This window comes from Ruegeria sp. CDSC079 (genome assembly GCF_059610505.1).
This window is the reverse complement of sequence record NZ_JBXWNT010000007.1, coordinates 109292-166962: the sequence shown is the minus strand read 5'-3', so window position 1 is coordinate 166962 and position 57671 is coordinate 109292. Positions and strand designations below refer to the sequence as shown.

At 55.1% G+C, this 57671-nt stretch carries 54 protein-coding genes (2 of these 54 running past the window's edge); 30 read left to right on the top strand and 24 right to left on the bottom strand.

Going from position 1 to position 57671, the window contains the following annotated elements; all coding sequences use genetic code 11:
• The 10 genes from AC2FIC_RS15035 to AC2FIC_RS14990 form a co-directional block, all read right to left on the bottom strand.
• Nucleotides 1-884, bottom strand: partial view of an NHL repeat-containing protein gene (locus tag AC2FIC_RS15035; RefSeq protein ID WP_496692097.1) — the 5' portion only. Its footprint begins 1096 nt before the window's first position; 884 of the gene's 1980 nt are visible here — the first part of the coding sequence; it begins with the start codon at nucleotides 882-884; its stop codon lies beyond the left edge, outside the window.
• A 977-nt stretch (nucleotides 885-1861) separates the two neighbouring features.
• Nucleotides 1862-2974, bottom strand: a complete 1113-nt coding sequence (locus tag AC2FIC_RS15030) for a dimethylsulfoniopropionate demethylase (RefSeq protein ID WP_496692098.1) — start codon at nucleotides 2972-2974, stop codon at nucleotides 1862-1864.
• A gap of 17 nt (nucleotides 2975-2991) precedes the next feature.
• Nucleotides 2992-3339 (bottom strand): hydroxyisourate hydrolase, encoded by a 348-nt coding sequence (locus tag AC2FIC_RS15025; protein ID WP_496692099.1) that lies wholly within the window; start codon nucleotides 3337-3339, stop codon nucleotides 2992-2994.
• Nucleotides 3339-5069, bottom strand: a complete 1731-nt coding sequence (locus tag AC2FIC_RS15020) for a thiamine pyrophosphate-binding protein (RefSeq protein WP_496692100.1) — start codon at nucleotides 5067-5069, stop codon at nucleotides 3339-3341. Before AC2FIC_RS15020 ends, AC2FIC_RS15025 begins: the two co-directional genes overlap by 1 nt.
• 30 nt (nucleotides 5070-5099) lie before the next feature.
• A complete protein-coding gene (locus AC2FIC_RS15015; RefSeq protein ID WP_496692101.1) occupies nucleotides 5100-6329 on the bottom strand; it encodes an alpha-hydroxy acid oxidase in 1230 nt (409 codons plus the stop codon).
• A 113-nt stretch (nucleotides 6330-6442) separates the two neighbouring features.
• Nucleotides 6443-8497, bottom strand: coding sequence for a dipeptide ABC transporter ATP-binding protein (locus AC2FIC_RS15010; protein ID WP_496692102.1), 2055 nt, complete (start codon nucleotides 8495-8497; stop codon nucleotides 6443-6445).
• A 1-nt stretch (nucleotide 8498) separates the two neighbouring features.
• On the bottom strand, nucleotides 8499-9386 hold the full coding sequence (locus AC2FIC_RS15005; RefSeq protein WP_496692103.1) for an ABC transporter permease: 888 nt from the start codon (nucleotides 9384-9386) through the stop codon (nucleotides 8499-8501).
• 4 nt (nucleotides 9387-9390) lie between these two features.
• Complete coding sequence (locus tag AC2FIC_RS15000; protein ID WP_496774764.1) at nucleotides 9391-10338, bottom strand: ABC transporter permease; 948 nt, start codon at nucleotides 10336-10338, stop codon at nucleotides 9391-9393.
• Between the two features lie 82 nt (nucleotides 10339-10420).
• Nucleotides 10421-11905: an ABC transporter substrate-binding protein gene (locus AC2FIC_RS14995; RefSeq protein WP_496692105.1), complete on the bottom strand. Its 1485-nt coding sequence runs from the start codon at nucleotides 11903-11905 to the stop codon at nucleotides 10421-10423.
• 328 nt (nucleotides 11906-12233) lie between these two features.
• Nucleotides 12234-13154, bottom strand: a complete 921-nt coding sequence (locus AC2FIC_RS14990) for a LysR family transcriptional regulator (RefSeq protein WP_496692106.1) — start codon at nucleotides 13152-13154, stop codon at nucleotides 12234-12236.
• Nucleotides 13155-13337: 183 nt separating this feature from the next.
• Between AC2FIC_RS14990 and AC2FIC_RS14985 the strand changes: the two genes are divergently transcribed.
• The 17 genes from AC2FIC_RS14985 (at nucleotide 13338) to AC2FIC_RS14905 (ending at nucleotide 31202) form a co-directional block, all read left to right on the top strand.
• Complete coding sequence (locus AC2FIC_RS14985) at nucleotides 13338-14504, top strand: acyl-CoA dehydrogenase family protein (RefSeq protein WP_496692107.1); 1167 nt, start codon at nucleotides 13338-13340, stop codon at nucleotides 14502-14504.
• 2 nt (nucleotides 14505-14506) lie between these two features.
• Nucleotides 14507-15313 carry an enoyl-CoA hydratase gene (locus AC2FIC_RS14980; RefSeq protein ID WP_496692108.1) on the top strand — a complete coding sequence of 269 codons (807 nt, stop codon included), beginning with the start codon at nucleotides 14507-14509 and terminating at the stop codon, nucleotides 15311-15313.
• Between the two features lie 3 nt (nucleotides 15314-15316).
• On the top strand, nucleotides 15317-16666 hold the full coding sequence (locus AC2FIC_RS14975; protein WP_496692109.1) for a selenium-binding family protein: 1350 nt from the start codon (nucleotides 15317-15319) through the stop codon (nucleotides 16664-16666).
• The gene (locus AC2FIC_RS14970) at nucleotides 16663-17064 is read left to right on the top strand and encodes a 2Fe-2S iron-sulfur cluster-binding protein (protein ID WP_496692110.1); all 402 of its coding nucleotides are present in this window, start codon (nucleotides 16663-16665) and stop codon (nucleotides 17062-17064) included. Before AC2FIC_RS14975 ends, AC2FIC_RS14970 begins: the two co-directional genes overlap by 4 nt.
• Complete coding sequence (locus AC2FIC_RS14965; protein ID WP_496692111.1) at nucleotides 17065-17529, top strand: CoA-binding protein; 465 nt, start codon at nucleotides 17065-17067, stop codon at nucleotides 17527-17529.
• Nucleotides 17526-18041 (top strand): rhodanese-like domain-containing protein, encoded by a 516-nt coding sequence (locus AC2FIC_RS14960; RefSeq protein WP_496692112.1) that lies wholly within the window; start codon nucleotides 17526-17528, stop codon nucleotides 18039-18041. Before AC2FIC_RS14965 ends, AC2FIC_RS14960 begins: the two co-directional genes overlap by 4 nt.
• Nucleotides 18038-19228, top strand: coding sequence for a beta-ketothiolase BktB (bktB, locus tag AC2FIC_RS14955; RefSeq protein ID WP_496692113.1), 1191 nt, complete (start codon nucleotides 18038-18040; stop codon nucleotides 19226-19228). Before AC2FIC_RS14960 ends, bktB begins: the two co-directional genes overlap by 4 nt.
• On the top strand, nucleotides 19225-20292 hold the full coding sequence (locus tag AC2FIC_RS14950) for a 3-hydroxyacyl-CoA dehydrogenase (RefSeq protein ID WP_496692114.1): 1068 nt from the start codon (nucleotides 19225-19227) through the stop codon (nucleotides 20290-20292). The genes bktB and AC2FIC_RS14950 overlap by 4 nt, the downstream gene beginning before the upstream one ends.
• A gap of 233 nt (nucleotides 20293-20525) precedes the next feature.
• Nucleotides 20526-20831: a hypothetical protein gene (locus AC2FIC_RS14945; protein WP_496692115.1), complete on the top strand. Its 306-nt coding sequence runs from the start codon at nucleotides 20526-20528 to the stop codon at nucleotides 20829-20831.
• A 688-nt stretch (nucleotides 20832-21519) separates the two neighbouring features.
• Nucleotides 21520-22269: a FadR/GntR family transcriptional regulator gene (locus AC2FIC_RS14940; RefSeq protein ID WP_496692116.1), complete on the top strand. Its 750-nt coding sequence runs from the start codon at nucleotides 21520-21522 to the stop codon at nucleotides 22267-22269.
• Entirely contained in the window at nucleotides 22262-23413 is a 1152-nt protein-coding gene (locus AC2FIC_RS14935; RefSeq protein ID WP_496692117.1) for an aminotransferase class I/II-fold pyridoxal phosphate-dependent enzyme, read from the top strand. Before AC2FIC_RS14940 ends, AC2FIC_RS14935 begins: the two co-directional genes overlap by 8 nt.
• A gap of 43 nt (nucleotides 23414-23456) precedes the next feature.
• Nucleotides 23457-24716 carry an ABC transporter substrate-binding protein gene (locus tag AC2FIC_RS14930; RefSeq protein ID WP_496692118.1) on the top strand — a complete coding sequence of 420 codons (1260 nt, stop codon included), beginning with the start codon at nucleotides 23457-23459 and terminating at the stop codon, nucleotides 24714-24716.
• On the top strand, nucleotides 24698-25648 hold the full coding sequence (locus tag AC2FIC_RS14925; RefSeq protein ID WP_496692119.1) for a carbohydrate ABC transporter permease: 951 nt from the start codon (nucleotides 24698-24700) through the stop codon (nucleotides 25646-25648). Before AC2FIC_RS14930 ends, AC2FIC_RS14925 begins: the two co-directional genes overlap by 19 nt.
• Before the next feature lie 10 nt (nucleotides 25649-25658).
• Nucleotides 25659-26501 carry a carbohydrate ABC transporter permease gene (locus tag AC2FIC_RS14920; RefSeq protein ID WP_496692120.1) on the top strand — a complete coding sequence of 281 codons (843 nt, stop codon included), beginning with the start codon at nucleotides 25659-25661 and terminating at the stop codon, nucleotides 26499-26501.
• An 11-nt stretch (nucleotides 26502-26512) separates the two neighbouring features.
• Complete coding sequence (locus tag AC2FIC_RS14915; RefSeq protein ID WP_496692121.1) at nucleotides 26513-27580, top strand: ABC transporter ATP-binding protein; 1068 nt, start codon at nucleotides 26513-26515, stop codon at nucleotides 27578-27580.
• A gap of 1 nt (nucleotide 27581) precedes the next feature.
• Nucleotides 27582-29969 (top strand): thiamine pyrophosphate-binding protein, encoded by a 2388-nt coding sequence (locus AC2FIC_RS14910; RefSeq protein WP_496692214.1) that lies wholly within the window; start codon nucleotides 27582-27584, stop codon nucleotides 29967-29969.
• 3 nt (nucleotides 29970-29972) lie between these two features.
• Complete coding sequence (locus AC2FIC_RS14905; protein WP_496692122.1) at nucleotides 29973-31202, top strand: AGE family epimerase/isomerase; 1230 nt, start codon at nucleotides 29973-29975, stop codon at nucleotides 31200-31202.
• A gap of 201 nt (nucleotides 31203-31403) precedes the next feature.
• On the opposite strand, the gene AC2FIC_RS14900 is transcribed toward AC2FIC_RS14905, so the two are convergent.
• From AC2FIC_RS14900 to AC2FIC_RS14885, 4 genes are all read right to left on the bottom strand, one after another.
• On the bottom strand, nucleotides 31404-32057 hold the full coding sequence (locus tag AC2FIC_RS14900) for a hypothetical protein (RefSeq protein ID WP_496692123.1): 654 nt from the start codon (nucleotides 32055-32057) through the stop codon (nucleotides 31404-31406).
• 1 nt (nucleotide 32058) lies between these two features.
• Complete coding sequence (locus tag AC2FIC_RS14895) at nucleotides 32059-32766, bottom strand: hypothetical protein (RefSeq protein WP_496870188.1); 708 nt, start codon at nucleotides 32764-32766, stop codon at nucleotides 32059-32061.
• 110 nt (nucleotides 32767-32876) lie between these two features.
• Complete coding sequence (locus AC2FIC_RS14890) at nucleotides 32877-34028, bottom strand: helix-turn-helix transcriptional regulator (RefSeq protein ID WP_496692125.1); 1152 nt, start codon at nucleotides 34026-34028, stop codon at nucleotides 32877-32879.
• Nucleotides 34029-35151: 1123 nt separating this feature from the next.
• Complete coding sequence (locus tag AC2FIC_RS14885) at nucleotides 35152-36183, bottom strand: helix-turn-helix transcriptional regulator (RefSeq protein WP_496692126.1); 1032 nt, start codon at nucleotides 36181-36183, stop codon at nucleotides 35152-35154.
• A 167-nt stretch (nucleotides 36184-36350) separates the two neighbouring features.
• Between AC2FIC_RS14885 and AC2FIC_RS14880 the strand changes: the two genes are divergently transcribed.
• Nucleotides 36351-37175, top strand: a complete 825-nt coding sequence (locus AC2FIC_RS14880) for a sterol desaturase family protein (RefSeq protein WP_496692127.1) — start codon at nucleotides 36351-36353, stop codon at nucleotides 37173-37175.
• 23 nt (nucleotides 37176-37198) lie between these two features.
• Complete coding sequence (locus AC2FIC_RS14875) at nucleotides 37199-37849, top strand: class I SAM-dependent methyltransferase (RefSeq protein WP_496692128.1); 651 nt, start codon at nucleotides 37199-37201, stop codon at nucleotides 37847-37849.
• A gap of 324 nt (nucleotides 37850-38173) precedes the next feature.
• Here the strand turns inward: AC2FIC_RS14875 and AC2FIC_RS14870 are convergent, their stop codons facing one another.
• Nucleotides 38174-39412 (bottom strand): class I SAM-dependent methyltransferase, encoded by a 1239-nt coding sequence (locus AC2FIC_RS14870; RefSeq protein ID WP_496692129.1) that lies wholly within the window; start codon nucleotides 39410-39412, stop codon nucleotides 38174-38176.
• A gap of 558 nt (nucleotides 39413-39970) precedes the next feature.
• Between AC2FIC_RS14870 and AC2FIC_RS14865 the strand changes: the two genes are divergently transcribed.
• From AC2FIC_RS14865 to AC2FIC_RS14855, 3 genes are all read left to right on the top strand, one after another.
• Nucleotides 39971-40222, top strand: coding sequence for a hypothetical protein (locus AC2FIC_RS14865; protein WP_496690092.1), 252 nt, complete (start codon nucleotides 39971-39973; stop codon nucleotides 40220-40222).
• Between the two features lie 308 nt (nucleotides 40223-40530).
• On the top strand, nucleotides 40531-42153 hold the full coding sequence (gene groL, locus AC2FIC_RS14860; RefSeq protein WP_496692130.1) for a chaperonin GroEL: 1623 nt from the start codon (nucleotides 40531-40533) through the stop codon (nucleotides 42151-42153).
• A 98-nt stretch (nucleotides 42154-42251) separates the two neighbouring features.
• Nucleotides 42252-42383, top strand: coding sequence for a hypothetical protein (locus AC2FIC_RS14855; protein ID WP_268952749.1), 132 nt, complete (start codon nucleotides 42252-42254; stop codon nucleotides 42381-42383).
• Between the two features lie 401 nt (nucleotides 42384-42784).
• Here AC2FIC_RS14855 and AC2FIC_RS14850 read toward each other — a convergent pair whose 3' ends face one another.
• Together AC2FIC_RS14850 and AC2FIC_RS14845 are read right to left on the bottom strand one after the other, a co-directional pair.
• Nucleotides 42785-42910 carry a hypothetical protein gene (locus tag AC2FIC_RS14850; protein WP_496870187.1) on the bottom strand — a complete coding sequence of 42 codons (126 nt, stop codon included), beginning with the start codon at nucleotides 42908-42910 and terminating at the stop codon, nucleotides 42785-42787.
• A gap of 50 nt (nucleotides 42911-42960) precedes the next feature.
• Nucleotides 42961-43197 (bottom strand): hypothetical protein, encoded by a 237-nt coding sequence (locus AC2FIC_RS14845; protein WP_496690094.1) that lies wholly within the window; start codon nucleotides 43195-43197, stop codon nucleotides 42961-42963.
• A 155-nt stretch (nucleotides 43198-43352) separates the two neighbouring features.
• On the opposite strand from AC2FIC_RS14845, the gene AC2FIC_RS14840 reads away from it, so the two are divergent.
• Nucleotides 43353-44084, top strand: a complete 732-nt coding sequence (locus tag AC2FIC_RS14840; RefSeq protein ID WP_496690095.1) for a Crp/Fnr family transcriptional regulator — start codon at nucleotides 43353-43355, stop codon at nucleotides 44082-44084.
• Between the two features lie 55 nt (nucleotides 44085-44139).
• Here the strand turns inward: AC2FIC_RS14840 and AC2FIC_RS14835 are convergent, their stop codons facing one another.
• Both AC2FIC_RS14835 and AC2FIC_RS14830 read right to left on the bottom strand, forming a co-directional pair.
• Nucleotides 44140-44340, bottom strand: coding sequence for a hypothetical protein (locus AC2FIC_RS14835; RefSeq protein WP_496690096.1), 201 nt, complete (start codon nucleotides 44338-44340; stop codon nucleotides 44140-44142).
• Between the two features lie 172 nt (nucleotides 44341-44512).
• Nucleotides 44513-44929: a hypothetical protein gene (locus tag AC2FIC_RS14830; protein WP_496690097.1), complete on the bottom strand. Its 417-nt coding sequence runs from the start codon at nucleotides 44927-44929 to the stop codon at nucleotides 44513-44515.
• 345 nt (nucleotides 44930-45274) lie between these two features.
• Here AC2FIC_RS14830 and AC2FIC_RS14825 point away from each other — a divergent pair, with 345 nt between their 5' ends.
• From AC2FIC_RS14825 to AC2FIC_RS14810, 4 genes are all read left to right on the top strand, one after another.
• Entirely contained in the window at nucleotides 45275-45526 is a 252-nt protein-coding gene (locus AC2FIC_RS14825; RefSeq protein ID WP_496690098.1) for a hypothetical protein, read from the top strand.
• Nucleotides 45527-45585: 59 nt separating this feature from the next.
• Nucleotides 45586-45939: a hypothetical protein gene (locus AC2FIC_RS14820; RefSeq protein WP_176865328.1), complete on the top strand. Its 354-nt coding sequence runs from the start codon at nucleotides 45586-45588 to the stop codon at nucleotides 45937-45939.
• Between the two features lie 508 nt (nucleotides 45940-46447).
• Nucleotides 46448-47167: a hypothetical protein gene (locus AC2FIC_RS14815; RefSeq protein WP_496692131.1), complete on the top strand. Its 720-nt coding sequence runs from the start codon at nucleotides 46448-46450 to the stop codon at nucleotides 47165-47167.
• A gap of 14 nt (nucleotides 47168-47181) precedes the next feature.
• Entirely contained in the window at nucleotides 47182-47427 is a 246-nt protein-coding gene (locus AC2FIC_RS14810; RefSeq protein WP_496690100.1) for a hypothetical protein, read from the top strand.
• A gap of 84 nt (nucleotides 47428-47511) precedes the next feature.
• On the opposite strand, the gene AC2FIC_RS14805 is transcribed toward AC2FIC_RS14810, so the two are convergent.
• On the bottom strand, nucleotides 47512-47793 hold the full coding sequence (locus AC2FIC_RS14805; RefSeq protein WP_496692132.1) for a hypothetical protein: 282 nt from the start codon (nucleotides 47791-47793) through the stop codon (nucleotides 47512-47514).
• A gap of 40 nt (nucleotides 47794-47833) precedes the next feature.
• Between AC2FIC_RS14805 and AC2FIC_RS14800 the strand changes: the two genes are divergently transcribed.
• Entirely contained in the window at nucleotides 47834-48589 is a 756-nt protein-coding gene (locus AC2FIC_RS14800) for an SDR family oxidoreductase (protein ID WP_496692133.1), read from the top strand.
• Nucleotides 48590-49219: 630 nt separating this feature from the next.
• On the opposite strand, the gene AC2FIC_RS14795 is transcribed toward AC2FIC_RS14800, so the two are convergent.
• Nucleotides 49220-50512: a tetratricopeptide repeat protein gene (locus AC2FIC_RS14795; RefSeq protein WP_496692134.1), complete on the bottom strand. Its 1293-nt coding sequence runs from the start codon at nucleotides 50510-50512 to the stop codon at nucleotides 49220-49222.
• 213 nt (nucleotides 50513-50725) lie between these two features.
• Between AC2FIC_RS14795 and AC2FIC_RS14790 the strand changes: the two genes are divergently transcribed.
• Together AC2FIC_RS14790 and AC2FIC_RS14785 are read left to right on the top strand one after the other, a co-directional pair.
• On the top strand, nucleotides 50726-51052 hold the full coding sequence (locus AC2FIC_RS14790) for a CU044_2847 family protein (RefSeq protein ID WP_496692135.1): 327 nt from the start codon (nucleotides 50726-50728) through the stop codon (nucleotides 51050-51052).
• Nucleotides 51052-55461, top strand: coding sequence for an nSTAND1 domain-containing NTPase (locus AC2FIC_RS14785; RefSeq protein WP_496692136.1), 4410 nt, complete (start codon nucleotides 51052-51054; stop codon nucleotides 55459-55461). The genes AC2FIC_RS14790 and AC2FIC_RS14785 overlap by 1 nt, the downstream gene beginning before the upstream one ends.
• Nucleotides 55462-55755: 294 nt before the next feature.
• On the opposite strand, the gene AC2FIC_RS14780 is transcribed toward AC2FIC_RS14785, so the two are convergent.
• The 3 genes from AC2FIC_RS14780 to AC2FIC_RS14770 form a co-directional block, all read right to left on the bottom strand.
• Nucleotides 55756-56052: a DUF3604 domain-containing protein gene (locus AC2FIC_RS14780; protein WP_496692137.1), complete on the bottom strand. Its 297-nt coding sequence runs from the start codon at nucleotides 56050-56052 to the stop codon at nucleotides 55756-55758.
• Between the two features lie 113 nt (nucleotides 56053-56165).
• Nucleotides 56166-56930, bottom strand: a complete 765-nt coding sequence (locus tag AC2FIC_RS14775) for a hypothetical protein (RefSeq protein WP_496692138.1) — start codon at nucleotides 56928-56930, stop codon at nucleotides 56166-56168.
• On the bottom strand, nucleotides 56927-57671 hold the 3' portion of the coding sequence (locus AC2FIC_RS14770) for a hypothetical protein (RefSeq protein WP_496692139.1). 128 nt of this gene lie beyond the right edge of the window; 745 of the gene's 873 nt are visible here — the last part of the coding sequence; the start codon falls outside the window, past its right edge; it ends in the stop codon at nucleotides 56927-56929. Before AC2FIC_RS14770 ends, AC2FIC_RS14775 begins: the two co-directional genes overlap by 4 nt.

The following is a 57671-nucleotide window of genomic DNA, read 5'->3' as shown; positions in this document are numbered from 1 at the left end:
CAGTTTTGGCCACTCCACAATTGCCCCCTGTTATCGAACATCAGTCGCCCCGGAGAGTAGGTTCCACCGCCAACAAGGCGAACCATTAGTGCAAAATCATCAGGCACATAACTGAGGTACGGCAGGAAATCGGTATCCCGACGTTCTTCTCCATTCGGGTATGGGTAGGCATTGGTGAAGAGATCAAACAGCGCTTGATTGTTCTCATATGGACGGGTGGCCAGCTTCGCCAAAGCATCCAACGTCGAATTGCTTTCGCTAATTTTCAGGAAGTTGGAGCACATTCCGCGGGCTATTTGGGCCCCACATAGCGATGCAAGCGCCGCAAGCGTGTTCATCCGCGCAACGGTTTCCGACTTGGTAAGATTTGTTCCGTTTAGGACGGTATCTCCAAACATCCCATTTTCGACATCAACAAGATTAGCGACCTGAGAAGACCCGATCAGCAACCCATTCGCGGTTCCTGCGAGCCCACTCTCAACGTCGAACATGCCAGCAACGGGCCAGAGAGACCCAATAGTCGTCAGCTCACTGAGAATTACACTTTTACGCTGTTTCGCGTTCAAAACAGCCAACGCTTCGTATCGTGGAACTGAAACTCCCGAAATGTTACCGCCAATCGAGCGCAGATGGAAAACGCCACCGGCTATGTCTTCAATTTCTGAAAATGCCACGCTGCCCGAGTCATCAGACATCTCTATGGCGATCTCCTTTGCCGCCTGTCCCGGAAGCGAAGCCCAGAGTGAAACTTTGGCAGCGCCAACGGCCTTACCATCGGACAGCACGGTCGCGTTTAAGGTGTGACTTTCAGCGGAGACCCCGTGACCGAGCATGGAAAAACCAATGAATGCAGTCGCCAATAGACTGTTTATATTTTTTTTCACGCCTTCGAGCCTTTTGTCATGGGGATTCTTCAGATTGCCCGAAGATGCGTTATCTTGTGGCAGCGGTAAACAAGTTATTCTAGCTCCAAATCCAAAAGGCTACCGCCTTTCAAACAGGATCGACAAAAACTCGCCGGTCGTCGTATCGTCACGACCCCTGTAATGGGCACATCATGGCAGTTTTAACGATGTCTGCTTTCCAATTAGATCGCTTCAAATTACTCACATCAGCGAGGGTCGATTTCTCGCTCTTCCTTGAAGCATGCCACAGTTAATAAACTTGATAGTTGCACGTGCAGCGAAAGCTCATTTTGTCCCGCAGACCGACGCTCAAGCCGGAAAATGCTGCACGATGAATCAATGACCGGTCTGGGGAAGCTGCACTGCCGCATTAGATAGAGTGATGGACGGCAGCAATGGGCCGTCCTCATCCCCGCGCAGCACGTCTAGCGATCGGATGCTGCGACTGCTCCGAAGTCGGCACTGAGCCCTGAGCGGAAATGTCAAAATCTAGCTGCGCGCGCTCGCAGCACAGATTTTGCCGCGCGCGCATCGTCTTCAAAAAGGCAACGTGGTTTGAATAGCGGCCATTCGTGCATTCTGCCGCAGGAAACAAAGCGCTACGACCCGTGGGTGGATCTGTCATCCAATCTGCACGTGGGTAGAGATCTTCATGACATACAAATCCTCGCAAAAGATGAAAAATACTGCAACTGAGACCGTCATGTGACATCGCTTGAAGGAATCAAGCCGGTTAGCAGGCGTTAATCGCAGGAGGCGCTGTAGCAAGTTGCACGTTGATGACGGTGTCGAGGTTCTCTCCAAGCAAGCAGCCTCGGTTACGCGGCCTCATAAGCCAGCCTTTGAGAGTACCGCAGAGGACCTGGGCTTCGATTGAGGAACTGGCCAGAACGTACAACATCAAGACATGTTAAGGCTGTGCAGCCGCAAAGCTGGTGATCAACCTCATTGACCGCCTATGCCATAGGCAAGGCCACGATCTCTCCTGCGCGTGATTTTCCATCCGGTGTCCTGATTCGGACGGCCTGACCGATATCCCAAAAATCGCGGTCGATCATCGACAGGCCGATGTTGGCCTTTAGGCGTGGAGACCAGATGCCCGAGGTGATTTGCCCGACCTGCCCGTCCCCAGCAAGGACTGGCCAGGGTTTCGAGCAGGTCGGAACAGGGTCGCCGCCGAATTTCAGACCTCGGATTTCCTGCGAAACGCCTTTGGTCGAAATCTCCTGCAACGCCTTCAGGCCAACGAAATCGATGCTGCCATCCAGCACACAGAACTTACCAAGCCCCAGGTCAAGGGGGGTGTTTTCACGGGTCATTTCATTGCCATAGGAAAACAATCCACCTTCGATCCGTTCGATCAGATTTGGGCAGCCTGGCGAGATGTCGAAAGCCTGCCCAGCGTCCCAGATCGTATCCCAGAGGGCTGCACCCAGCGATCCGTCATCAAGATAGATTTCAAAGCCACCCTGACGCGAATACCCCGAGCGGGCGATCACCTGACTGGTACCCATGAAATCAAATCGGCCATATTTGAAGAAACCGACCTTTCGAACATCTTCGCCGAAAATGCTGACCAGCAGGTCCTCGGCCTTGGGTCCCTGGACCGCCAGAGGAGAGACATCCGGTTCGTCGATCTCGACATCCAACGCCATCCCGATCGCAAGACCCATCGCGTAGAGAAGCACATCGCTGTCGGCAATCGAAAGCCAAAACCGATCGTCGGCAATCTTGAGCATGACAGGGTCGTTGATCATACCGCCCTGATGATCGACGATGGGAATGTAATAGCAATCACCCACATTGGCTTTGGAGATGTTGCGGGGCGTCATCAGTTGCACCAGATGCTCTGCATCGGGCCCGGCGATCTGAACCTGGCGCTGGCAGGACACATCCCAGATCTGCACATGCGCGCGCAGGTGCCAGTAATCCTCTTCCACGGATCGTTGAAACGCCTTGGGCAGAAGCATGTGATTGACCACTGAAAACCCGCGCACACCAGCCTGCTCGACACGGTCCGTATAGGGCGTGCGGCGAATGCGGCGGGACATATTTAGACCGTCGGCCATGGAAATATTCCTCTGGTTTAACCTGACGCCCAGGTAGAGTAGCTGTTTGGGTTAAGGATGACAGGCATGTGGTATTTGCCATGCGGGTCAGGCATCGAAAACCGCAGCACAATTTCGCCAATGATCCGCTCGCGGCCCTTTGGCAGGCCGCGCGCGGCCCAATACGCACTGGTTTGGAAGGTGAGCTCGTAGGTATCCGCCGGGCTGGACCCGCTGAGGTCTACCTGTTGTGAAAGCCGCCCGCCAGCATCCATTTCGGTGACAAACAACGGGTCCGTGTCGCCCATCCGGGACAGGCTTACCGCGATGCCACCCGCATGTGTGCCATCGGTCCCATTCAGCGTATGTGAACTGACCACAGCCATTATTCGATCGAGGCCTTGTCGCGCTTGTCGGCCGTTGCGGCCACGATCGGGCTGATCACCCCGCGTGCCTTGACGTTGATACAGGCTGTCTTCCCGCTGGCAATCGCGCGCTGAATGGCGCCGGACAGGTCCTCGCGCTTTGTCACTAGTTCACCATAGCCCCCCATGCCTTCGAACATTGTATGGAACGGAATGTCCCGAAAATCGGTGGCATAGTGCTGACCGTTGGAGAACAGCTTTTCCTGCTGCTGGCTGATGCAGTCGAGTCCGCCATTGTTGTCGATCACAACAACGATTGGGCGGTTTTCTTGAAAACAAGCCTCAATCGACAAACCGCCCGACAAGAAGGCCCCATCGCCCGACACCAAGACAACAGTCTTGTCGGGATGCACATTCTTGGCCGAGAGCGCGAAGGACACGCCAACCCCCAGCAGGCTGTAGTTGCCCGGATGCATGATCCCGCCAAGCTTGAGCCCGCGTGAAGCGGCGATATTGGTGGCAATCTCGTTCCAGAAATGTGTGTTGCCGCCGTCAAAGACCAGCCAGTCGCCGTCCTTCATCTCGGCCTGAACATCGACGCCCAATTGAAGGGGATGCATCTTGCGCCCTTCCGCCAGATCAATGGCGGCTTCGGCGTCGAGGTGATCGCTCCATTCCTGCACCCAATCCTTGCGCCGCTGGATTTGCAGGTCAAACCAGCTGTCCCATGTTTTGTCGATGTCGGCCAAAGCCTCAAGGAAGGCACCGGGATCAGACAAAAGCTGAATGTCGGCGCCAAAGTTATACTCCAGCTCTTCGTGGCTGCCATTCACACAGATCAGCTTGGTGCCTTCCGGGATGAACGGCGGGTTGCCAAAGTTCATTTGGTTGTCCAACCGGCATCCCACCATGATCACCACATCGGCCTCATGAATGGCCGGTTTCGAGGGATGGAATTGATGGAAATCGGCAAGCCCGATGTAACATTCGGACGCTTCGCCAAGATTCTTGGTGTGATAGGGCACGTTATAGACCGGCATCCTCAGCGCGGTTCCTGCGGCGTCCAGCTTGTCTTCGGATTTCGTCCACCAGACGCCATGCCCGGCGATGATCAGCGGCCGTTCGGCGGCTTTGATCGTGTCCAGCACCTGCGCCAGAACCGATGGATCAGGCCAGGCGCGCGGCACGGGGCGATCCGAGCGGTCAAAGGGGCGTTCGCCCCGTCCCACATCTTCTTCGAATGACGAAAACATGATGTCCACCGGCAGTGCCAGATGTACCGGCCCGGGATAACCGGTGGTGGCAGCGGTCCAGGCGCGGTCGACAAACTCGCTGATCCGTTCGCCATCCACGATCTGCTCCGAGTATTTGCAAAGCGGCGCGGCAATTGCCACATCATCGATTTCCTTGAACCCGCCAGAGCCCTGGCGCTTCAGCGTGGAAGATCCGGTAACAAAGATCACCGGAGAGCGCTCACCCCAGGCTTCCAGCATCGCGGGCACGGCGTTGGCAAAACCTTCGGGCCCGACCAGACACAGCGACGGTTTACGGGTAATCCGCGTATGGCCGTCCGCCAGGTGGCCTGCTACCTGTTCATGCGGGCAGTTGATCACCGGCATCTGGCATTCCATGAAGCCTTCCAGCGCTGGGTTGCAGAACCCGCCTGCAAGGGTAAAGGCATGGTCCACGCCCTTTTCTTTGAATGCGCGCGCCAGTATCGCACCGCCCCGGATTTTTGATTGTGCATTCATTCGTGGTTCGGCCTCCTTGGGCCTTTGGCGTTACTTTGCTACGGATTTAATCTGGGTCACATTTTCGGCGGCGGAACCGGCCTCGGCGCCATGCAGGATGCTGGCTGACACCGCCGAGATGTCATTCAATCCTGTCTGGGCAAGTGTCAGGCTCAGGTCGTCAGCAAAAATTTTAACAAGCGCATTCAGACCTTTGGAGCCATCTGCACCCAGAGCATAGAGCGCCGGGCGGCCAATCATGACAAAGTCAGCCCCCATGGCCAGCGCCTTTACGATGTCCTCGCCATTGCGAACGCCACTGTCGAACAAAAGCGGATAATCCGGCCCAACAGCGTTTCGGATACCCGGGAGCAGATCAATCGCTGCCGGAGCACTGTCCAACTGACGCCCACCATGGTTGGAGACATAGACCGCATCAGCACCGGCCGCCTTTATACGCAGGGCATCCTGTGCGGACGTGACGCCCTTCACAATCAGGTTCCCCTGCCAATTCGCTCGCAATCGGTCCAGGAAATCCCAATCGGCTCCGGCCCGGCTGGCGCTGCGGTCAAACCGGGTGCCGTCCTTGCCTGTGTCAAAGTTTCTTGGTCGCGGGGCACCGTGCCACAACGTGGACAAGGACCACCTCGGATGGGTGGCAAAATCCCAAAACAGTCTTGGACCGATGCGAAACGGCATGGAAAACCCGTTTCTCAGATCCCGCACCCGGCGAGAGACTTCAGGGACATCCACGGTCAGGATCAGGTTGCGGTAACCTGCGGCTCGTGCGCGTTCAACCATCTCCAATGCCTGTTCGACGGGGCCTCCGACATAGAGCTGGAACCAGGCATTCTCGCCGGCCCACTCCCGCATGTCTTCGATCGAGGTTGAGGCCGCAGACGACAAGCAAACGGGAATGTTGAACATGTTTGCCGCCTCGGCGATAGCGCAATCGGCACCCGGCCAGGACAGATTGCACATGCCCATAGGGGCAATCCCAAATGGCAGATCAAAGCCCTGTCCAAGAATCGACTTTCTTAGCTGCCGGTCTCTGACGTTTTCCATGACCTTGGGTTGCAGTGTTATCTCGTCAAAGCGCGACTGATTGCGCGACGTCGCCACCTCTCGACCAGCCGCACCTTCAACGAAATCGAAGATGACTTTCGGCTGTCGCCGTCGGGCATGGCACCGGGCATCCTCGGTCGAGAAAATGCGCCTGCTGAAACTGGCATTTATGTCAGCTGTCTTTGAAATCGGCCTGGTCCTGCGATCTGCATTCATGCGTGGATACACTGTTGTCAGATTGGAAAATTCGCCTCCAATCGAAATTCATGCGTGATGCATTTGAAAATTCTATGAGATGCTGATTTCCATACGGATCGTGAGTTCTGAGCTTAGCCATTGATCGCTTCCGCTCCCAGATCGCCGCCCTGCATTTTCTCCAGCTGTTCCAATGCTATGTGGCAACGAATGGCATGACCATTCTGTTTCTGGCGCCACGGCGGCACGTCAGTGTCGCAAATCGTCCCCACCTTGTGCGGACACCGGCGCTGAAACGGGCAGCCTTGTGCGGGCGGCGCCAGTTCCACAACATCATCCGCGCTCAGCATTGGCCTGACATCGGGGTCAGGCTCCAATACAGCCCCCAGCAAAACCTCGGTATAAGGATGCGACGGCATTGCATAGACATTCGCCGCTGGTCCCATTTCGCACAGCCGCCCCTGATAGAGCACCGCGACCCGGTCTGACAGGGCCCGCACGACCGCGAGATCATGGGAAACAAAGACATAAGTTGTGCCCTGATCCTGTTTGAGATCGTTGAGAAGGTCCAGCACAGCGGCCTGAACCGAAACATCCAACGCCGAAGTAACCTCATCGCAGAGAACTAGTTCAGGCTCTGCCGCAAAGGCCCGCGCAACCGCAACACGCTGCTTTTCACCCCCCGACAACTGACTGGGAAGGCGGTCGAGGTAATGCGCGCCAAGCCGAACGCGCTCCAGCAATTCTGCGCTGCGATCGTGCAGCGCCTGACCGGACAGCCCGAAATACAGTTTCAAGGGTTGCTCGAGTATCTCGGCAATGGTGTGGCGCGGGTTCAGGCTTTCGTCTGGGTTCTGAAAGATAAGCTGAATGCGGCGCAGATGATCAGGGCCGCGTTTTTCGACTTCCGGTTGCAGCGGATCACCGTTGCCGAATTCAATCGTGCCCTGGGCGGGCGGCAATAGCCCTGCTACCGTTTTCAGGATGGTCGACTTGCCACTGCCGCTCTCGCCCACAAGCCCAAGGGTTTCACCCTTCTTGAGTGCAATGGAAATGTCATCGACGGTCGCCGGTCTATTTGGCGAGTGCGCGCGCCAGCGGTCAAAGAGGCCTGGTTTGTCATAACGGATCGCCACATCTTGCAAACGTAACACCGGGTCCGCGTCCAGATTGGCGGCGCGAGACATTTTGCCACCGGGCACCATCGACAGGCGGTGCGACTGATCGGCGTGATGGCACCTGACCAAAGCCCCATCGGGGCCTGCTTCGAGGGGTGGACGACTGGATCGGCATATCGCACTGGCGATGGCACAGCGATCGACAAACGCACAGCCGTCTCCGGCACCTCCAGGTGCTGGTGGTCTGCCGTGCAGCGCGGTCGGCAAATGTGGATCACTTAACTTGGGGATCGAACTGAGCAACCCGCGGGCATAAGGATGGGTCGGTGTTTTCAAAACCTGCCGGGTTGTCCCTTCCAGAACGATCTCGCCCGCATACATCACAACAACCCGGTCGCAAACCTGCGCGATAGCCCCCAGATCGTGGCTAACATAGACCATCGCCATGCCGGTTTCGGCAGCCAGATCCCGAAGCAACTCCAGAATATGGGCCTGTGTCGTCACATCCAGCCCTGTAGTCGGCTCGTCCAGAAGAAGTGCGTCGGGTTCTCCTGCCAAGGCCATCGCAATTGCGGCGCGCTGTTGTTGACCCCCCGAAAGCTCGTGCGGGAAGCGGGTGAAAATCGCTTCCGGGTCGGGTAAACGTACCTGCGCCAGCAATTGCAGCACACGGTCACGATGCCGTGCCGGGTCAATTTTGCTGTGCAAACGCAACGCTTCGGTCAACTGCGCGCCGATCCGCAACGTTGGTGTCAGGGACTGCCCGGAATTCTGCGGCACCAAGCCCAATTTGCCGCCACGCAAACGCTCAAGCTGGGTTCGACCGAGTGCAAAGAGGTCCTGATCTTGAAAGTGGCAGGAGCCGTTCAGCACGCGCAAACCGCGTTTGAGAAAACCCATGGCGGCCAACGCCAATGTGCTTTTGCCGGACCCGCTCTCGCCAACCAGCCCCACGGTTTCACCCGGGCGCACAGCCAGATCGATATTCCGCAGAACCGGCAGGGTCCGACCGGCCCGGCCTGTAAAGCCGATCGAAAGATCGTCAATGTGAATGATAGGAGCGGTCACCATCTTATACCGGAGCCTTCTGTGCACGGTCGATGCCAAGCGCCTTTGCCAAGGCATCCGCCGTCAGGTTTATGCCAATGATCAGGGATGAGAGCGCGATGACCGGCCCCAACACACCCCAGGGCGCAAAGGACATGAAGCCACGCGCATCCGCGATCATCAGGCCCCAGTCAGGCGTTGGGGGCGATACGCCGAACCCAAGGAATGAGAGGGAAGAAAAAGCCAGTAGCATCCACGACCAGCGCATCGCGCCTTCAACCATCAAGGTGTCCAAGACATTGGGCAAAATCTCTTTGCGCATGATTGTAATGCGCGTCTGGCCACGCGCCCTCGCGGCGGACACGAAATCGCGCGCGACAACATCATGGGTCGCGGCGCGCGCAATTCGGATGACGGGGATGCCGTAGAAAAACGCCAGTGTCGGGATCAATACCTCGATGCCCGTTCCGAAGGTCACAATCAGCACCAGCATTTTCAGGATCCAAGGCAGGGACAGGAAGGCATCGACAACACGCATCAGGATTTCATCCGTGCGTCCGCCAATCAGCCCGAAGAAAATGCCCAACATTCCCCCCCAAAGAACAGCAACCGGCGTTGCGATACCGGTCACAAGCATCGCCTCGCGCCCGCCCTGTATTGTACGGCTAAAGACATCCCGGCCCAGATGATCCGTCCCCAGCCAGTGATTGGCTTCTGGTCCGGTCAGCATCATTGCCGCGTTCATCTCTTTGTAGTCATAAGGGGCAATGTAGGGGCTGATCAGGGCCATCACGATGTGAAAGACAACAAGGAACAGACCAACCGCACCGGATGGGCGGCTCAACACGTCGCGAAGCACGCTGCGAAGGCGTCCCATGGCGGTGGTTTGCGGGATGACGGTGATGACAGTCACGGGTTTACGTCCTTGTATACAGGGTTCGCAGGCGCGGATTGGCGATCATGGTCAGAATGTCAGCCGATAGGTTCACGCCGACATAGACAGAGGCCACGATCAGTGCGAGCGCCTGAACCACCGGAAGGTCGCGGTCAGAGATCGCGTCGATCATCATCCGCCCCATCCCGGGGAAATTGAAAACCACCTCGACCACAACGACGCCGCCCAGAAGCCAGGCAATGGTCAGAGCGACCACATTGATTGCGGGCAAGAGTGCGTTTGGAAGTGCATGCCGGAAAACTATGCGCCAGTAGGGAACGCCCTTCAGAATGGCCATCTGAATGTAATCGCTGCTCATGACTTCAATCACGGATGAGCGAACCATGCGCAGGATATGCGCCGTCATCACCATCGACAGCACGATCACCGGCAGGATGATTTCAGGAAAGAATGCGCTGACAGGGGCATCTGCAGAGACCAAAACTATCCCAGGAAGCCACCCCAACCAGGCCGAGAAGATCAGGATCAAGACGGTTGCGGACACAAACTCCGGAATTGTCATTGCGAAAATCGCCGAGGTCGAGACGAACAGATCGATTGGTTTATCCCGTGACAGCCCGGCGATCACGCCCAGGATGATCGCGAGAGGCACACCAACTGCCAAGGCGCAAAAGGCAAGCAAAAGCGAATTTGCCAGACGGGCACTGACCAGCTGTGCGATACTGTCCTGGCCGTTGGCGGAAACACCCAGATCTCCCTGCAGCGCATTCATCGACCATTCCAGATAGCGTTCAACCGCAGGGCGGTTCAGGCCCAGATCTTCACGGCAGTTTTCAAGCAGCTGGCCATGGGCGTCGCGCTCCAGATACGCCGTGCAGGCATCACCCGGCAGGATTTCAACACCGGTAAAAATGATAACCGACACGATGACGACGGTGATGAACCCAAGAAACAGTCTTCTGATGAGCATACGCAGCATGAGCGTTAGACCTCGGCACTAAGGAAATGCTCCGCCCGGAGAGAACCGGGCGGAGCACCGGGAGTTTGGACGTTTATTCTTCGACGGTGATCAGGTGCCAGCGCACCGCGTCGTTTTTCACATTGTCCAAATTCTTGACCCGGGATCCCACACCGACAGTGCGCGTCACGTGATAGGGGATCAGGGTGCCGCCGTTTTCCTGCAGGTAATCCTGCGCAGCGACGTAGAGATCGCGGCGCTTTTCAAAGTCAAGTTCACGGCGTGCATCGGCCAGCATCTGGTCGAAGGCAGCATCCATGAAATAGGATTCATTCCACCTTGCAGTGCTCAGATAGACCTCGTGCAATACCTGATCTGCAGGGCGTTCATTCCAGCGCGTCGCATAGATGTCCTTCTGCATCCAAACTTGGTTCCAGTAACCGTCAGTCGGAGTTTGTACCACATTGACCCTAATACCGGCCTCTGCGGCCTGTGCCTGATAGGCAACCGCCAATGTTGGCCAGGTCGGTTCCAGAGTGGCAACATGAACGTCAATTTCCAATCCTTCAGGATACCCCGCCTCAGCCAGCAGAGCTTTGGCGCCTTCAATATCCTGCTCGCAAGTCATGTCGGCCCGATATTGGTCATTCGGCTCAACCGGCGCGTCACAGGCGACGACACCACCCCCGCCCAGAACCAGATCAACCAAGGCCTGTCTGTCCGCGACCAACCGAAGCGCCTTGCGCACCCGTGGATCGTTGTAAGGTTCTACATCCGTGCGGAAAACCAGGCCCTGCCAATCACCTGTCGGAATTTCCTGCAGTTGAAATTTGTCACTGCCCGCGAGCATCACTTGTTGTTGAGTTGTGATGCCCCGCTCCATGTCAATCTGACCACCCAGCAGAGCCTGAAGACGTGCCTGACCGTCGGGAATACCGATAACTTCCACGCGTGCGACACCAGGTTCGCCTTCCCAATAGTCTGTGTTGGCGACAAGCACCGAGGTGCCCTCGGCGTCGAACGTTTCAACCTTGAACGGGCCAGTCCCTATTCCCGTTGACGCAATGCTGTCGCTCGAGCCTTCGGGAATGATCCGTAAGCGATAGTCCAGCAACTGCAGCGGCATATCTGCGAAGGGCGTATCAAGCGTGAACTTTACGGTCAGGTCGTTGACCGCCTCAACGCTCTGAACCATCTTGATGGCCGACTTGGCGGGTGACTCTGACTCCGGGTCCAGAATTCGACTCAGGGAATACAGGACATCAGCGGCGTCAAAGGCTGTACCATCATGAAATGTGACCCCGTCCCGCAACTCAAAGGTCCATTCGGTTGCATCATCATTGGATGACCAGCTCACCGCAAGATCCGGAGCTGGCTTGCCATCAAGACCGGGGCGAACCAATCGATTCATGACCTTCTCGGTAATCTGACGGACGCGACCGCTTGAGCTCGGATCCAGGCTCGATTGCGCCCCAAACCCATATTCATGCGCCTGCCGGAAAGTCCCGCTAGGCTCGGCATACGTTACGGATGCAGCGAGCAAGGCTGTTGCCGCCGTCATTCCAAACAAGTTCTTCATGGTATTCCTCCCGTTGATTGAATGCTGTCCTGTTAGAAGGATCTTGTTTTTTGGCGCCGATCCGCCTCCCCTGCGGAAAACAGCGTCGCATTCTATGACGACACGTGAACCTGGTTCAGATCCTTATCGACTTTTCATTACCCAGTATTTCTGCGGTGATGCCTGTCGAACAAATACTTAATATTGCGCCACTCATTCGAAAATCGAATGCATTCGGGAAATTCCGTGAGGGTTGACTATGTAAACGGTTGTGAATTGGGCGTGTCGATTTCGACCGGGATCGCCACTTTTTCGCGCCGAAAGCCGAGGGTCCGGACGGCCGAAGCGGTCAACGCAGGAAGTTTTCCACCGTGGAGACTCTGCGCGAGAGGCGGTCGGACAGGATGGACACGAGCTCTAACGCATAGCGCGACAGGTATTCCCTGCCGGGTGAGACGAGGGAAATGTAATATGTCAGGTCCTGTTGAATCGGGCGAAACGCGACACCCCCAATGCGAACCGCTTGTTCTGCGGTAAACGGGTCAGCAATGGCACAGACACCGGTTTCCCTGACCAGCGCAGCAGCGACGTGCATGTTGGTCGCCGACAATCTGGATGCGTCCTGAAGCCGTTGCGACAATGCGCTGTCAATCGACATCATGTCATCCGGGAACGCACCACCGAACGTCACGAAGGTCTCGTTCCTCGCCAGTTCTTCCAGATCCACGGCACCGGACTGTCCGATCAGCGGGTGCTCTTCCGGCATAAGGCAAACATAAGGCGCCGCAGCCTGATAGAGCGTCTCGACACCTTCATAGGGAGGTTGGCGGCCAACGATGCCCAGATCGAGTTGTCGCATTTGGATTTCATTCAGAATGGCGGGCGTGTTTCGCGTGTGCACCATGAAACGGATATCACCATAGCGCTGATACAAGGTGTTTATCGCCTTCGGCAGTTCAAAGGTCGAAACGGATTGAATGGTCCCGATAGAGATCACACCGCCAGCGGATGTACGGATCGAATTTGCCAGATCCTCAAGCCGGTCAACTCCGATGAACATGCCTTCGACGCCGTGATAAAACGTATTTGCCTCAACCGTCGGTGTCAGCCCGCGGCCGACCCGCAGAAAAAGCGGGAACCCCACCGACCGTTCCAGATCCGAGATCAGACGGCTGACGCTGGGCTGCGAGATATGCATCATCTCAGCCGCTTCTGTGATCGATCCTGATCGCATCGTCGCACGAAAGGCTTCAAGCTGGCGCAAATTCATCTGGTGTTCCCGCTATCCGTCGCGCCGCAAACCTAACGCAGGCCAAGTCAAACTCAACCGGTTTATCTATGCAATCCGGACAATCATTTGTTTTTTGGATGACTCGCAAATCAAATTGAATTTGTTTCGCCACTGGGGGCTGGCTAGCGTTTTCGCAACACAGCCGGATAGTGAGCACCCCGCATGCCTGATCTAGAACTGCCGTCATCACGCTGGATGGATGAAGAGCTGACAATGCTGGCGGATGCCTGTGCGCAGTTCTACGAACGGGAATGCACGCCCCATTACGCGGACTGGGAAACAAAGGGATCATTTCCGCGCGGTCTTTGGTTAAAGGCAGGTGAGATGGGCCTGCTGGGGGCGGAAGTCCCTGAAGAATATGGCGGATTGGGGGGCAGTTTTGCGCATGATGCGGTGATCGCCTATCAAGGCAACCTCGCCGGGATCGATGGCTGGGGCGGTGGTCTCCACAACTCGATCGTGATCCCTTATCTCATTCACTACGGTTCCGAAGATCAAAAAAAGCGCCTCCTCCCGCGCATGATCTCGGGCGATCTGATCGGTGCCATCGCAATGACCGAGCCCGGTGCCGGTTCAGATCTGCAAAACATCAAGACCACAGCGGTCAAAGACGGCAACCACTACCGGATTTCCGGCTCCAAAACCTTCATCACCAACGGCGCTCTGGCCAATCTGATCATCGTTGCAGCCAAAACCGACCCAAAGGCTGGCGGACGCGGCATTTCGCTGTTTCTGGTGGAAACCGACGGGTTGGAGGGATTTCGACGTGGACGAAACCTCGACAAGCTGGGGATGAAATCAAACGATACGTCTGAATTGTTCTTTGATGACATGCGCGTTCCGGCCTCGGCTCTTGTGGGTCGGGAGGAAGGACAGGGTTTCGTTCAGATGATGGAGCAGTTGCCGCAAGAGCGCCTGTTGATTGGCGTTTATGCGGTGGGTCGGATCGAACGGGCTCTGCGTATCACATTGGACTATGTGAGCGAACGCAGCGCGTTCGGCAAAAAACTTGCCGACTTCCAGAACACTCAATTCGTTCTGGCCGAATGCGCCACAGAAGCGACGATTGCAAAGACCTTTTTGGATGCCTGCATTTCCGAACATATCGAAGGCAAGCTGACCACCGAGAAAGCCTCGATGGCCAAATACTGGCTGACAGATTTGCAGGCGAAGATCATCGACCGTTGTCTGCAGCTCTTTGGTGGCTATGGCGTCATGGCGGAATATCCTCTGGAACGGATGTATCGCGACAACCGGATCGAGCGGATCTATGCGGGCACCAACGAGATCATGAAGCTGGTGATCGCGCGTGGATTGCTGAGGGGCTGATCATGGAATTTGGCAGCGATATCCTGATTTGTGAAACATCAAACAATGTTGCGCGCTTGACGCTCAACCGCCCGGCTGCGCGCAATAGCCTGTCCCTTGCAATGCTGGAGCGGCTGCACAGCGCAATATACGCGCTTGGTGCCGACAAAAGCATTCATGTCATTATCCTTGCAGGCAATGGGCCCGCGTTTTGCGCGGGTCATGACCTGAAGGAGCTGACCGCAGCGCGCGCGTCCGAGGATGCGGGGCACGGGTTCTTTGAAAGAACCATGGAGGCCTGTTCGCGACTGATGCAGGCTATTGTGACCTGCCCCAAGCCGGTGATCGCGCAGGTGCATGGCATAGCCACCGCCGCCGGGTGCCAGCTTGTGGCAAGTTGCGATTTGGCCGTGGCCGCGCAAGACGCCAAATTTGCCACGCCAGGCGTCAATATCGGCCTGTTCTGTTCGACCCCGATGGTGGCGCTCAGCCGCAATGTGTCGCGCAAGCGTGCAATGGAGATGCTATTGACCGGAGACATGATCTCTGCCGAACAGGCCGCCGAGTTTGGCTTGTTGAACAAAATCGCAGCGCCCCAGGAATTGGTGGCCGAGACGGACGCTCTGGCGAGCAAGATCGCCTCAAAGGCCCCGGCAACGCTGCGGATCGGGAAAGAAGCTTTTTACCAGCAGGCCGAGATGCCCCTGCAAGATGCCTATAGCTACGCGTCGCGGGTCATGGTCGCCAATATGATGAAGCCGGATGCCGAAGAAGGCATTGAGGCTTTCATCGAAAAGCGCGCGCCGCAATGGCAGCCATTGGGAGAATAGCGCATGGAATGTTGTGGACCGGGTTATGCATCGCCAGCAGCAGCGATTGAGGCACCGCGCGAGAAGTTGCTTTATACGATTGCGATTTATACCGGGACGGGCATCCAGAAACCCGATTATCTGGCCACGGTGGATGTTGACCCGGAAAGCCCGACATACAGCCAGGTGATCCACCGGCTTGAGATGCCAGGGATCGGGGATGAGCTGCACCACATGGGGTGGAACGCCTGTTCGTCCTGCCATGACGACGGTTCGATGAGCCGCAAATACCTTATCCTGCCCGGGGTGCGGTCGAACAAACTGCACATTGTCGATACCGCCACCGATCCGCGCGCGCCGCGGCTGCACAAGATCATCGACGGGGCCGAGATCAAGGCCAAGGCCGATCTTTCGGGGCCGCATACGGTGCATTGTCTGGGCTCCGAGATCATCATTTCGTTTCTTGGTAACGCCAAGGGTGAGGCGCCGGGCGGGTATCTGCATCTGGACAAGGACTTCAACATTATCGGCCGGTGGGAAAACTCGATGGGCGACATCAAATTCGGCTATGATTTCTGGTACCAGCCGCGCCACAACGTGATGGTGAGTTCCGAATGGGCCGCACCCAACACCTTCATGCCGGGGTTTGATCTGGAGGAGGTCGGCCACCTGAAATACGGGCGCGAATTGCATTTCTGGGACTTCGAAAAGCGCGAACCGATTGAGAGCTTCTATTTGGGTGAGGACGGGCTGATCCCGCTGGAAGTCAAGTTCCATCATGATCCGGAGAGTACACATGGCTTCTGTGGGGCTGCACTGTCCTCCAATGTCATTCACTGGTGGAAGGCCGACGCAGGCAAGTGGCAATGGGAAAAGATCATCGATGTTGAGAATGAGATGCACCCCGATTGGCCAATCCCGCTGCCGGGGGTAATGTCGGCCATTCTGGTGTCGATGGATGACAAGTATCTCTACCTGAACAACTGGCTGCACGGCGATATGCGCCAATATGATATTTCTGACCCGCATAATCCCAAACTGACCGGACAGGTCTTCATGGGCGGGCTTTTGGGCAAGGCGCCGGTGGTGAATGGCGTCGAGATGGCGGGTGGACCGCAGATGTTCCAGCTCAGCCTCGATGGGCGGCGGCTCTATGTAACAACAAGCCTGTTTAGTACCTGGGACAATCAGTTTTATCCCGAGATCCGTGAAAAGGGCGGCGTGATGGTGATGATTGATTGCGATCCCGAAAACGGTGGCATGTCTCTGAATCCCGACTTTATCGTCGACTTTGGCCAGGAACCCGGCGGCCCCGCACGGTGTCACGAAATGCGCTATCCCGGCGGCGATTGCACAAGCGATATCTGGCTGTGACTAAATATACCGTCACACTTGCCAACCGCGAGAACGCAACCTTCCAGGTCAATTCTCGCCGTCCGCTGCTGGAGCAACTGAGGGATCAGGGGGTCGATCTGCCCTATGGCTGTGAATATGGCGGCTGCATCACCTGTGCCGCCAAGCTGACGGCCGGTGAGGTAGACCAGCGCCGTCAGGTCGCGCTCAACAACCGCCAGATTGCAAATGGCTATGTGATCCTCTGCGTGGCGCGCGCAACCACTGACATCACGCTTGAGATCGGGGTGGAAAGCCATGACACGCTCTACCGCAACCCATTTCTCGACCCTCTGGACCCTCATGAACTGAAGGCGGATATCGCCACGCCACCGCCCTCAAGTAGCGAAGCGATAGGGCAGAATGAACAGGAGGCGTAAATGCCTGAAGCAGATATCGATCACATCTACGACTATGATCCCAAATACCTGGCTGACATTCTGAAATCCGTCAACACCATTGCCATGGTGGGGGCCAGCGCCGACAAGACCAAGTTCAGCTATGGCGTTCTGCGGCAGCTGCACGAGATCGGCTATGAGATGCTGCCGGTGAATCCGAACCCGAATGTCACTGAGATTCGCGGCATCAAAGTCTACCATTCGCTGGAAGAGATCGACCGCCGCGTCGATATGGTCGAAGTGTTCCGCCCCAAGGAAGAGCTGTATGGCTTCGCCGAGAAAGCTATTGCTATCGGGGCCAAGGTGCTCTGGGGGCAGATCGGTGTCTATGATGACGCGGCCGCGAAGCTTGCCGAGGATGCGGGCCTCAAGGTTGTGATGAACCGCTGTCCCAAGATCGAGCTTTTCCGACCGTTCTGGAAGCCCCGGCTCGATCTGAAAATATGAGGGAGTACCCGCATCACGCTTGCTGCTGTCCCGGGGCAGCGCCGCTCGACTGGCCTCTGGAGGCGCTGATCGAGACCGTGAAGCGGCTGCTGAAACAAGAGGATGACACCGTGTCTCAGACCATTCAGAAAAGTGCCAAAGACCTCGTCAAAGAAGCGCTGGCCACCGTGCCCGCCATCAGCGTCGAAGACGCGCTGCCGCTGGTGAACAGCGAAGCTCATGTCTTTGTTGACCTGCGCGACGGGACGGAACAGGCAAGATCCGGCACCATCCCCGGTGCCGTGGCGTCGTCCCGCGGCATGATGGAATTCCATATCGACCTGGAAAGCCCCGCTCATATCCCAGCGCTCAACCAAGACAAAACCTACGTCTTCTACTGCGCATCGGGTGGCCGTTCTGCACTCGCCGCGCAGGCAGCAATGGAAATGGGGCTGTCACCGGTAATGAACCTCACGGGCGGCGTTGCAGCTTGGAAAAAGGCAGGCGGCGCACTCGACGGGGGTTCGAAATGAGAGATGTGGTAATTTGCTCAGGTGCCCGCACCGCTATTGGCAGTTTTGGCGGGTCACTGGCTGAAACACCGCCCTGCGAACTGGCCACACTGGTCGCGCAAGAGGCTATCGCGCGTTCCGGCATTGCCGCCTCTGCCGTCGGTCAGTCGGTTTTTGGCAATGTCATTCACACTGAGCCGCGGGATATGTATCTGTCGCGCGTGGCCGCGATCGGCGCTGGCATGTCCGAGACAGCTCCGGCACTAACCTTGAACAGGCTCTGCGGCAGCGGACTTCAGGCGGTGGCCACAGGGGCCGAGCAGATCATGCTGGGTCATGCGGATGTGGTTCTGACCGGCGGTGCCGAAAACATGAGCCGGGTTGGCCATTTGATATATGCCGCGCGTTTCGGTGCCAAGATGGGTGACATTGGCGCAACTGACATGATGACCGGGGCGCTGACCGACCCGTTCGGCAATGGTCATATGGGCGTGACCGCGGAAAACGTGGCCGAAGCCAGCGATGTAAGTCGCGGTGCTCAGGATGCTCTGGCGCAGCAAAGCCACCAGCGCGCCGCCGCGGCAATCAAAGCAGGGCGATTCAAAGAACAGATCCTGCCAATTCGCGTGAGGCTTGGTCGCAAGGAAGTCACTTTCGACACAGATGAACATGTGCGCGGCGATGTCTCGCTGGCAGATCTCGAGAAGCTGCGCCCTGCGTTCAAAAAGAATGGCTCCGTCACCGCTGGCAATGCTTCGGGTATCAATGACGGCGCCGCCGCATTGGTTTTGGCGGCCGAAGATCACGCCGACGCAAGAGGTTTTCCCAAACTGGCCCTTATTCGCGCCGCTTCCCTTGGCGGTGTCGCCCCCAGGGTCATGGGCATGGGACCAGTGCCCGCCGTGACCGCGGCGTTGAAGCGCGCCAAGCTGCGCGTTGGTGACATGGCGTGTATAGAATCGAACGAAGCCTTCGCGGCGCAGGCTTGTGCTGTCTCGGCGGAATTGGGCTTTCCCCCGGAATTCACCAATCCAAACGGCGGTGCCATTGCGCTTGGACATCCCATCGGCGCATCCGGAGCGATTATCCTGATCAAGCTGATCTACGAGTTGCGTCGCACGGGCGGGCGTTACGGCCTGGCCACGATGTGCATCGGTGGCGGACAAGGCATTGCCATGATCGTCGAAAACCCGGATGCGCCAAAATGAGGGCGATCAACAGTATTGCCGTTATTGGTGCCGGGACAATGGGCAGCGGGATTGCCATTTCGGCGATCTGCGAGGGCTTCAAAGTGATGTTGATCGATACATCTTCTGCCTCGCTGGAACGTGCTTTGGCTCGCGCCCAAAAGTACCTGAACCGTCAAGTCGAAAAGAGAAAGATGAGCCGTCGTGCTGCAGCAGAAGCTCAAGCCCGGTTGAGCAGGTCGGACAATCTGTCCGATGCTGCTGGATCAGATTTGATAGTCGAGGCAGTGTTCGAAGATCTGCTGGTAAAGAAGTCTGTTTTTCAGGCGATTGAGGCAGCTGTTTCCCCTTCGACCATTCTGGCAACCAATACGAGCGCCCTAAAAGTGGCAAATATCGGTGCTGAAATGGCGCATCCCGAGCGGCTTTGCGGGATGCATTATTTTAGCCCGGCCGAGGTCAACCCAATTGTGGAAGTCATTAAAGCCGACCAAACGTCATCTGATACCATTGCGGCGGTACTGTCCTTTCTGGCTGAGTGCCAAAAAAAGCCGATCGAGTGCAGCGATCACATCGGATTTGCCCTCAACCGGTTCTTTTGCCCCTACACAAACGAGGCAGCACGTTGTCTGGATGATGGTCTTGGAAACCCGGCACAGATTGATCAGGTCGCAAAAGAGGTGTTTGGCGTGCCCGTCGGTCCTTTTTTCGTGATGAATATCGTCAAACCCGGGATCAACCTCGCCGCTGTGCGGAATCTGGCCTCGCTGGGCGCTTTCTATGCACCTGCCGACAGCCTGAAAAGATGTGGAGAGGCTGATGATAGCTGGGATTTGTCAGATCGCGGAACACCTCTTTCTGCTAACGCGTACAACCAAATCGCTGACCGTTTGAAGGGAGCGGTATTTCTGGCAGTATTGGAGGCATTGGAAGAGGAGATCGCTAAGCCTGAAAGCATAGACCTAGGCGCACGCGAAGCCTTTGCCTTTGCCAAAGGTCCCATTGAAATGATGAAGGGCATTCGTGAGCAAGAAGTGACCCGACTCGTCAACTTGGTTCACTGCCCGCAAGTGGAGCTTTCCTAGAATATTTGGGAGTTGATGAAGTAAGAGAGCCTTTTGGGACTCTACGGGTCGAAACGAGTTTCCATAGCCGCTTCGGTGAGGCGAGCTGCGTCGCAGTTTCAGGCATACTCCTTTCGTGAATGATCTCCGCGTCAGCCATAACTTCGATCACAAAGGGCGGGTGTGTTGTCTCCTTAGTAATCGATCGTTGCTGCGGCAAATGGACGATTCGAAATCCAGCTGGATCAGCGCAGGTGAAGGTCTGGTTCGGTGAAATCCACCGTGATGCCGCAATCTTCGCACTGCGCCTGCGAACAAATGCTGCGTCAGCGAGCACCCGCAAGGGAGATGTCCGCAATGTTCGCGATCTGTCAGTTCGGCACGTCTTAGATTTCGCGTTTGCAGCGAATGTCAGCATTACGGGCTGCGACCGCAGCATCGAGGTTGGTGGTCTAAGGTCAGCATTGGGCCGTCCCCGTGTCAGTTATCAGCGGGGCAGGGGGTTTAGCTGCAACGGCACCGAGGTCAGCATCGAGCCCTTCTTTACCAATTTCCTGTAATGCAGCGAATGTCGACTTCGATGGAAAAACGGCCTGTATAGAAACAAAGTAGTCGGGGTTCCGTCCAACGTTTGTGCCATGTGAGGACTCCGTGATCGACTTTAAACTTGCGTTGGTCCAACTCAGTTACTCATACGATAATGTTTTAGTACCTGCGGATAATTTGGCGGAAAACTCCAGACTGTATCGCCCGTCGCACGTACAAGCCCACGCGCCTTGGCTAGAGGCACCCGAGGCGGGTGCGGAGGTCCTTAGATTGCGCTTGCAGGCCTAGATCGTCTTACCCAGAAGGCGCTGACGTTTAGCACAGGCTTTGCTTACCAGACGCGGAAATTAGAGAGGTCTTGATGGCCGAGCAGATGAAACGCAGCGGGCAAGCGCATGTCGAGCTTGAACGCTGGACTGGCGAACCTGCACCACAGCGCACTTCGAAGTGGTGAAGGCCTGATTAGATCGTGCCGAACTACGAGTTCTTTCAGCAAGATGCCCCATTTCTCCCAATTTGGGATTGAGCTTTCAAAAACAAAAAAGCGTGCAGTTTGGGGCCATTCTGCTTCAGTTCTGATCCAAGCAAGACTGTTTTGGCAGCCGTTGATAAGACCCTTTTCATATAATGTCGGACATTATAGTGTATTTTGTCGGACATTATATGTAATGTTGGAAGAATATTGATTCGGAGCGGCCACACGTGACAGAAAATTTGCCACCCCAGGAACAGAGCGAAGAGGCAGGCAACTCGCTAAAAGAATTAGCTCCCGGCAGCACCAGCCGGGATGTTTTGGATGCGCTTTCCGAGATGATTGATGCGGAAGGTTTGAAAGTTGGTGACCGTCTGCCGCCGGAAGTAGAAATCGCACGCCGCCTTGGAATTGGTCGGGCAAAGGTCCGCGAGGCCCTGACGAGTTGGCAGAACATGGGCATCGTTATTCGCAACAAGAAAGCCGGGACACGTTTGGCGGCGGAAGTGTCGGCAAATGCAATTCATCTTCCTCTGACGTTGAAGCTTGAAGCAGAGAGCCTGTTGCGAACCCACGCAGTACGCAGGCCTTTGGAAATCGAAGCGGCGAGGATAGCGGCATTGAATTGCACCGAGGCGCAAGGACGGTTGATTACTGCCCGCGTTGCAGAACTCATAGCCACACATGCCGCTGGTGAAGACTGGCGTCAGGCCGACTATCGGTTCCACTCATCACTGCATGACACCTGCGGAAATCCTCTGTTCGGGCAATTGATCCGTCAGATTCAGCAAGGCTTCAATGAGGTTTACGAAGCGCCGTTCGGTCAGCCGCATCTGGGTCAGGCGACGATCCCAATTCACATCCATCTTGCCGAGGCGGTAGTCTCGGGTAATGCCGACGAAGCCGGGCGGATAGTCGGTGAAATCATGGACATGGTCGAAGCAGAAATTCTCCAGATCATGGAGAACCAGAATGTCTGATCATAGAGACATTGCGACCCTGCTAGCAGCGGTACTGCCCGACTCTGATGGGGCAGTGACACCTCCGATCGTCCAAACATCACTGTTTACCTTCGATAGCTATCAAAGTTTCGAAGACAGGATGGCAGGCCGGTCGGATTCTGCAATCTACACCCGCGTGGAAAACCCAACTGTCGCTGCGTTTGAAAAGCTTATGGCTGAAGCCGAGCAGGGTGAAGCAGCGGTCGGTTTTGCTTCTGGGATGGCAGCCATTTCCTCAACGCTATTGGCATTCGTCAAACCCGGCGATCGGATCGCCTGCGTTAGACATGTCTATCCGGATACGTACCGGTTTATGGAACGTCTGCTGCGCCCGCTTGGCGTGCATATTGAATACCATGCGCCGGAACGTTTTGTAGATGACCCGGAGTTGCTGGCTGATGTGACACTGGCCTATCTGGAAAGCCCTGGATCGGTCGTTTTTGAAGCAATAGACCTGCGTCGTGTTGCCGAACATGCCAAACGTCACAAAGTATTGACGATGATCGATAATTCCTGGGCCAGCCCGGTGTTTCAACGCCCCCTTACAATGGGCATCGACATCGTCATCCACTCAGCCTCGAAGTATATTTCGGGGCACTCGGACACGGTTGCGGGCGTGGTGGTCGCCTCCCTGGACCATATCGCCTGCATCCGTGATCTGACCCTACCTTTGCTTGGTGCAAAGTTGGCGCCTTTTGAGGCGTTCTTGCTGACGCGAGGCCTGAGGACTTTGAGTGCGCGAATGATGCAACATCAGGCGACGGCCAACGTGTTCGTTGATCGTCTGGCCACTATTCCACAAGTTCGACAGATCAATTCACCCGGCGCCAACGACGTTCCAGGGTTGGCGGGGCGGTCTGGGCTTATGTCGATCGAGTTCGATGACAGCGTCGACATTGTAAAATTTTCCGATGCTTTGAACCTTTTCCGCCTCGGCGTGAGCTGGGGTGGCTTCGAAAGCCTGATCCTGCCGGCGCGTGTCGGACTTGCTCAGGCCGGTGAACAAAACTCGATGCAGAAGTTTGGCGTCTCGCCCAATCTGGTGCGCTTGAATCTTGGGCTCGAGTCAGCTGACGATCTCTGGGCCGATTTCACATCAGCACTCGCAAAAAGCACCGCTTAAGAATGCGCCGCCGCGCAGAAATCAAAACCAACTGGAGGAAAACATGAAAAAACTATTAGCAGGAATGACAGCCGCTGCCGTTCTGATGGGCTCGGCCTCGTATGCCGAAACCACACTTAAACTGGTTGAGGTGATCACCAGCCCCGAGCGTACCGAGGTGCTTCAGGGGATTGTCAATGAGTTTGAGGCCAATAATCCTGACGTCACGGTTGAGATCGTCTCGCTGCCATGGGGCAGCGCATTTGAAAAACTGGCTACAATGGTGGCGGGCGGTGACATCCCGGATGTGGTTGAAATGCCCGACACATGGCAAGCGCTCTATGCAGGATCCAACCAACTGGTCAGCCTCAAAGACCATGTAGCCGGATGGGACCATGGGGCAACACTGACCGACAAGACCGTCGCGATGGGCAGTCAGGCGGGCGATCTTTATATGATCCCATACGGTTTCTACCTGCGGGCAATGTTCTACAACAAGAAACTGCTGGCCGAAGCGGGTGTTGACACCCCTCCATCCACGATGGAAGAGTTCAAGGCAGCCTCGGCTGCGGTATCCGAGCTTGATGGCAAATACGGGTATTGTTTGCGCGGTGGTCCCGGCGGCACCAATGGTTGGATCATGTTCGCCGCAGCGATGAACGGCACCAACGAGTTCTTCACCGAAGACGGCGTCAGCCGCATCAACGAGCCCGGCTCGGTCGAGGGCATCCAGTTCATGATCGACATGTATCAGAACGGATATGCACCTAAAGACAGCGTCAGCTGGGGCTTCAACGAAATCGTGGCCGGTTTTTATTCCGACACCTGTGCATTCCTTGACCAGGATCCCGATGCGCTGATCGCGATCGCCGAACGGATGCCGGCAGAGGACTTTGCGGTCATTCCAATGCCGGTTGGGCCTTCAGGCAAAGCCTTCCCAACCATTGGCTTCGCGGGTTGGTCGATTTTCAATGCAACCGAGCATGAAGAAGAAGCCTTTGATCTGGTCGCAGCCCTGTCCTCGCCAGAGGCCAATGCTACATGGGCCAAAAGGGTAGGCGTTATTCCAATCCACAAAGGTGCCGATCAGGATCCGCACTTCCAGACCGACCAGTTCAAAGGTTGGTTCGAGGAACTGAATGGTGAACAATACGTGCCGACCACAATGCCAACCAACCTTGAGCAGTGGGGTTATTTTGGCAGCACGCTTCTGCTGGAAACCAGCCAGGAAGCTTTGCTGGGTCAGCGCAGCGCGCAGGATGTCGCGGATGAGTGGGCTGAGTTTCTCACCGACGAGCACGCTAAATGGAAGGCAAACCAGTGATTGCTCGCGCTCAAAAAACTGTCAGGCCCGGGGAAACCCGGGCACGACGCTCGCTTTACCTGCAATACATGGTCGAGCCGTTCTTCTATCTGTCACCCGCGATCCTTCTGATCGGTGCGGTGATCATGATCCCGCTGATCATTGGGATCTCCTACTCGTTCCAATCTATCGAGTTGTTGAAGCCTTTTGCCTCCGGCTGGATCGGGTTCGAAAACTATGTCGATCTCTGGAGCGACCGTAAGTTTTGGATTGCGATGGAGAACACGCTGTTTTGGACTTTCTGGTCGATTACGTTCCAATTCCTGCTTGGCCTTGGCCTTGCGATGCTTCTGAACACACAGTTCTTTGGCAAAAAGCTGTATCAGGCCCTCGTTTTCCTACCATGGGCCGTCCCGACATTTCTGTCGGCCCTGACTTGGGCGTGGCTGTTCAACCCTGTCATCGGTCCGTTGCCGCATTGGCTGGCCGCGCTTGGCATTCTGTCGGAGCCCTACAATATTCTCGGCGATCCCGAGCTTGCCATGTGGGGCCCGATCACTGCTAATATCTGGTTCGGCGTGCCGTTTTTTGCCATCACGCTGCTGGCAGCTTTGCAATCGATACCCGGTGAACTCTACGAAGCAGCAGATGTGGATGGCGCGACACCATGGCAGACCTTCACCAAGATTACATTGCCATTCCTTGCGCCGATGATCGCGATCACGGTTATGCTGCGGACGATCTGGATCGCAAACTTTGCTGACCTGATATTCGTGATGACTGGCGGTGGTCCCGCCAACTCGACGCAAATTCTGTCGACCTACATATTCACCACGGCCTTCCGCAAACTGGATTTTGGCTATGCGTCCACCATTGCCGTGGCACTCCTGGTGATCCTTCTGATCTACGCCGTTATCCTGCTCTGGCTTCGCAAGAAGCTGGTCAAGATTTGAGGAGTTGGCCATGTCAGCCGTCAAGAACCCCAACCCCGCTTTGATCATGGGAAAATACGCGGCGCTTGCGTTCTATCTGATCTTTGCGCTGTTCCCGCTTTATTGGTTGCTCAAGATCGGATTGACGCCGGATGCGCTGATCTATTCCGAAGGCACCAGGCTGTTTCCGAGCGAGATCACGTTCTCGAACTTCACGACGGTCATTTTCCAGACTGATTTTGTGGCCTACTTTCGAAACTCACTGGTTGTATCCCTCGGGGCAGCCTTCTTTACCACTCTGTTCGCAGCCGGGGCGGGGTATGCCTTCTCGCGCTTCGTATTTGCGGGCAAACGGATCATCATTGCATTGATGCTGGTCACCCAGATGTTCCCGCTGCTGATGATCATTGCACCGATCTACAAGATCGTCGCTGAACTGGGACTGTTGAATTCGCTGACAAGCCTGATCGTCGTCTACACCGCCTTCAATATTCCTTTTGCAACATTCCTGATGCAGTCATTCTTTGACGGCATACCGAAGGACTTGGAAGACGCGGCGATGATGGATGGCTGTTCGCGGTTTCAGGCGCTGTGCAAAGTGGTGTTTCCACTGACATTGCCCGGTCTCGGGGCGACGCTTGGATTTGTCTTTACAGCAGCATGGTCAGAGTTGCTGTTTGCGCTGATGCTGATTTCGAAGAACGACGCAATGACCTTCCCGGTAGGCTTGTTGACGTTTGTTTCCAAGTTCTCGGTCGATTGGGGGCAAATGATGGCGGCCGGAGTACTGGCGCTGATCCCAAGCTGTCTCTTCTTCATCTTCATTCAACGTTATCTCGTGCAGGGCCTCACGTCCGGCGCAGTTAAAGGATAGGAGGCCAGATCATGGCACGTATCGAACTTCGTGACGTTGCAAAACGCTATGGATCCGTTGAGGTCTTGCGCAACATCGACCTTGAAATCCAAGATGGTGAGTTCATCGTTCTGGTGGGGCCGTCGGGTTGTGGCAAGTCTACTCTACTGCGCATGGTGGCGGGGCTTGAGCCGATATCAAGCGGTGAGTTTCTAATCGATGGCGAGCGTATGAACGACGTGCGCCCAAGGGATCGAGACATTGCAATGGTGTTCCAATCCTATGCGCTTTACCCGCATATGGATGTGGCGCGGAACATGGGGTTTTCGATGGAAATCCGCAAAGACCCGGTGGCGGAACGTAAGTCCAAAGTTGCACAGGCGGCAGAGACACTGGGTCTAACCACCCTGACGGATCGTTTGCCCAAAGCTCTATCTGGTGGTCAACGCCAGCGGGTCGCCATGGGTCGTGCCATTATCCGCGACCCGCGTGCCTTCCTGTTCGACGAGCCTCTGTCAAATCTCGACGCTGCACTGCGTGTTGAAATGCGGCTGGAGATTGCACGCCTGCACCAACAACTCAGTGCAACGATGATCTACGTGACTCACGATCAAGTCGAGGCTCTGACACTGGCGGACCGGATCGTTGTTCTTAACGGCGGGGATATCCAGCAGGTCGGCAGCCCTTTAGAGCTCTATGAACGTCCGGCCAATAAATTTGTTGCCCAGTTCATTGGCTCGCCCACCATGAATGTTGTGCCCGTCGTCGGAACTGAAACGGGCGTGACCGCCGGGAATGGAACTGAAATCAAACTACAGGATGAGCTGCTTACGGCGCAAGCGAAAGAACTGGGCGTAAGGCCTGAGCATATCGATGTCGTGGACAACGGCTCCGGTGATCTTTCGGCCGTGGCTGATGTTGTTGAACATTTGGGGTCGGACACGAACATCTACGTCAACGTCGAGGGCATTGGATCAATGATGGTGCGCAAGCATGGCAATATTCCAGTAAAATCTGGCGAACGGCTTGGGCTGCGCATTCAGACAGAGAACGCGCATCTGTTCGCCAAAGATGGCACAGCTTTGCGACGGGTCGCCTGAGATGATGAACGAATTGGAGGTTCGGGCAGCGCTCGAGAAGAAGACGCTCTGGCTTTCATCGTGGATGATCCACAACGCCAACAACATCCGCGCCAAAGGCAGGATCAAGGTGGGTGGCCATCAGGCGTCTTCGGCCTCGATGAATGCGATCCTGAACGCGCTTTATTTTGATGTTCTTCGTCCCGAGGACCGCGTCGCTGTCAAACCACACGCGAGCCCGGTCTTTCATGCGATTCAGTACCTTCTTGGAAACCAGAGCCTGCAGCAGTTGCAGGATTTCCGCGGCTTTGGAGGGGCACAGCCCTATCCATCTCGCACCAAAGACTTGGATGATGTCGATTTCTCGACTGGGTCCGTTGGGATGGGTGTTGCGATGACGGCTTTTGCCAGCTTGACGCAGGACTACCTGGCCGGTCACGGATGGCTCAACCAGCCCAAAGGCCGAATGATTGCGTTGGTTGGCGATGCTGAGCTGGACGAAGGCAATATCTATGAGGCGCTTCTCGAAGGCGCCAAACACGACCTGCGCAATAGCTGGTGGGTCATAGACTATAACCGACAGTCGCTTGATGGCGTGGTCACCGAAGGTCTGAACGCAAGGTTCCGGGACATATTCCTTGCCTGCGCGTGGGAGGTCATCGAATTGAAATATGGCTCGCTTATGCAGGCCGCCTTCAAGCGACCAGGCGGTGAGTATTTGCGCGATTGGATAGATCGCTGTGAAAACGCTCTTTATTCGGCTTTGACGTTCAAAGGTGGTGCCGCATGGCGGGCACAGCTGGAGCAGGACTTTGCCGGCACCAACGAGGCGTTGGCGCTGGTGGCGGATCATGATGATGACGCGCTTGCGCAATTGATGGGCAATTTGGCGGGGCATGATGCTGCGCTGATGTCCGAGACGATGAAGGCTATCGATCACGACCGCCCGGTTTGTTTCATCTGCTACACGGTTAAAGGTTATGGGTTGCCACTGGCGGGACACAAGGACAATCACGCCGGGATCATGACGACTGCGCAGATTGAAAGTCTGCGCGATGATTTGGGGATAGATGCGGGCCATGAATGGGAACGCTTTGCTGGCATCGGTGTTGACCAAGAAGACGTTCAGGCGTTTCTGAACAATGTCCCATTCAATGCCAAGGGGCGTCGCCGCCATATCGCTACCCCGATCAAGGTTGATGAAATTGCCCGGCCAAGGGTCAAGGACGTAGTCTCCACTCAGGAAGCGTTCGGGCAGATTTTGTCGGCCATCGCCAGTGAAGCTCCGGCCCTTGCCGAGCGGATTGTCACCACATCACCCGATGTTTCGGTCTCGACCAACCTCGGTCCTTGGATCAACAAGACGGGCCTGTTTGCAAAAGCTGAGCAAAGCGATCTGTTTCGCGATCAGGAAATCCCTTCGACGCAAAAGTGGCGCAGACATTCGGACGGGCGGCACATCGAACTTGGTATCGCTGAAAACAACCTGTTCACGTTTCTGGGCGCACTTGGGTTGTCTCATTCATTGTTTGGCGAGCGGTTGTTTCCAGTCGGAACAGTCTATGACCCGTTTATTTGCCGCGGGCTCGATGCCCTGAACTATGCCTGCTATCAGGATGCGCGTTTCATGTTGGCTGCGACCCCCTCTGGCGTATCGCTTAGCCACGAGGGCGGCGCACACCAATCCATTTCGACTCCTTTGATCGGTATGGCACAGGATGGGCTCGCAACATTCGAGCCTGCTTTTGCGGACGAACTGAACGTGATCATGCGTTGGGGGTTCGAATATATGCAACGGGATGGCGCAGTACCACAGGCTGAACAAAACTGGCTGCGCGACGAAAAGGGTGGATCTGTGTATCTGCGCCTATCCACAGTACCGCACGAACAAATCGGGCGCGAAATGACCGGTGACCTTGTGCAAGGCGTGATTGCGGGCGGGTACTGGATGAGACCCCCAACAGCAACAAGTGCGGTGGTGCTGGCCTACACAGGTGTTGTCGCGCCCGAGGCAATTCAGGCCGCGGGACTACTATCTGATGACGTTCGGGACGTTGCCGTATTGGCTGTGACATCCGCAGATCGGTTGAATGCAGGATGGCAGGCTGCCGAGCGCGCCCGACAACGCGGCGTTGGCACGGCGCTCTCGCACATCGAGCAACTGTTCGCCAAAGTGCCGCGAGACGCTGGGTTGGTCACTGTTGCAGATGGTCATCCAGCAAACCTCAGCTGGCTTGGCGGGGTGCACGGGCACCGCACCAAATCCCTTGGGGTGGAGCATTTTGGACAGGCTGCAACAGTGGAAGACACCTATCATCTGCATGGAATTGACGCGAACGCAATTCTGCACGCGGCGCGAGCGTTGTTGCCAGGGCGCGGCGCACGCTACATTACACCTCTTGCGAGATAAAAGATGAGCAAAGACCAACCTTTGCCTCCTGGTACACAAGCCGAACCGGGGTTTTGGCTTGAGACCACCAATCACCGCAAATGGTTGATGGATGAGGCTATGCGGCAGCTTGAGTTCTTCAGCGCGAGTTGCCGAAAAGAGCCTGGGTACTTCATACTTGGTCATGATGGCAGCCCATTGCCTGGTGAGCCTCAAGAGCTGCACACGACAACGCGTCTGATCCACTCATATGCTTTGGGGCATCTTGCAGGTTTTCGGGGCGCTGAGCGGATTATTGATCACGGCATGGCATATCTCGAAAGCCACCACAAAGATCGGGACCATGGCGGGTATCTCTGGGCGCTGGAGGGTGATCAGATCAAGGATGATCGCAAGCTCGCCTACGGACATGTCTTTGTTCTTCTTGCCTCTGCAAGCGCGAAACTGGCGGGTCACTCGGATGCAGACCGCCTGATGGCGGATGCCCGAGGGGTCTTGGATCAGCATTTCTGGGATGAAGACGCGGGATTGTTCTGCGACGAATGGAATAGGGATTGGACACCTTTTTCAACCTATCGTGGAATGAACGCAAATATGCATGGTGTTGAAGCATTGCTTGCGGCGTATGAGGCGACGGGTGATGAAATATACCTCTCCCGCGCCGGTCGCATTCTGGACTTCTTCATCAACAAGATCGCAGCTGGGGAAAACTGGCGGTTGCCTGAGCATTACACGTCTGAATGGCAGATTGATCATGACTATGCGGGTAACCCGATGTTCAGGCCTGCCGGAACGACTCCTGGTCATTCGTTTGAACTCGGCCGGCTTCAGCTTCAGCATTGGGACTTGTCGGGTCGGCCGGAATCCAATGCGCCCGATTCAGCGCGCCGGTTGATTGAACAGGCATTGAATGATGCCTGGTTACCCGGTGGCGGATTGGCCTACACGCTGGGCTTTGATGGCCAGGCTGCCAACGGCTCCCGGTTTTGGTGGCCGATCACCGAAGCAATTGGAGCAGTCGCCGCGCTGATTACAATGGACAAAATGCCGGAAGACGAGATTTGGTACAGGAAGCTCTGGACCTATGCGAGTGATACGTTTGTGGATCATAAGCATGGCGGTTGGTTTCCAGCGGTAGATGAGAATGGGAACGTCGTGACATCCATCTTTGATGGGAAGCCCGACATTTACCACTCATTGCAGGCCTGCTTCTTCCCTCTTTCTGGACGCCTGTCGCGGATGATGCTTTCTTAGCTGACACGCTTATTTGGAAATCGACCACACAAATTCGTTGAATGTCAGGTTCGTCTACAATTAGATTCTGCAACTGCAGCGAATGGCCGGTCTGGTGAAGCCGCATTGCGGCGGCGGCACTTACGATGAATGTCTCCTTCGGGCCGTTCCCAGCAATCAAATTATTGTTTGCTCTCGAAAGAAGTGTAATGAGCACAAGCGCTAACGCCGGAAGATGACAAATAAGGCATGCCCCACTAGATAGGTAAGCAACAATAGGCTCGCCAAAAAAGCGACCGGTGCAACAACGGGAAGCGCCGTGGCCGACAGAGCAATATCTTCGGCAGTACATCCACCGGCAATTCGCAATACATCACCCGCAAAAAGACGCTCCAATGTGAATCCTTTGGGAAAGTGCCAAGGTGCGAACCAACCTCGGGCGACTTCAATCCATGATCCGCCAACGTTGTGGCATAATACCACTTGGTCGTGGAACACGCGCCATGCATGTCCGAGCGTATAAAGTGGAAACACACCAAAGATAAAACCAGTTGTCAGCGTGACTACACGGCCCAATGGGCTGTTGGGTTCGATATCCATCAAGCGCCCAGGCCAGCGTGCTTCCGCTTGCTCCCTAGCCTCTTTAGCGTGAATTAGGATCAGCCAGAAGGCAACAATCAGCAGAAAAGAAAGAAAGATAATGCCCCAATAGGCCGCTAATGGTTCTGACACGTCGTCCGGTAGTCCAATTTCAATCAGATTGTCGATGGAAAGAAATTTTGGCCATCCCTGGGTCGCCACCATGATGTCCAAGTTAAAAAGAAATGACGCGATCGAGACAGCGAGCCAAATTTTGCGAAGCGTGGTAAGCGGCATTTCAATCTTCTTCCGGTGGGCCGAGGCGACCTTGCACGATCAGAATAAGCCCTATATCCGCCCCATCAAAACTGGCACCTGTTAGACTGAATGGCAACTCGGTATAGGGTGCGGGAAGATCATCGAGTAATAGTGGCTCCGACAAGGCATCACCCAATGCAGAATGTATGTCTTGTCGCAAAGCTGCAGTTACACCTGCCGCATCGCCAGCTAGACGGCAAAAGTCATTCGAAACATTGACCTCGACCCCCTCCGTGGCAATTTCGACAGATCGCGGGAGAACTGTTGGAATAAGTAACGCTCGAACACTTGCGTTGGAGCCCATGCAAGAAAGCCGTAGTAGTACTTTGACCGAGAGGCCATTGCCGCAACATGGGCGCAATTCCAGACCACGAAACCGCGCGTCTCCCTGCAATTCCTGAGTTGCAAGCACCTCAAGCTGTCTCACAAGGTTTTCAAGCGTGATTCTCAGGGTAACATCGTAAGAAGTGACCGTTTCTGACCCAATTTGGGCACCGGCGGGTAGGTCGATTTTGGTGCCCTCGATTTCAAACGGAATTGTGAATTGTGTGCTAATTTGTGCCGAGGCGCCATGTGAAAGAAGAAAGAGAGCTGAGCAGAAGATAATCAATTTCATAACGAAGATTTCCGACTTAACAAAAATTTTTAAGTGCTGATCTAGGGTTGCTGCTTTTCTTACTGCAATCAAGTCCCAGCTTTGATCCTCGATGAAAAATAACTTAACACTGTCTAAGGATACCCGGCCTGCGGAATTGAAGCGGGCCGTTTTTCAGGGGTAGGAATGTCGGGTGAGGATCGTCATTCGACTGGTGGAAGTACTCGGATTACCAACCGGATTAATTCGCTTCGACGGCCGACGCCGGTCTTGCTGAGTATCGAAGCAATCTGGTTTTTTGCTGTTACCGGAGACGTGCTACGTGTCTCGGCAATTTCGGTCAGCGACTTGCCTCGTAAGATCATTCGACACACCTCTGCTTCCGCAGGTGTGTAATTATACAAGGCAACAAAGCGATCCATCTTGATGTATGGAACACGCTCGGGATCAATGATTGTGATCAAAGCGCCCTCTAGCGGGCCATCAAGTTCTGCTTTGCTATCTTTCAGTGGCGCTACATCAACTAATAGTGCTTCTTGGCCAGACGGGCGCTTCAAAGCGATCAGCCACTCGTCTGAATTGCTCTGGCCACGAGCGGTACTGGCTGCCTCTGAAATCGCGCTGCTGAGTTCCGTGCCCTGATCCGGTTCATGACATCGTAGGCGGCCATCTCTCGACTTTGTTAAACCATCTTGGAGCGACAAAATTCGCCTTGCCTCATCGTTCTCGACGATGATGTCTCCTGAAGGTAATGCGATGGCAAGTCCCACTCTTACCCGATCAAGCGCGGTCAGGACCGCAGAGTAACGTGACTTAAGTTGAGCGAATGTGCGTCCAATTTCGACCGCCTTGGTTAAATGCGGTAGCAAGAACCGAGTACCCTCTATAGCTCCCATCGGCACGTTTTTGGCATTTGCCTCGAAAGCAATACTCATGGCGTCAAACCACACCTTGTCGGAATTAAGTCTTACGCCCAACCTTCTTCCAACGTTCAGTTTCTTGCGCAGAAATGCGTAGTCCGCTCGCTTGTCCAATTCAGTCGCCGCTGGCCCAATTTCGGTGTCACATGTAGGTTGGTGTGCAGGTTGATGACTAAGAAATTCCCAATCTGGGTCCTGGAGGCGGCTAAGCCTCAGCCCATAGTAAATTCCCCAAGGACTACGAATAAACTTTAAGTAAGTTGAGTTGAGCATCTGCAAATCATTGGATGCAGGATCGGGCCTCCGGATAAGGAGTGCGATAGCCTTCGCATCGACAGCGACCGCCACTGCATCAAGCGCGCGACGCCAACGCCCCAGATTGACAGCCGCATCGTAAATATCCGTTAGTGCTGCGTATCCTTCAGACTTTAGCATCCTGCTCCTTCACTAGCTGAGGCCTCAGACTTTCATTGCATGATCCATTCGGATCATGCCGGAACGCGACCAGTTTGGCAAAATGGTGTGGTCGGCATGTCACCTGCATGCCTTTCAAATTTAGAGGAAAACTGATGTTACGTAAAAAAAACAAATTTAGAGAGCTGGGATTGTCGAAAAGCTTGACTATGAAACGAGTGGTTATTGGGTTTTTCGCCTTGCTGACCACAAGTTCATATTTGTCGGCAGCAGAGGTCACAATCCGGGGTGAATGCCGGAAAACTAACGACAAAGGATGCACATTTCACGGCTATGTAGGATTTAGCGCTCCTGCTGGACATTACATAGTCCGAGACTCAATATCAGCTGGCGCTGTCGTAAACACAAACAATCGGGGTGGACATAGGCCGCTTTGCTATCAAGGAGAGAAGGACGGTACAATACCGTTTGCGGTTCCAGGCATGGACATAGTCGCAGACCTAACCGTATCCGGAAAAGCAATTCTTCATGTTGAGAGTGGAGGTGGCTATGGCGATATGGGGCAAGTATTTTTTGTTAACTGTAAATACACATTCCAGACAAAACCGATCCCTCGCTAATAAAAAAGTCTTGCTCGGTGTGGGCGCCGCCACCTGCGTCCACACCATTGCGATCGCTCTGAAACATTTAGGCATCGCTCTGGCAATCGACTACCTTCAGTAGTTGGCGTGGCGAATTCATCCATTCGAAAAATATCGCCAAAATTCACTCGTTTACGTGCCGAAGATTCACCAGAGTAGTCGTTAGCGCGCGCAGAGAATTCACCGATTGTCCGCGCTTTCACCGTTCATCTTCGTAAAATGCTGCACGATGCATCAACGACCGCTATGACGTGCGCGTTGCAGCACCTTTGAGCACCGGCCAATGTCGGCTCTGGGCCGTGTGCAGCGTGGGTTCAGGGTCGCTTTGGTTGGGATGCTGCGCTGCCTCCGAGGTCGGCTGTGAGCCCTGAGCTTTGGATGCAGCGATCCTGAAGAAGGTGTGCGAGTTCGGCAGGGTTGCGGTTCGGTTTTCTAGTTCATGCAGGCTCTCCGGGTGCAATATGGCAATTGCGGTGGTCGAGCGTGATCAAGGGCCATCCGCGCTATCTGTTCGATGCAACGCGTGCGTTTCGATATTCGGAAGGGGATTGTCGGTGCCTTTCTCGAAACGCACGGTTGAAAGGTCCGAGGGAGGCGAACCCGACGTCGTAAGCGATGGACAAGACCGGTGTGTCGGCTTGCGTGGGATCGGATAGCACTTCGCAGGCCGCCGCGATCCGGCGTTCATTGATGAATTGGGCAAAGTTGCGATACCTGAGCCCGGTATTGATCGCGCGGCGAACCCTGTGATCAGGCGCATCCACGGCATCGGCGAGTTGCGCAATCGTCAGCCCTTCCTTGCGCCAGATGCCTTCAGCCATCGCCGCCTCGACCCGGAGCAGCACGGCAGCATCGGCGTCTGACAGAGCCGGTTCGGAGCGCGGTCGAGATTTTTCCCCTGTGGGCCAGAGATCGGGCGCTACCCGCGCGCCCCAAATCAGAAAGAGCAGCGTCAGGAACAAAAAGCCCGCAGCATGAAGTGGATAGATAAAACGCGGCAGATCGGCATCGAGCTTCAGCAATTCCACCACCGAGATCCCCAGACCGGTCAAGGCCATGAGCGCCACGAACCCCCTGCGGAAGCGGCGGCGTGTTTCGACCAGATCGCCCGAGGCGGAGGACAAGACGATATAGAGCAACCCGGCATAGAGCAACACGACAAGGATGCCGCGGAGGGTCGTCAAGACCGGCAAGTACGGAGCCAGCCAAGCCGCCGCGATAACGAGGCCCGCCAAGACTCCATGCAGGGGCCGGTAGACCGGGTGGTCGAGAAAGGTTTCGGCTCCGGCCCATATGGCAAAAACCGGAACCATGCCGGCAAGGAGGACGAGACCGGCTTCGGCCCAGGTTCCGGCAAGCCCCAGATTCGGCGACGACACGAGCAAATAGGCGCAAAGACCAATGCACAGGCTCGGCACTGACAAGCCGCGCGCACCCGGCGCGCGGTCGGCCAGAAAGATCAGCGCGCATGCGGCTAATGCGGTTACCGCGCCGCCCCGCAACAAGAGATCCATTCTGACAGCCAAGTCTTCCATGGACAGAGCGAAGCCCAAACCAAAGCAACGGTCAACCAGGGCAGATGCGCCGATTCCGGAAAAGCGGCGCCGATTCCTCAAATCCCGCGGCACATTTCAAATCCGGCGCGCCGCGCAATGCGCCTTCGCCTCATGTGGTCAGGAACACTCGCAACCAGGAGACCATGATGACCGAACAATGTTTTACCAGCCATCTCGCTGAGATATTCTCAGGCGTTCTTGTCGCGGATTTTCTGCGATACGCGGTCGGTGCAGGCGGTGTCTATCTGATCGTGAACTTACTGTTGGCCGTTCGTCTCCGCGCGCGGAAAATCCGGGCCGACGACCCGCCGCAAGGGCAGATCCGTCGCGAAATCCTGGCGAGCCTGCGCACCGTGCTTGTCTTTGCGCTGAATGGCACGCTGATCGTCCTTGGCGCGGAGATGGGGATCATCCCGATCTATACCGATGCCGCCGATTACGGTTGGATCTACCTGATCTTCAGCATTGCGATTCTGATCGTTGTCCACGACACTTGGTTTTACTGGTCCCACCGGTTGTTGCATTATCCGCCATTGTTCCGGCGCTTTCACCGCCTGCATCACCGGTCGCACAACCCGACCCCCTTCACGTCCTACAGTTTCGACCTGGGCGAGGCGGTTGCCAATGCGGTCTACCTGCCGCTGATCCTGCTGATCCTGCCGGCGCATCCGGCGGCAATTCTTGTTTTCGTCATGCACATGATGCTCAGAAACGCGGTCGGGCATTCCGGCTACGAATTCTTTCCGGCCGATCGCGACGGCAAACCGCTTTTTGACTGGATGACGACGGTGACACATCACGATCTGCACCATGCCCATGCCGGGTACAACCTCGGCCTCTATTTCACCTGGTGGGACCGGCTGATGGGCACCGAGTATCCTGACTATCACGAAACCTTCCGCAGGGTTGCCAGACATGACCTGCGGCGGCCAGCTCGCGAACCTCGGCGCATCAAGGAAATCGCCCGGTGAGACCCAATTTTGGAGTGATTGACATGAAGAAGCCCGAATTCATCGCCCGCCAGAGCCGCCGTCCCACGGGCCTGCTCGGTGCAATCGTCGCCCGCATCATGGCCAGAGAAACGCGTCCCGAAAACCTACATGCCCTGCGCCTCCTTGATCTTGTGGTCGGTGACGGCCTGATCGATATCGGCTGCGGTCATGGCGAAACGCTGTTCGAAGCGGATTTGATAGTGCAACTTTCAGGAAGTGCCGGCGTGGACTTTTCCGAAACCATGTTAAGCCGCGCGCGCACCAGGAACCTGGAAGCGGTCCGGGACATGCGCTTGACGTTGCGATGTGCGGACACGGTCGCACTGCCATTTCCAGACCAGCATTTTAGCAAAGCCCTTTCCGTGCATACGATTTACTTCTGGTCGGACCCAGCAGCGCACCTTGCCGAAGCGTTCCGTGTGCTACGAGCAGGCGGGCGGTTCGTTCTGTGTTACCGATCGACGGAAGACAGCCGGGCGGTGAGCGAGTACCCAAACACCGTCTACCGTTTCCCGCAAGTCTGTGAGGTTGAAATGATGCTGTCCCAAATCGGGTTTTCCAGGCTCGAAACACGCACTGAAGACATCTCAGGGCGTTTGACGCATTGGAGCATTGCGATGAAGCCCAAGGCGAAAGGCTGCAAAGCAGGGTAACGCCGACAGGCAAGTCTGAGCATCAAACGGCGCCTCTGTCCCGCAGACTGCGAGTTCGACCCCACCAGAATTTGCGGTTGCAGCGAAAGTCGGCAATGCGGGCTGCCGGTGCAGCATCGATGGACCATGTTCAAGGTCGGCTCAGGGCCGGTGCGCGACAGTCAGGTTTTGTCTGAGAAAGGTGAAGTTGTACTGCCTGTCGATGACCGATCTAAGCCCAAAGCGGAACCCTTTTTTCTCGATGTTTTCACGTTAAGTTCTATTGTTCTCGATGCCCGCACCGGCTCCTTCGCCGTATCTTTGAACAGCTGACTCCCACGACCGTCAACCCGAGTGATTAGACGTTTTGCACAGATAATCCCTGGTTACAGGCACAACCATCTGACCTCGGCTTAACTGAAACTGAAATACAACCAAGCCCTGTTCCGAAAAGGCCATCTCGGATACGATCAGATAGTATCGCCACATTCGCAGAAACCGATCATCGTAGAGGTCTCGGATCGATTTCAGATTGGCCTCGAACTTTTCCTGCCAACATTGAAGCGTTCGCGCGTAGTGGCCGCGCCAGACTTCAACATCTGTGGTCACCAAGTCCTGCTTTTCAATCTCCTTCATGGCTTCGGACATTGATGGTGCATATCCGCCGGGAAAAATGTATTTGTGAATCCATGGTGACGTTCGACCGGGTGGGGTGGATCGACCGATTGTATGCACCAATGCGACGCCATCCGGTTTCAGATTCTCACGCAGCTTGCGAAAGAAAGTTGGATATTGGGGCCGACCAACATGCTCCATCATTCCGACCACAACGATACGGTCAAATTCTTCGTTGACGTCCCGATAGTCGATCAGGCGGAATTCGACCATATTCCCGACACCTGCCGCTTCGGCTCTGCTTTTTGCATATTCCAACTGCACTTTGGACAAGGTCACGCCAACCACCTTCGCTCCATAGTTTCGCGCCAAGGTAATTGACATGCCGCCCCAACCACAGCCGATATCCATCACTGTCATTCCTGGTTCGATTAAGAGCTTCTTGGCTATGTGCGCCTTCTTTGCTTCCTGGGCCTCTTCAATTCTTTGCCCCGGGTCTGAGAAAAAGGCGCAAGTATATTGAAGGTCCTGGTCAAGAAAAAGTTCATAGAGATCAGCGGAAAGGTCATAATGATGTTCGACATTTCTGCGCGCGACATGAACGGGATTATACTGTGCGATACGTCTAAGTGACTTGCGCAGCCCTGTGACCGACGTGCCGTAACGCCCCCCACCATAGTTGTTCGCATTGCGCACAATTAGCGAAACAAAGCCGCGTAAATCGTTTTGCGAAATTGTTAGAGTCTCATCCATATAGGCTTCGCCCAATGCGAGATCGCCGTTCATTACCAATTTGCGCGGAAGCGCTTTGTCGTGGAGGGTTATGGCTGAGCTGGGCCCTTTTCCGCGGCCATAGGTGCTGCAACGCCCATCCGGCCAAGTCACCGCAAGCTCACCTTCCTGGATGATCTTGGTCAAAAGGCGGTCAAGCAATGACACCCACAATGTGACGTCCTCCAATGTTTCCACGAATAGACTACACTCCAAGGCAATCGCACAAGTTGAAGGAGCATGTTTTGTTCGCTTAGTCCGCAGAGCGGACGGTCATGCGCGTAGATTATGGCACATTGAATAGATAGGTTCCCAAATATTCGCCGATGATCGCCGCGCGAGCATAATCGAAAAGGCGCCCTGCGCTGAATTCCTGCCGCATGGACTAAACATATCTGCGTGTTCCGCGCATGTGTGTGTTCGGATCCTTCGCATCCGCACCCGCTAAGCCGGATGGCATCGAAGTCGTCCATATGATCTGAATGAAGCAGTTCTCTAGCGCTACAACTTCGGGCTTTCGGTTGTTTGCTGTGATCGCTGGACAAATGTGTCCAGCATGTCGCTAACTCTGGCCGTTTTAAAAGTTTGCAAACAACCGTTCAGCACCCGAAAGAGCGACGATTGCAGATAGTTTTCGAATGAGAGGCCTGTTTTCGCTTGTTTTTATTGAGTACTCTAAGTGCGACGAAAATTTCATAAGAAAATTCGCCGCGAAGCTGCTTTCAATTAGTCCAACATGCAGAAAATTCTGCAACGATGTTTGAATTCATCGGGCCCAATTCTGATCCTGATGAATTCACGCAACAGGAACCGCCCATGATGTCTGACCCAACAGAGTTTGCAGGAATGGCGGCACTCTCGACCAGCGAGGCACCGTCGCTCTCCTTGAATAATCAAAAAATTGCTTCCGGAACGCCATGTCGCGAGGGTATTACGCGCCGCGGCGACGGCTCACGAAAACGCTCCAACAATAGGATTGGAAACAAAATGCCATCAGGCCGTTGCTGACTTGATTAGCGCGATCATAGTCACCAAAAACACGGTTCGATGTTTGTGACACCGCGCGGTAGTGGTTTGGCTCCCGACCTTTGAAGTGGACCCGAAAAAGAAACCGCCACTGCTCCCGCCCGAATGAAACTCACTCGATCAGCACGCCTCCGTCCAGTGCTGTTCTGCTCGGCAAACCTTAAAAAGGAGTGCTTCGAGGCCATTCACTCGACGTCGCCTTTTCGACGAAGACGAAAAGACCATGGACCAGTCGGTCTTTTCCGACGCTGCAGACCATCATCCAATCCTTGTCTCAGGGAGTTCCCGACATGTCCGCCAAAGACGTCAAATTCAGTGCTGATGCGCGCAACCGAATCCTAACAGGGATCAACATGCTGGCGAACACTGTCAGGATCACTCTTGGTCCCAAAGGTCGTAACGTCATTTTGGACAGATCCTACGGTGCCCCGCGTATCACCAAGGACGGCGTTACAGTTGCCAAAGAATTCGAGCTTCCGGATCACTTTGAAAACATGGGAGCCCAGATGGTGAAGGAAGTCGCGTCCCGCACCAACGAAGAGGCGGGCGATGGCACAACCACTGCTACCGTTCTGGCTCAGGCGATCGTCAAGGAAGGGATGAAGGCCGTTTCCGCTGGCATGAATCCGATGGATCTGAAGCGAGGTATTGAACAAGCCGTCCGGGTCGTCGTTGCAAAGATCAAGGACCTGTCCCGACCGGTTGGCGACAGTGCTGAAATTGCGAAGGTAGGGGCTATCTCCGCCAACGGAGATGTAGCGATTGGCCGTCAGATCGCCCATGCGATGGCTGCGGTCGGCACTGAAGGCGTAATCACGGTTGAAGAGAGCAAGGGATTGGAGACCGAAACCGAAGTGGTCGAAGGTATGAATTTCGATCGCGGTTACCTTAGCCCATATTTCATAACAAATGTGGTCAAGATGAGCGTAGAGCTGGAAGACTGCGTTATCCTGTTCCACGAGAGCAAGTTGTCGTCTCTTGCCGACATGGTGCCGTTGCTCGAAGCAGTCATGGAAGCCGAAAAGCAGCTTCTGGTTCTTGCCGAGGACGTGGAGGGCGATGCGCTGGCCATGCTTGTGGTCAACAAGCTTCGAGGCGGATTGAAAGTAGCCGCCGTGAAGGCGCCTGGGTTTGGGGATAGCCGCAGGGAGATGCTGGAGGATCTCGCGATCCTGACGGGTGGCCAAGTGATCTCGACCGATTTGGGGACCAAGCTTGAAACCGTCACGCTGGGCATGCTCGGTGCCGCAAAAAAAGTCGTCATCTCCAAGGACGATACGACCGTCATTGATGGCGCGGGCGACAAATCAGCAATCTCTTCACGGGTCGCCCGGATTCGCTCCCAAATCGAAGATACGACGTCCGACTACGAACGGGAAAAGCTGCAGAATCGTCTTGCTAAACTGGCAGGCGGGGTCGCCATCATCCGGGTCGGAGGGGCCACGGAGATTGAGGTTACGGAACGCAAAGACCGGGTTGACGACGCGTTGAACGCCACTCGCGCAGCGGTTCAGGAAGGTGTTGTTCCAGGCGGTGGTGTTGCGCTGCTCCATTCAGACAAAGCGCTTGCGACCCTTAAAGGTGCCAACTCCGACCAGGATGCCGGCATCAGGATCGTCCGGCGATCAATCCAGGCACCGCTGCGCCAGATTGTCGAAAATGCCGGCGTGGACGGATCGGTCGTCGCGGCAAAGATCATCGAAAGCGAAAACCCATCCTTCGGGTTCGACGCTCAAACGGAAACTTATGTCGACATGTTGAAAGCGGGGATCATTGACCCCACCAAAGTTGTCCGGGTTGCTCTGGAAGATGCGGCGTCGATTGCAAGCCTTCTGATCACAACCGAGGCGATGGTCGCACAAAAACCCTACAGGTCTGGAACTGCGTCAGATTTGGGATTCTTGAGGGCGTGACGCAGGTCTTTTGACCCAACTACGGGACCACCACAATGCAGTCGGTTGGTCTGTGACATGCAAACGTATTGAGAGAATCCAACCTGAAAGGAACTCAGATGTCAAAAGGTGACAAGAGGCGCGGCAACCGCGAAGTTAAAAAACCAAAGAAAGCAAAGGAAAAAATCGTGGCGACGGCCGATTTCTCAAAGGGTCAGAAGCCGGTCAAGATAGGGAGTAAGAAAAAGTAATTTCCATTGTCGCAAGACGAAGATTGCAACCAAGGCGGTGCGTGCAGGATTCCCGTCGTCAGGAAGGGATGGAGACATGGGCAATAGCCGCAACTCCGGCCCATGGTGTCCGAAGGCCATTGGAGCGCCGCTTTGGCATGCTTCGCAATTTGGTTTCCGAAGTTTCTGATCTATACCCGGATTGATTCATAACTCACTATAACGATGCGTTAGGATTCCTTCCAGAGCGCGAGGCTTGTGAAGCGCAAGCTATCGCGGAGAGTGTTGCGCCGGGTGTTGGCAAGGACGTCATGACCTCGAAGGACCTCGAGAAGACGATAGAACGGGATACGGCTGGCCAGATTATGAACATGGTGAACTCAGACTTTCCCGGTGATCTAGCTCAGCATTCCGGGCAGTGCTTAGTTTGAACTACCTTCAAGCGCCGCATTCTGAACGTTCCAATCATGCTCCCACTGCCAACTGGTTTTTTCGAACTGGTGCTGCATGTAAAAGAACCACATGCCGGCAATTGCAGCGAGGAGCATCGTCGGTAGAAACACGAACAACAGGACGTCCAAGTGCCCGGCCGCGTGATCTAAGATCGGCGCGAAAAGTTACCGCTGATAATAATCTCGTTGATCAATTTGGCGACTGCCGAATGGGTTTCTAGCTCTAATTCCGAACCATTGGCACACTCGTGGGTCACGGCAGCATCGCGCAAAACCCCGACGATCTCACGTTCCTGAAGAAGATTGAGATCGTTCAAGGCAAGTAGAAGAGCCTCGCAGATCGAGAGTGCAGCCATGCCTGCGGGATCTTGGTGGTCTGACATTGGGGTCATTCCTTTTAAAGTCATTGGATTCGTGACCAGGCGAGGTGGTGATGGTTTTTCTATTGTCACATGAGTTTTGGTATTTTGGACTGATCGAAAGTAGCCTCAATACCAAATTCTTCGTAGAGTCTTTGCAGGCTCGGGGAAATCCAACGATGAACACCAACACCAGCCCGCTAACACAGAAACTCTCGGCATTTGTTGCCTTGGCAGAGGCGGAACTGGCCGTTTTGGAACAATTGCACCAGCGGAGGAGAACCTTTGAGGCTGGCCGAGATCTTGTTCATCAGGGACAATCGGAACAGGCTGCCTATATCCTCGCCGCTGGCTGGGTTGTTTCATATAAGATTCAGCCTGACGGATCACGCCAAATCGTCGATTTCCAGATTCCAGGGGATTTCCTTGGGCTGCGCAGCGTTTTGTTGCACACGTCAGACCATGGCATTGAGCCGATTGTTGATATCGAAGCCGCCGAGGTTCTGGTGAGTGATCTTTTGCAAACCTTCGCAGAGACACCTCGGCTGGCCACTGCAATTTTATGGGCCGTGTCACGCGACGAAGCGATGGTTGTCGAACATCTTGTCGGGCTTGGACGGCGTGATGCGGATGCGCGCATGGCACATTTCCTACTGGAACTAGGAGTCAGGCTGTCGCTTGTAGGGATGGGCAGCAAGAAAGGTTATGCCTGCCCGCTCACACAGTACCATCTTGCCGATGCACTGGGATTGAGCGCCATTCACGTCAACCGCGTCCTGCGCAAACTCAGGGAGGACGAGTTGGTTACATTTCGGGATGGGTTTGTGACGTTCAATAACTATGAGGGTCTGGTTAAACTGGCGGATTTCGATCCAGCGTATCTGGATCAGAAGCGGCCACTTCTGGCCTGATTGGGTCCCACAATCTGGTTTTGGACGATCCTGCTTACATCTCCAACGGGTGACGTTACATCAGCGCCCGACTGGCTTCCTTGAGTTTCTTGTGAGCCTCTTCGTCATTTTCGGCTTCATGGGCGCTTTCAGCGGCCTGATAGTGTTTCAATGCCGTCGCCTTTTTGGGGCCTTCAGGCGCTTGGTCCCAGGCGGCCTTGACGGAGGCCATGTGTTTGACGGTGTGGTTTTCCTGACTCTGGTCTTCATCATTCATTGGAATGTCCTTTCCTGGACGGTCCGAGAACAAGAAGCACGAGACTCATACAGCTCTTTTGGGGAACTCCATGTTCCCCGCGCCCCTCAGATACTCAAAAAAAATGCCAACCAAATACACAGCGGACACATGTTACCTAACGGGTTTCGGAGCGCCTTCGTACTGACGCAGGTTAGCCCGCTTGAGCCAGATAAAAGATCCGCGCAAGTATCAGAGCGCCCATGAGTGAAATCAGCATCCAATAGATCGGGATCCGGGGGCCGGTATATTTTATTGTCTCAGGCAATTTCGAAACGCGATGCGACACGCGCTTAGGTAACAAGGCCACCAACTTTGTCGCCACACTGCCGCTCGCATGATCAAGCGTGGGTACATCCCTGACTGTTGAAAGATGTGCTTTCAGCCGGGCATGCGCTGCATCGCGGCCCAGAAGTGCAAGCTCACGAGCCTCGGTCCAAGGCTCGAGCCCGAGACGCGCAAGGGCTGACAAAACCGTGACTGTTGCACCGGTTTTGTCTTCACCCACTTCTGCAAGCAGGAAAGGGTCGTAGTCGGAGCCATCCGGGCGAAGAACATCTGATACAGACATGATTTTTCCTTTCGGACTAGGGGAGCGGCGCTCGACAAAAATCGTTGGGACAAAGATACCGACCAACGCGTTGGATACCGCATTCAATATTGCTTGATTGCTGCAAGGCGCACAGACTTGCATCTACCTGAATGCGCCACCTTCAAGCCCCGGTTGTTGGGGGTGAGGCTGTTGCTCACATCCTGACAGTAAAGAACCTGATGGGTGCTAACTTCGATCAGCATAAAGCCCATGGGTTGGGAATAATATAGCCCTAAGTGCTGTGACTTGACGGGGCATCTGGACTGATGCGGCCGACCATGGTCGGTACCGGAAATCCAGCGATCAATTCAACGGAGGTATGGGATGCTCACGCGTTCGATCAGGTCAAAGGTGACGTTCACCAATGCCTTCAGGTTGGGAAACAGCGACATCGTGTTTCCGGCTGGCGCGTATGAAATTCTCTTCGAGGAGGAGTTGCTGCAGGGCCTCAGCTTTGAGGCTTACCGACGCACTGCGACCTACTTAATGGTCAGGGGTCGAGGGAGTCATGTCGGTCAAACAACGATGCACATGACAACACAAAAGGATCTGGAGCACGCCATTGCCTGCGACTAGGCCCGTTGTGAAACAATTCAACATAGCGAAGCGGCGCTTTCTCCGCTGGAGGACTTGATATGACCAATCCTGAATGGCTGAAACCCGGTATGTATGGCGCACTGCTCGGCGCGGTGTTTGTCGGCGTCGTTGGATTCTCTTGGGGCGGCTGGATGACCGGCGGAAGCGCGAACAAGTTGGCAAGCGAAATGGCGCGGGACCAGGTGATCGCGGCGCTCGTGCCAATTTGCCACGACATGTCCCGCACGGATAATCAGCGTTTAGCAAAGCTCGCGACGATCCAGGCTGCCACGTCGTACAAGCGACGCGACGCCGTGATGGATGCGGGTTGGGCGACCATGCCTGGTTCCGATTCCCCGAACCGCGATCTCGCCAAAGCGTGCATTGAAGGACTGAACCTTGATGCATCTTAGTATGATTGCGTTAATGCCGCCCTCATCAATTTACACTGGTTTGCTACGGTCAGTGGGATGCTTAGATTGCAACTGGAAAGTGACCATGGAACCTGCTCGACCCTTGATGTTAGAAAGCGGGATACCGATGCAAGCAGTCTGAATTTTCCCTCAGGTACAATCTATCGCAGCGCAACAAGCGATCACACCGGCTCAGCCAAACCAACCGGGCCCGTCAGGTCCGAAATGAAAATAGGCATGAACTACAGCGCTCTTATTGGGGAAACAAACGCGCCGGATGTCGCGAGAATTCGATTATGCAAGGAAAACTTGCCAAAACTAACGGGGATAGCGAAGCCTGCCTAAATTTGAAGTTGTTGTAACTTCTCAAATAGCGCTCCTTGGTCCGATACCGAGCCTCGTGTGCTGATTTGCTTGGCAACGCGCCGTAGTAAATCGGCACTTCAAACCCCATATACTGATAGGCTACGTGCGAATTTTCGGGTCTGACCGACGCACCGAGGTCTCAGTGGAAAATCCGAAATCGATTGGGATCAAGTCTTTCAATGACCTGGCTATTAGGTCTGCCGTCCTGCTGAACCGTCGAATAAGGAAACCGACAATCAGGGCGGCAAAGGCCGGTTCAGCCAATCTCGAAAAATCCCGAGAGTCGCGCCGGAGCGGGCTGACGAGCCCTACCTGGCCCTTAATCGAAAGGACCACCGCAATGGATGACCAATTCAGCAAGACCATCGCAGTTTTCGACGGGCCATTCACAGTGCCCGGTTTCGCAGAAACGCTCCCCGCCGGCGAGTATGAAATCGAGACCGAACTCGCCTCGCCTCCGGATCACCAAGACCCGGAAGCTTGGAAGGCTTCGGTTGTTGTCCACCTGCATCCACGCTTTTCCCATCCGGGATTAACCCGGAGCCTAACCGTTTCATTGATTGATCTCGACAATGCCCGCGCGAAGGACAAGCTTTCAGGAAGAGAGCTGTCTGATGTTTTTCTGGAAGAAATGCTGGCAGACCCAATGGTGCAGCTTGTGATGCAGGCCGACGGGGTATCCGAGGCCCAATTGCGCCATCTTTACTCGGGATCGCGGACAACACGGGAGAATATCGATCTCGTTGACCAAAGTTCCAAAGACGATACCCCGCAAGTTTTTTCGCAGGACAGCTCTGAAATTCAGAACGCCGAAAATGAAGGGATGCCATGCCAACAGTCCACTTCGCCAATGCCCGAATGAGGTTGAAGAAGCGAATGCCTGAATCAACGATACGCGAGGAACTGATGCAAAAGAAGAAGGAATTCATCGTCTCGGAACCGCCAAAGCGTGCGCTTGCAGATGCGCCCAAGGAACGGTTCTGCTTGCGCTGCAAATCCTCTTTCTGGAGTGAAGGTTTTGGCGAGCGCATCTGTTCCCGCTGCAAGGGCACCTCAGCTTGGCGCGCGGCTGTGCCGGAAGGCGTCGGTCAAGGTCGCCGCCGCTCTGGCGGCCGGTCGTGATAGATCCCTTGATTGTTTTTAGGGCTGCCTGGCGTCGTTGTCCGAGATAATGCGAAAGCCCCCTTCGTCCGCGGTGCTTACCTATCACAACGCACGGATCTCGCCCGCGCAGCGAATGGCCGGTTTGATGAAGCTGCGTTGCGGCGTGGCCTGACCCGATGAATGGCAGCTTTGGGCCGTTCTCGTAGGCTCAATCGTTAGATATTGCACTTGCAACAGCGTTGGTACTGATCCCAATAAAGTGATTTCGCTACCGCGAATGAACGGCGGCTCCCGTTTGAGGTCAACCAATTGATCCGTTTCTTGCGCTTTCACCTCAAGTAGCTCAACACCCGCAAGAACCGGGTCGCGATTCACTCGCATCATTCCTTAGGTGATTGGCATGTAATTTCAAAAAGGCATGACCATGGAACTTAAAGACAAAACCATCATCATTACCGGCGCGAGCAGCGGAATTGGTGCTGCAGCAGCGCTTCTGTTTGCCGCGGAAGGGGCGAATGTTGTGTTAGGTGCCCGTCGGGAAGCTCAGCTAAACACACTCGTCGGGCAGATTACCCAAAGCAACGGGCGCGCCGTTTACCTTGCGGGCGACGTGACGGACGAAACATATTCCAGGGATCTTGTTGATCTGGCGAAACGGCAGTTTGGCAGCCTTGATGGCGCATTTAACAATGCGGGCATTATGGGCGAGATGGGTCCAATTCCCGAAATGGAGTCCGGCAACTGGCAGTCGGTTCTTGCTACAAACCTCAACAGTGCATTTTTTGCGGCCAAAGCGCAGATTCCGGCAATGGAGGAACGCGGTGGCGGGTCTATTGTATTCACCGGAACTTTTGTTGGTGTCAGCAATGGGGGAATGCCCGGCATGGGGGCTTATGCCGCATCAAAGGCTGGACTGATTGGGCTCGTACAGTCTTTGGCATCTGATCATGCGGCCAAGAGGGTCCGTATCAACACCATTTTGCCGGGTGGTACTAAAACTGACATGGCTGGCGATGATCCTGCGACGCACGACATTATTGCCAACTTGCATCCCCTGAAACGCATGGCGGAGCCAAAGGAGATTGCCCAATCTGCATTGTTCCTGCTGTCAGATCGGGCAAGCTTCGTGACGGGTTCTCCGGTCGCCGTTGACGGTGGTATGGCGACCCGCCTGCTTTAGATATCTGCCGTTGGTTGCTTCGTAACCAACGGCGGTCTCCATCCAGACAAGATAGCTCGCCCAAAAATCCATATCGTGGTGAACGCCATCTTCGACGACTTTCGCCAGGGTATCGTCACCGCAGACTGAATATTCGGATTGGACTTTCGCTGCTCGCCACCTTTTTGATCAGGTAGATGGGCTTTGTTGCGCAAATCGGAGTTTGAGCGCAGTTCCCCCTTCCCCGGACAGACTTATCCTATATCTGCGGCTCAACTGAGGATGATGCCGCGCTGCCTCCGAGGTCCGCTCTGAGCCCAAACTACGGAATGCTGCAATATTTACCAAGGTCTGAAAACCGCTGCCAAGCGGTCGTTCGCAGGTAGTCTTTGCATCCTTCCAGTGATGGATGGTGGCGATTTACGCAATATTTCAGTGGGTTGTACCGTGCTGTGTGCAGATTGTGTGCATGGTTCAAGCGCACGATTTCGTGCTGTGTCGTGCATCGTGAGTGCGCTCGACGGCGTCCCCGGACCGGTTCTCGAATAGATACAAGACAAATTTGCACTTGAGAAGCGCGTGAGTTTCCAAAGAAACTCTCGAGATGGGCTGTATTGACAGTGCAATTGTCAAAAGTCGAATGACCCAGATTTAACGCTGATTCAATAACGTGAGCGCATTATGAAGTTCTGGCGAATGGCGCCCGTCTACTGCACCTTTGTAAATTCCGAGGCTTTGCAACCTTTTCTGTACCTCACGTATCGTCTCCGTTTCCCAGTTCTCAGCGTCATCAAAGATCCAATCGACACCGGATTCGATTGCCCGAATGTACCACTCGGCGGCAAGCTCATGGTCCTGCGGGCCGCCCAAACCCCAACTTACATATCTGGCAAAGCTGTCCATCCCAAAGAGGCTTCCGCGTTCCGCCGCTTTCTCGAACCACTGCCGTGCCTCTGCATAGTTCTGCTCCACGCCAATCCCATCCTCATAGGCAAAACCAATATAGGCCATTGCCTCAGAATGATCAGCTTCGGCAGCGCGTCTATACCATGATACGGCCTCCTCGTAGCTGTGTTTGGGGAGATCGGGACTTGCAAAAGTCAGGCCCAGACCAAACATGCCCTGAGACAGCCCTGCCTCCGCAGCCAGCCGATAAAGCCGATGCGCTTCAGCGAGGTTCTGGTACGCCATCGGTACACCGTGGAAGTACTCCTTCTCAACGTTCTCCAAGGAGATTCCGTAGTAGAATAGGTCGGCAAGCTTGTTCGCGGCACGCGCATCTCCGCCTTCGACCGCCGCGCGGTACCAGTGAACAGCCTCGTCGTTGTCTTGAGCGACGCCACGTCCTTCGAGATAGGCGTCTCCGATCCGACGTTTGGATGCCACATGGCCGTGATCTGCAGCTTTACGCAGAAGTTCTAGTCCCAAGAACTCATCCTGGGGAACTCCAGTCCCGTTGTAGTACATTACAGCGAGATTTGCGGTTGCCAATACGTTACCGCGATTGAATGATTTCGTGAACCACTGGGCTGCTTCACGCTCATCTTTCTCCACACCCAATCCGTGAAGGAGATGGACGCCAAGAACGTTCATGCCAACTTCATCGCCAGCCTCGGCGGAAGTTCGCGCGAACTCGATCGCCTCCGAGTAACGCTCCGAAATTGACAGGACACGTGCGAGAAGTGCCACAGCACGCATATTTTGTGGATCGCCTACAATACTCGATTCACAGGAAGCGATGATTGTGTCCACATTCATTTCGGACAACTGCCTCGATGAGACGTTTTCGGGATCAGCCGACTGAACGCAAATTTCAAAGTAATTTGTGGAATTTTGGTTGTCTTCTGCAGAGGCGCCGAAGCCAACTACAGCTAGAAAAATAGAGAAGAAGACTTTTAAAGATTTTTTTGGCATTTGCTTTGAAGTTAGATCATGAATAAGCATATCTTTCTTCCCCTATGTCTATTTGGGAACTGGTCAGGTCACACTTACTTGCGCCGCGCAGTATGTTTTCTGAGAACCGCCGTTCCGTGCCCAGAACAAGGGCATGCATAGTTTCACTCTGCGGTCTCTTCGGCACCTTCCTTGACTGTTGCACACTTTATCGTTCAGCCTGCGATTGATCAAACTTTCTGACAAGATCAAGTAGGTGCTGGTGTGTCGAAGACTATCTATGAATTTCCCTCTACCCACGGTGCCGTTCGTGTAGAGGTCGAGGAGCCAGCGGGTCCAGCGCCGGTCGCGGTCGGCCGCGGTGATGAGGTCGCGGTGGAAGCCCGGGAGAGTTTCGAAGAGGCCATGGCTGGAATTGGGCCCATTGCCGAGGGTATACTGGAACAAACCACCGGGCTCGGGACGGCGCCGAAAGAAGTCGAGGTTAGTTTCGGCATCAAACTTTCAGGCAAACTCGGCGCGATCCTCGCCTCGACTGCCGCGGAGGCGCATATCGAGGTTACGCTGACGTGGAAGAGCGAGGTCAGCTGATGCAACATGGGCGCGGCGTTCAAACCGTGACCGGGCCGATCGCCCGCATCCGGGGCGAAGGCGGTGTCATCTGCGGCACCGGGTTCCTTCTCGGTGATCGCTACGTCATGACTTGCGCTCATGTCATCGACGATGCTTTGCGACGACAGCGCGGTACTAGTGAGCCGCCAGGCATCGCGGTGACGCTTGACCTGCCTTTTCTGGACCGGCGCGACCAGACGGCCCATGTCGTCGCTTGGACGCCGATGCGGTCGCTGGCCGACCTGGAAGACTCGCCGGTCTCCGACATCGTCGTCATGGAACTTGCGGAGCCTGTCGCGGGCGGTATCGACAGCCAGGATGCGCAGCTCTCGGCACCGCCGCCCGGCAGTGCCTTCATAACTTACGGTTTCCCAGTGGGGCTCGACAATGGCACCGAGGCTGGCGGTGAGATGCGGCTGATAGATGCAGGCGGCTGGCGACAGGTGCGCGACGTACAGGAGCATGGCCATTTCGTAGAGCCGGGGTTCAGTGGCGCGCCGGTCTTTGACACCGGCGACGGCAAGCTGCTTGGCATGGTCACGGCGACCTCCCGGGATGCAGATCGGCGCTTGGCCTTCATTATACCGACTAGGACGCTCTGCCATGCCTGGCCGCTGCTTGCCAGCCCATATAAGGGCCTCGCAAGTTTCAAGGCAGAGGATGCGGAGCTGTTCTTCGGGCGGGAGAATGAGATCGCAGAGCTGGCCGGCAAGGTGGCGGCGCACAGCTTTGTGACGATTCTCGGACCGTCTGGCTCTGGCAAATCGTCGCTGGTGCGTGCTGGGTTGGTGCCGCGGCTGGAGGCCGAAGGCAATTGGATGATTGCGATAACTCGGCCGGGCAATAACCCACTGTACCAGCTTGCCAGAGCACTTGCGGACGACGGCACGGGCGCGCCCGGTTATGGCCTCGACCGCAGGGCCCATGAACTCGCTGCAGACCTGATGGCCGATCCCCGGCGGCTTCTCGACATTGTCCCGACCCTGCTTCAGGCCGTGCCTGGAAAATCACGGTTGCTCCTCGTTATCGACCAGTTCGAGGAACTCTTCACCATGGACCACGCCCAGGCTGCGGGAGCGGCCGGAGCGGCCAGCGTGTCTGATCGACAGAAGAGATTCTTCGAGGTGCTGGAGCAGATCGGCGAGCGGGCCGGGCCCAAGGTCCAAATCCAGGCGGTGGCGACGCTCCGGGCCGATTTTACCGGAAGGTTGCTGGAGCACGGCTCACTCCGGGATCTTGTGTCGTCGACCGACATGAAGCTCTGGCCACTGTCGGAGGAGGGGCTAACCTGCGCAGTTGAGCTGCCGGCGAAGCAGTTCGGTGTAAAATTTGAGCCCGGCCTAGTCACGCGAATCGTCGGAACGATGTCGAACGCGGCAGGCGGGTTGCCGCTGATGCAGTTTGCTCTCGATGAGCTTTGGAAACGTCAAAAGGACCGGATGCTCACTCACGACGACTACGACGCGATCGGCGGCGTGGAAGGCGCGCTTGCGGACCACGCGGAAGCCTTCTACAAGCGTCAGCCACCAGCCAAGAAAGCTTCGCTTCGTAGGGTCCTTACGCGACTTGTCCGATTGGCTTCGCCAGGCGAACAGGCTGAAGACACGCGCGCCGTCGTGACCCGCGCCGAAATCGGCGAACAGGATTGGGAAACGGTGCTGGCTTTGGCGGAAGCCCGCCTTGTAAGTACGGACTTGGACTCCGATCGCGAGATTGAGACGGCCGAATTGGTCCACGAGGCTCTAATAAAATTCACTCGGACGACGTCGGAAGAGGTGCCATCAACACAAGCAACGGAGCTCCGTTCATGGGACCGTCTTCACAATTGGCTCGACGAGAACCGCGAATTTGGTCTCTGGCGTCAGCGACTGCAAACCTACCTCGCCGACCACACGGAACATGCTACTGTTTTAACAGGAAATCTAGTCGCAGAAGCAAAGGCTTGGCAGCGGTCTCATCGCGATGATTTGAACCCTGCCGAGCATCGGTTGATCGATTTGAGTGCCAAGGCTATGGAGGAGGAAACAGAGCGTGCAATACAAGAACAACGCGAGCGAGAGCGCTTAAAACTTCGTAGCCGCCTGGGGTTTGTTGCATTGGTGGTGGCGATTGTAGCGGCTGGTCTCCTTTTCAATGCAACCCAAGCGCGAAATGCAGCCGATCTGGCAGCAAAAATAGCCGAGCAAGAAGCGAAACGAGCTGAAGAGGCCGAAGCAGCAGCAATAGTCGCGCGGGATTTGTCAGAGCGCGCGGAAGCCGCCACGGCGAAGGCGGTCGAACGTGCCGAGCAAGCAGCCTCGAGCCTTGAGCTTGCGGAGCAGCGATTGCAGCAGCTGCAGATCGAAAGAGCCCGCCTATTACGTCAATTTGCCGACAGTCTTATCGAAGACGGGCAACCCGAAAAAGCTCTAGAAGTTGCCGCAGCGGCATTTCCACCTGATGCTAAAGATGTCTGGCCTCTGCTGGACTCCATGTCTCAAGCGTCTGAAGTTCTTTCAGAAGCACTTGGGAAAGCAAAAGAATTTCGAACCCTACTGAAGCCAAAGTACAATATTTTAGACGTCCATGTTTCTCCACAAGGAGATTTGATGGCCGTCGCGGTCAATCGTGCCGTTTTGATTTGGGACTTCAAACAAGGCGAGGTAATCGCCACACTAGATGAACACAACGGCTCGGTTAACAGCGCGAGATTTTCTCAATCCGGAGCGTTGCTGGTAACGGCTTCGAATGATCAGAGCGCGATCATCTGGGACACAACAAATTGGGAGAGCATTAAAACGCTCCCAGGACACTTGCATTCCGTTGTGGAGGCGGAGTTTTCGCCAGATGATACAAAAATCGTAACGGCGGATGCAGGCTATATAAGAGTTTGGGATGTTGCCTCTGGGAACGAATTGTTCAAATCAGAGGCGAATAAAGGACCTGGATGGCTGAGAAGCGTATCATTTTCACCAAGCGGAGATACTATCCTAACAGCAGCGGAAGACAGAACCGCACGGCTACTGAATGTTAATAACGGTCAGGAAATTCGCAGGTTCGAAGATCCTGAGTGGGCTGTTCTCGATGCGAGCTACTCTCCCGATGGCAATTCTGTAGCTCTAGGGATGGAATCACACAGTATTTTACTCTTTGACTCTAATCTTGGTGAATTGATCATAAAGCTCGATCTAGATGATTACATTGAAAGCCGCGACTTTGCCAATATAAACATGAGCTTGGAGTTCTCTAGCGATGGCTCGCGTCTGGCAATTGCAAATGATGGCGGAGATATTTTTGTTTGGGATTTCTTGGCTGGGGAGATGGTCTGGCAATCTACGTTTGATCAATACGGCAACCACGCTTTGGACTATCACCCATCGGATGATTATCTCGTATCCGGGACCGGTACACTTCGGCTATGGCCGCCGCCAAAAGAGTCTGGTCGATTTTCCGCTAGCGTTAATGGATACTACGATGAGTTGGCGTTTTCAGCGGACGATACCAAGATCATTGTGCAGGGCGATGATGGTGTTCGTGTGATCGATGTGACCTCTCAAGTAGCTTCACAGTTACTTGAATTCCATGACCTTCGAGGTGACAAAATACTTGCTCCTGTCTCAAGTGACGTCTTGGTGGATATCGGAAGGGGGGTGCTGCTGGTTAACAAAAGTGATGGATCTATCTCGGCCATTTTAGCGCACTCGGATGAAGGGTTTCGCGAGGCGGTAACTTCCAGAGATGGTTCCTTTTTGGCGGCGGGATCTTCTAGTGGTGAATTGAAGGTTTGGGACATAGCCTCAAAGGAATCCATATACACCTCGGTATTGCAAAGAGATGATATCTATAGCGTCGACTTCTCTCCGGATGGCTCCAGCGTCGTTTCGTTTTCATCAGACGGTGTTGTAGTGATCCATCATCCGGGAGATCCGTCAGCCGCGCCACAGATCGTGGACCATGACTTTTCGGGCGCGAGTAGGGTCGCATGGTCGCAGTATGGATCGCTGATCGTTGTCGGGTATTTTGATGGTCGAGTAATAGCAATCGATCCCGATACTTCCGAGGTATTGCACGATGAGGTTCGCCACAGTGGTTCAGTAACGGACGTGGATTTTTCTCCAGATGGTGAGACCATCCTAACGACGTCTGAGGATGGAACCGCTAGCATTTGGAATGCATTCAGCGGAGAAACGGTTCGCAACTTTTATCGGGACGTAGCATGGGCCTCAAAGGGAGCAATATCGAATGATGGGCGGGCAGTCACGGTTGTATGGTCCGATGGTACAATGACGCATTATCCATTGCTGCCTCTTGAGGAACTGGTTGAGCTTTCTCAGAAACGAGCAAATCTGGCCGCGCTCTTGACCGTCGAGGAGCGATGCGAATACCTAATCTCCTCCGAAAACTGTTGAGCTATTTCCGATCTGATCGCGGTGAAAGAAGAATCGGCTTGCAAGGAAAGCCACATGACCCGACGCGTGAGACCAGATTGAGCTAGTCCGTAGACTGGGTGGGTTCAGTCTAGTCTTTAGCTGTGACGTTGATTTGCCCATGGAGGAATGGACAGACTGTCTCGCTGGATCAAGTTCGTATCCACTGGAGGTGTGCAACTCGAGTGCAATCCAAAGTGAAGGTCCGGAAAGTGCACGAAAGCAGTATTTTGCGCAAACGCAGCGAATTCACCCTTTGTCCCGCCCAGCGTAAGTTCAGTCAACCTTTGATTTTGCGCTCGCAGCGAACGGCAGGTTCGACGGGCCGCGCTGCAGCATGGAGACTATGGGGTGAAAGCGGTAGGCTTCTTCAGGGCCTAGCACATTGTCGATCATACCGGCATCTGCAGAGTCGGACGTATGCAAATGAGTGTCGCCAAAAAAGACCTGATTGGGAAAGCTCTGCCGTGGATAAGGTGAATACTGCCTGTCGCCGCGTTGAGTGCTCGGGATGTCCTCGGCATGGGCGCAAAAAGCAAGAAAAATGGTAAGAACAGATGCTAAACGGATCATTTTCGACCTCATCTATTGCACGAATGATGCTACGTTAAATGCATATTTCTACGACTCGTTCCTGTTCTTCGAAATAATTAAATTCTATCTGCCGCACTAACCGTTGACTAGGTTCAGCGGGGCGGAGGTGGAAGCACCTTCTTCGACTGGAGTACCTGAAGGATGTCAATAATCGCCTCAGTACTCGTTTCGATTGAACCTCGGAAGAACAGTCCGACGCCACCTTCCCCTAACTCCCGTGTGCCACCGGCGTCGTAAGTTGGCGAGAGAGAGACAAGTTCGGGAGGTAGTTCTGGGCATACCGGGTTTCTTTGAAGTATTGCGTTCGCGGTCTCGATGAATACCTGCCGAACCTTTTCGACATTACCCTTTGCATCGGACGACTCGGTGAGTTGATCCGGAGCAAGTCTCAGGTCATCCAAACGGAAAAAAAGGCAGTCATCTTTGAATTCGGCCGAAGCGGAAGCACCCACCGTCAAACCACCAGCGAAAGTGTTCTCGCCGCGTATAGATCCACCGCCGCTGCGGCTTTCGCATCGGAAAAGCTCTGCTTCGATCCTCCCACTTAGCGAAATCACTGTATCGTCGGCACGGGCCGTTGCTTCGGTCACACCGATCAGTGCGTTGCAGACATCTACAAACGCGGCTCGTTTGAGTTCCTCTACAAGTACTTCGTTTGTTCGGCGTAGGTCTATGACACTTTCGATTGAGATCCTTGTCGCGTTCACATCTTTTAGTCTCAATGCCAGATCGACGGGAAACTCACGACCTCCTAGCTTGACGTCCCCGTTTGCTTCGAAGGTAACCTCTTCAGCCAGCAGCGCGGTTCCGAAAAGCCCGGCAGTAGCTAGTATCAGAAGAAAGATCCGATCCATCATCCTGCCCCCCCAACAATACCGCGAGATTGCATAACCGCCAGGAGTTCCATCATCGTCATCGCACTGGTGTCGATTGAGCCGCTCAACGCAACACCGATGCCACCGTCACCAATTTCTCGTGTACCGCCGGCGTCGAAAACCGGATTCAACGAAGAAAGCTCCGAAGGCATCTCCGGACAAATCACATTCTCTTCGGTGAACTCCTTTGCCTTGGTGAGAACGACCTCCTCGACACGCTCCGTGAGGCCAATTAGGTTAACCAACCCGCCGACAAACCCAGTAGGTTGAAGCACGACGTCGGCAAGATCAAAGTGAACGCATTGATCTTGAACATTGGCGCGTGCCGCTGCGGCGATCCCAACAGTCGTCGAGATAAAGCGAACTCCACGCCCGTTGGTCCCCTCGGATTCTTCGTTTCGACAACGATAAAGCTCGACGTCCACTGAGCCTACGAGTTCAATGAGATCACCGCTGGCGCGGGCGTCGTCGAGTTCAAAATCAACATTCAAAGAGCAACTTTGTTCCAGAGTACCCGACAGAAGCGCTGGCGCTTGGACTTGGATTTCTCGCAGATCTAAGAGCCCCCGGAAACCTAGGCGCGTTGAAGTAACACTGCTGATGCCCGCGTTAAATGTGTAAGGTAGGTTTTTCCCACGAGCGGGAATCTTGTTTGAGATGCTAAATTGAACTTCCCCGGCGTAGTCGCTTGGCGACGCATTCTGTGCACTGGGCCGAGCGTTC

Coding starts and splice junctions, on each gene's coding strand:
- AC2FIC_RS15030 (WP_496692098.1), bottom strand. CDS start 2,974: ATGGCCGACGGTCTAAATATGTCCCGCCGCATTCGCCGCACGCCCTAT.
- AC2FIC_RS15025 (WP_496692099.1), bottom strand. CDS start 3,339: ATGGCTGTGGTCAGTTCACATACGCTGAATGGGACCGATGGCACACAT.
- AC2FIC_RS15020 (WP_496692100.1), bottom strand. CDS start 5,069: ATGAATGCACAATCAAAAATCCGGGGCGGTGCGATACTGGCGCGCGCA.
- AC2FIC_RS15015 (WP_496692101.1), bottom strand. CDS start 6,329: ATGAATGCAGATCGCAGGACCAGGCCGATTTCAAAGACAGCTGACATA.
- AC2FIC_RS15010 (WP_496692102.1), bottom strand. CDS start 8,497: ATGGTGACCGCTCCTATCATTCACATTGACGATCTTTCGATCGGCTTT.
- AC2FIC_RS15000 (WP_496774764.1), bottom strand. CDS start 10,338: ATGCTCATCAGAAGACTGTTTCTTGGGTTCATCACCGTCGTCATCGTG.
- AC2FIC_RS14995 (WP_496692105.1), bottom strand. CDS start 11,905: ATGAAGAACTTGTTTGGAATGACGGCGGCAACAGCCTTGCTCGCTGCA.
- AC2FIC_RS14990 (WP_496692106.1), bottom strand. CDS start 13,154: ATGAATTTGCGCCAGCTTGAAGCCTTTCGTGCGACGATGCGATCAGGA.
- AC2FIC_RS14985 (WP_496692107.1), top strand. CDS start 13,338: ATGCCTGATCTAGAACTGCCGTCATCACGCTGGATGGATGAAGAGCTG.
- AC2FIC_RS14980 (WP_496692108.1), top strand. CDS start 14,507: ATGGAATTTGGCAGCGATATCCTGATTTGTGAAACATCAAACAATGTT.
- AC2FIC_RS14975 (WP_496692109.1), top strand. CDS start 15,317: ATGGAATGTTGTGGACCGGGTTATGCATCGCCAGCAGCAGCGATTGAG.
- AC2FIC_RS14965 (WP_496692111.1), top strand. CDS start 17,065: ATGCCTGAAGCAGATATCGATCACATCTACGACTATGATCCCAAATAC.
- AC2FIC_RS14960 (WP_496692112.1), top strand. CDS start 17,526: ATGAGGGAGTACCCGCATCACGCTTGCTGCTGTCCCGGGGCAGCGCCG.
- bktB (WP_496692113.1), top strand. CDS start 18,038: ATGAGAGATGTGGTAATTTGCTCAGGTGCCCGCACCGCTATTGGCAGT.
- AC2FIC_RS14950 (WP_496692114.1), top strand. CDS start 19,225: ATGAGGGCGATCAACAGTATTGCCGTTATTGGTGCCGGGACAATGGGC.
- AC2FIC_RS14935 (WP_496692117.1), top strand. CDS start 22,262: ATGTCTGATCATAGAGACATTGCGACCCTGCTAGCAGCGGTACTGCCC.
- AC2FIC_RS14930 (WP_496692118.1), top strand. CDS start 23,457: ATGAAAAAACTATTAGCAGGAATGACAGCCGCTGCCGTTCTGATGGGC.
- AC2FIC_RS14925 (WP_496692119.1), top strand. CDS start 24,698: ATGGAAGGCAAACCAGTGATTGCTCGCGCTCAAAAAACTGTCAGGCCC.
- AC2FIC_RS14920 (WP_496692120.1), top strand. CDS start 25,659: ATGTCAGCCGTCAAGAACCCCAACCCCGCTTTGATCATGGGAAAATAC.
- AC2FIC_RS14915 (WP_496692121.1), top strand. CDS start 26,513: ATGGCACGTATCGAACTTCGTGACGTTGCAAAACGCTATGGATCCGTT.
- AC2FIC_RS14910 (WP_496692214.1), top strand. CDS start 27,582: ATGATGAACGAATTGGAGGTTCGGGCAGCGCTCGAGAAGAAGACGCTC.
- AC2FIC_RS14905 (WP_496692122.1), top strand. CDS start 29,973: ATGAGCAAAGACCAACCTTTGCCTCCTGGTACACAAGCCGAACCGGGG.
- AC2FIC_RS14900 (WP_496692123.1), bottom strand. CDS start 32,057: ATGCCGCTTACCACGCTTCGCAAAATTTGGCTCGCTGTCTCGATCGCG.
- AC2FIC_RS14890 (WP_496692125.1), bottom strand. CDS start 34,028: ATGCTAAAGTCTGAAGGATACGCAGCACTAACGGATATTTACGATGCG.
- AC2FIC_RS14885 (WP_496692126.1), bottom strand. CDS start 36,183: ATGGAAGACTTGGCTGTCAGAATGGATCTCTTGTTGCGGGGCGGCGCG.
- AC2FIC_RS14880 (WP_496692127.1), top strand. CDS start 36,351: ATGACCGAACAATGTTTTACCAGCCATCTCGCTGAGATATTCTCAGGC.
- AC2FIC_RS14875 (WP_496692128.1), top strand. CDS start 37,199: ATGAAGAAGCCCGAATTCATCGCCCGCCAGAGCCGCCGTCCCACGGGC.
- AC2FIC_RS14865 (WP_496690092.1), top strand. CDS start 39,971: ATGTTTGAATTCATCGGGCCCAATTCTGATCCTGATGAATTCACGCAA.
- groL (WP_496692130.1), top strand. CDS start 40,531: ATGTCCGCCAAAGACGTCAAATTCAGTGCTGATGCGCGCAACCGAATC.
- AC2FIC_RS14855 (WP_268952749.1), top strand. CDS start 42,252: ATGTCAAAAGGTGACAAGAGGCGCGGCAACCGCGAAGTTAAAAAACCA.
- AC2FIC_RS14850 (WP_496870187.1), bottom strand. CDS start 42,910: ATGCTCCTCGCTGCAATTGCCGGCATGTGGTTCTTTTACATGCAGCAC.
- AC2FIC_RS14845 (WP_496690094.1), bottom strand. CDS start 43,197: ATGTCAGACCACCAAGATCCCGCAGGCATGGCTGCACTCTCGATCTGC.
- AC2FIC_RS14840 (WP_496690095.1), top strand. CDS start 43,353: ATGAACACCAACACCAGCCCGCTAACACAGAAACTCTCGGCATTTGTT.
- AC2FIC_RS14835 (WP_496690096.1), bottom strand. CDS start 44,340: ATGAATGATGAAGACCAGAGTCAGGAAAACCACACCGTCAAACACATG.
- AC2FIC_RS14830 (WP_496690097.1), bottom strand. CDS start 44,929: ATGTCTGTATCAGATGTTCTTCGCCCGGATGGCTCCGACTACGACCCT.
- AC2FIC_RS14825 (WP_496690098.1), top strand. CDS start 45,275: ATGCTCACGCGTTCGATCAGGTCAAAGGTGACGTTCACCAATGCCTTC.
- AC2FIC_RS14820 (WP_176865328.1), top strand. CDS start 45,586: ATGACCAATCCTGAATGGCTGAAACCCGGTATGTATGGCGCACTGCTC.
- AC2FIC_RS14810 (WP_496690100.1), top strand. CDS start 47,182: ATGCCTGAATCAACGATACGCGAGGAACTGATGCAAAAGAAGAAGGAA.
- AC2FIC_RS14805 (WP_496692132.1), bottom strand. CDS start 47,793: ATGATGCGAGTGAATCGCGACCCGGTTCTTGCGGGTGTTGAGCTACTT.
- AC2FIC_RS14800 (WP_496692133.1), top strand. CDS start 47,834: ATGGAACTTAAAGACAAAACCATCATCATTACCGGCGCGAGCAGCGGA.
- AC2FIC_RS14795 (WP_496692134.1), bottom strand. CDS start 50,512: ATGCTTATTCATGATCTAACTTCAAAGCAAATGCCAAAAAAATCTTTA.
- AC2FIC_RS14785 (WP_496692136.1), top strand. CDS start 51,052: ATGCAACATGGGCGCGGCGTTCAAACCGTGACCGGGCCGATCGCCCGC.
- AC2FIC_RS14780 (WP_496692137.1), bottom strand. CDS start 56,052: ATGATCCGTTTAGCATCTGTTCTTACCATTTTTCTTGCTTTTTGCGCC.
- AC2FIC_RS14775 (WP_496692138.1), bottom strand. CDS start 56,930: ATGATGGATCGGATCTTTCTTCTGATACTAGCTACTGCCGGGCTTTTC.